Below are 57069 nucleotides of genomic sequence, written 5' to 3' on the forward strand. Positions count from 1 at the left end.
CGTGCTCGGTCCCTGCGTCGGTCCCAGTGACCGGACCCACCTCCTCCAACGACGTGGTGAGGCCGAAAGCAGCCCCACTCGAATCGGAGGATAGACGACGACCCGCTCCCCGCGCCGCCCGAATAGATGCGGTTTTGGGTGCGCTCAGCACCGTCCACTCCAGGTCAGAGGCGCTGGAGCGGTTCGGGCAGATGGTCGAACCCATGCGGCGGACTCCCTCTCGTACGAACAGCTACCGACGGCGTTCACCGTCTGTCCGCAACAACAGAGGTCACCCGTCCAGCATTCCCGCCCACCGGGTGACGCCGTCCGTGATGCGTTTCACTGCCTCGTCCTGCCCGATGTCCGCCCGCTTGGGCACGGCGAACCCGTGGTCTCCGTAGGGCACTTCCACCAGCTCGTACGGCCCCTCGGGGAACTCCGCGGGCTTCCCGAAGGGGTCGTTGCCGCCCTGGACGACGAGGGTGGGCACGCCGGCGCCGAGGAGTTCGTCGGCGCGGGACTTCTCGGGCCTGCCCGGGGGGTGCAGGGGGAAGCTGAGGGCGAGCACGGCGGCGGCGCCGAGATCGGTGGCGGTGCGGCAGGCGACGCGCGCGCCCGCGCTGCGGCCGCCCGAGATCACCGGCAGCCCCTTCTTCTCCAGCGCGGGCCAGATGCCGCGCCACCCCACGTCCAGCGTCTTCGGCGCGGGCGCCAGCTTCTTGCCCGCGACGCGCCAGGGCTGCTCGACGAGGGCGACGCTCACGCCGTGCGCGGGCAGCGCGGCGGCGAGGGCCTGAAGGTCACGGGCCTCGATGCCGCCGCCGGCGCCGTGGCTGACGGCGAGCAGGAAACGGGCCTCCTTCGTGGCCGGGTGCCAGGTGATCCGTGCCGTACCGGCGTCGGTCTCGACGGTCTCGACGGTCTCGCTCCGTGTCATGTGCGTCACGTCAGAAGAGTGTGCCCTCTTCGGGACCGTCGAGCTCCTTCAGCAGCTCCGGTCCGTTGTTGCGTACGTTGCTGACCGCGGTGGACACCGGATAGGCCCGCATCAGGCCGTGCGGGGGCGGCTCCAGGAGGGTGCGCAGCTCTTCGGGGTCCGTGCGGGACGGGTCGAGCCAGGCGTCCCAGCGGTCCGGTGTGAGCATCAGCGGCATGCGCGGGTGGATGTCCGCGAGCGAGCGCGGGCCCTCCTCCGGGGCGGCGGCCAGGGGCGCGGTCTCCGCCTCCGTGGTGATCACCGTGCACGTCACCCACCAGGCGAGGGGGTGCTCGTCGGGCAGGGTCTTGTCCCGCCAGAATTCGTAGAGCCCCGCCATGGCGAAGACCGAGCCGTCGGCGGGCGTCACGAAGTAGGGCTGCTTGCGCGGCCGCTTCTTCTTGCCCTCGACCTCCAGCTGCCGCTCCTCGGGCGCGGTCACCCACTCGTAATAGCCGTCGGCGGGGATGACGCAGCGGCGGGAGGTGAAGGCCCGGCGGTAGGACGGCTTCTCGTGGACGGTCTCCGCGCGCGCGTTGATCATCCGGGCGCCGCCCTCGGGCGTCTTGGACCAGGAGGGCACGAGGCCCCACTTCAGGGTGCGCAGCTGGCGAACCGGACGCGGGTCATCGGCGTCTTTCAGGGGACGGTCCAGGACGGCGTAGACCTCCTTCGTAGGGGCCACATTGAAATCGGGAACGAACTCCTCCTGGGGCTCGTCCCACTTCTCGATCTCAAAGGTCGCCGCGAGATCCTCGGGCCTACGACTGGATGCAAACCGTCCGCACATACGTGCCAGACTGCCAGATCCCGTACCACCAGAGGAGCCGGTCCCAGCAATGGCCACAGGAATCGAAACCGCCGCCAGCGCCAGCCTGACGGACCTCTGGGACCGCGTCTTCGGCACGCAGGCGGCGCCCGAGCAGTGGCTGGTGATCGCGACCGGCGTCGTCGCCCTCGCCGTCGTCGTCCCGCACGGCATATGGCGCCTCGCCCGCAACGCCATCACCATCGCGCACGAGGGCGGCCACGGCCTGGTCGCCCTGCTCACCGGGCGCCGCCTCGACGGCATCCGGCTGCACTCCGACACCTCGGGCCTGACCGTCTCGCGCGGCAAGCCCACCGGGCTCGGCATGATCCTCACCGCGGCCGCCGGCTACACCGCGCCGCCGCTCCTCGGCCTCGGCGGCGCGGCGCTGCTCGACTCGGGGCGCATCACGGCGTTCCTGTGGATCGCGACCGCGCTGCTCGTCGTGATGCTGGTGATGATCCGCAACGCGTACGGCGCACTGACCGTGGTCCTCACCGGCGGCACCTTCCTGCTCGTGTCCTGGCTGGCCGACACCGACGTACAGGCGGCGTTCGCGTACGCGGTGGTGTGGTTCCTGCTCCTGGGAGGCGTACGGCCCGCCTTCGAGCTGCAGGCCAAGCGCAGGCGCGGGGGCGCGGGCGACTCGGACGCGGACCAGCTGTCGCGGCTCACGCACGTCCCGGCGGGGCTCTGGCTCTTCCTCTTCCACGCCGTCTCGCTCTGCTCCCTGATGGGCGGCGGTCGCTGGCTCCTCGACGTCTGAGCGGGGTCACCCGCAGCCACTAAAGTGAAGGCATGACCGAAACCCCGGCGAACACCGCCCTCTGGCCCGCCCCGCACGCAAGCGGAGCCGTCACCGCGACGGTCCACGTCCCCGGTTCGAAGTCGGTCACCAACCGCGCGTTGGTCCTGGCCTCGCTGGCCGCCGAGCCGGGCTGGCTGCGCCGCCCGCTGCGCTCCCGCGACACCCTGCTGATGGCGGACGCGCTGCGTGCCATGGGCGTCGGCATCGAGGAGACCGTGTCGTCGAGCTCCTCGGTCGCGGGCGGCAAGGACGGCTCCGGCGAGGCGTGGCGCGTGATCCCCTCGCGCCTGCGCGGCCCGGCCACGGTCGACGTCGGCAACGCCGGCACGGTCATGCGCTTCCTGCCCCCGGTCGCCACCCTCGCCGACGGCCCCATCCGGTTCGACGGCGACCCCCGTTCGTACGAGCGGCCCCTGCACGGCGTGATCGATGCCCTGCGCGCGCTCGGCGCCCGCATCGACGACGCGTCGCAGGGCAGCCCGGGCGCGCTGCCGCTGACCGTGCAGGGCGGCGGTGCCCTGGAGGGCGGCCGGGTCGAGATCGACGCCTCGTCCTCCTCGCAGTTCGTCAGCGCCCTGCTGCTCTCGGGCCCGCGCTTCAACCAGGGCGTGGAGGTGCGGCACGTGGGCGGCGTCCTGCCGTCGATGCCGCACATCCGGATGACCGTGGACATGCTCCGCGCCGTCGGCGCCCAGGTGGACACCCCGGAGGCGGGCGGCGAGCCGAACGTGTGGCGGGTCGCCCCCGGCGCCCTCCTCGGCCGCGACCTGACCATCGAGCCCGATCTGTCGAACGCCCAGCCGTTCCTCGCCGCGGCCCTGGTCACCGGCGGCACGGTCACCGTCCCGGACTGGCCGGCCCGCACCACGCAGCCCGGCGACGCGCTGCGCGAGATCTTCACGGAGATGGGCGGTTCCTGCGAACTGACCGAGCAGGGCCTGGTCTTCACCGGGTCCGGTTCGATCCACGGCATCGACGTGGACCTGAGCGAGGTCGGTGAGCTCACGCCCGGCATCGCGGCGGTCGCGGCCCTCGCCGACTCCCCCTCGACGCTGCGCGGCGTCGCCCACCTCCGCCTGCACGAGACGGACCGGCTCGCCGCGCTCACCAAGGAGATCAACGAACTGGGCGGTGATGTCACCGAGACCGCCGACGGCCTGCACATCCGGCCGCGCCGGCTGCACGGCGGCATCTTCCACACGTACGACGACCACCGCATGGCGACCGCGGGCGCGATCATCGGCCTCGCGGTGGACGGCGTACAGATCGAGAACGTCGCGACGACGGCGAAGACCCTCCCGGACTTCCCCGACCTCTGGACCGGAATGCTCGGGAACTGACGGGCGGAACGAGAACATGCGCCGCTACGGCAAGAACCCCGACGAGGACGACATCCGCGTCCGCCCCAACCGCAAGGGCAACCGCCCCCGCACCCACATCAGGCCCAAGCACGAGGACGCGGCCGAGGGCATGGTCCTCACCGTCGACCGCGGCCGTCTCACCGTCCTGGTCGACGACCGGATCGTGATGGCGATGAAGGCCCGCGAGCTGGGCCGCAAGGCCGCCGTCGTGGGCGACAGGGTCGCGGTGGTCGGGGACCTGTCCGGCAAGAAGGACACGCTCGCGCGGATCGTGCGGATCGCGGAGCGCACCTCCGTCCTGCGGCGCACCGCCGACGACGACGACCCGTACGAGCGCGTGGTCGTCGCCAACGCCGACCAGCTCGCCATCGTCACGGCCCTCGCCGACCCGGAGCCGCGTCCGCGTCTCATCGACCGGTGTGTCGTGGCGGCGTACGACGGCGGTCTTGAGCCCATCCTCGTCCTGACCAAGTCGGACCTGGCCTCCGCCGACAAGCTCCTGGAGACGTACGCCACGCTCGACATCCCCTACGTCGTCACCAGCCGCGAGGAGTTCACCGACGGCGCGGAGCTCGCGCGGGTCCACGAACTGCTCGACGGCAAGGTGACCGCCTTCGTCGGGCACTCCGGGGTCGGCAAGACGACGCTGGTCAACGCGCTCGTCCCGGAGGAGCGGCGGCGCACGACCGGGCACGTCAACGCGGTCACGGGCCGCGGCAGGCACACCACGACGTCCGCGCTCGCGCTGCCGCTCGCGGAGGTGGGCGGCTGGGTGATCGACACCCCGGGCGTGCGGTCGTTCGGCCTCAACCACGTCGACCCGTCCCGCGTCATCCTCGCCTTCCCCGACCTGGAGCCGGGGACGGCGGACTGCCCGCGCGGCTGCAGTCACGACGAGAAGGACTGCGCCCTGGACGCCTGGGTGGCCGCCGGGCACGCGGACCCGCAGCGCCTCTACTCCCTGCGCAGGCTGCTCGCGACACGGGAGCGGCGGGAAGAGGACTGACCTCCCCGTTGTTTGCGCCGCGCGGGCGAAGGTAAATGCATAATCGCGCATAGTCGCACGGAGTCGGATTCCAGCCGGGCGAAGCGGCCGCACATCGTGGACGAGTACGGGAGGCAAGGACATGGCGTGGCTGCTGGTCATCGTCGCCGGGATTCTTGAGACCGGCTTCGCGGTCTGTCTCAAGCTGTCGCACGGCTTCACCAGGCTCTGGCCCACGATCGCGTTCGCCTGCTTCGCCCTGGGCAGCTTCGGTCTGCTGACCCTGGCACTGAAGAAGCTGGACGTGGGGCCCGCGTACGCCGTGTGGACGGGCATCGGCGCGGCGGGCACCGCCATCTACGGCATGATCTTCCTCGACGACCTGGTCTCCACGCTCAAGATCGTGTCGATCTCCTTCGTCATCATCGGCGTGATCGGCCTCCAGCTGTCCGGCTCCGCCCACTAGGGCGGCCGACGCCTCCTACTTGGTGCCTACTTGGTGCCCACCCAGCGCCCTATGGCCCCGCGGACCACTTCCGCGGGGTCGTCGTCGTTCCCGGCCGGGGCGACGACGTACGACAGGGCGAGGCGGACGGCGCTCTCGCAGGCGCGGGCCAGTTCGGGGTCGCGGCTCCTGGCCCGGCCGCCGAGGGCGAGCACCGCCCGGTCCCGTACGAGCGCGAGCAGTTCGGCGGCGGTGGGCACCCCCGCGTCCGCGCGGCGCTGCGCCGGCACCGACGAGGTGGATCCGGCGGCCCGGCTCGGCGCGGGCAGCCGCTCGCTCCAGCAGCCGGTGAGCGCGGCCCGCACGAGCGCGTTGCCCCGGGCGGCTCCCACCGTCCACGCGGCGACGGCGGCGAGCCGGTCGGCGGGTTCGCGCTCCTCGGCGAGTGCCCGCTCGACGCCGTGCAGATAGCCGTCCGTCTCGCGCCGCAGCAGGGCGCGGGCCAGGCCGTCCTTGCTGCCGAACTCGTTGTAGAGGGTCTGCCGGGACACCCCGGCGGTGGCCGCGACGTCGACCATGCGGACGCCGGGCCACGGCCGCCGTGCGAGCGCCGTGTACGCCGCGTCGAGTAAGGACTCCCGTGCTGCGGGCATCGTCGCCTCCCCGGGCCCAGGGCCGGACAGGCCCATAGGGGCTCCTGTGCCAGAGTTGACGCGCTCGGCAGCACTGTCAATAGCCCCGGCGCAAGCGCCGTGAAGCGCCTCGCACCCGGCGCTGTGGATCGTGCCGAACGAGGTCGATACTGTTCATCCATGCCCGACTACCACGATGATCTGCGTCTCGCCCACGTCCTCGCGGACACCGCCGACGCCGCGACCATGGCCCGGTTCAAGGCCCTCGACCTCAAGGTCGAGACCAAGCCGGACATGACGCCGGTGAGCGAGGCCGACAAGGCCGCAGAGGAACTGATCCGTGGCAACCTCCAGCGGGCCAGGCCGCGCGACGCGATCCTCGGCGAGGAGTACGGCGTCGAGGGCACGGGCCCGCGCCGCTGGGTGATCGACCCGATCGACGGGACGAAGAACTACGTACGCGGTGTCCCGGTGTGGGCCACCCTCATCTCCCTGATGGAGGCGGGCGAGGGCGGCTACCAGCCGGTGGTCGGCGTCGTCTCCGCGCCCGCGCTGGGCCGCCGCTGGTGGGCGGCGAAGGGCGGCGGCGCGTACACGGGCCGCTCCCTCACCTCGGCGACCCGGCTGCACGTCTCCAAGGTCTCGCGGCTCCCGGACGCCTCGTTCGCGTACTCGTCCCTGTCGGGCTGGGAGGAGCAGGGCCGCCTCGACGGCTTCCTGGACCTGACGCGTTCGGTCTGGCGCACCCGCGGCTACGGCGACTTCTGGCCGTACATGATGGTCGCCGAGGGGTCGGTCGACCTCTGCGCGGAGCCGGAGCTCTCGCTCTGGGACATGGCGGCGACCGCGATCGTGGTGACGGAGGCGGGCGGCAGCTTCACCGGCCTCGACGGCAGGCCGGGCCCGCACAGCGGCAACGCGGCCGCGTCGAACGGCCTGCTCCACGACGAGCTGCTCGGCTATCTCAACCAGCGCTACTGAGTCGGACCGGACCAACGCCACTGAGTCGGACCGGACCAGCGCTACCGAGTCGAACCGGCTGAGCCGAACTGACCGCGCACGCCCCCTTGCTCGCCCCCGGCATGGCTGCGACTCTGAGAATCCCCCACTTGTGAACTTGTGAATCCTTTCTCCAAGCGGGTGGCGGAGGCAATCCTTCGCCCACCGGGAGACCGCGGTTTCACCAAGGAGGTGGCTCACGCCCATGCTCGTCCGCGACGCCATGAGCTCGATGGTCCTCACCATCGGCCCCGCCCACACTCTCCGCCAGGCCGCCCACCTGATGGCGGCCCGCCGCGTCGGCGCGGCCGTCGTCCTGGACCCCGACACCTGTGGCCTCGGCATCCTCACCGAGCGGGACATCCTCATCTCCCTGGGTCTCGGCCAGGACCCCGACCAGGAGGTCGCCGGCACCCACACGACCACCGAGATCGTCTTCGCCTGCCCCTCCTGGACCCTGGAGGACGCCGCGGACGCCATGTCGCACGGCGGCTTCCGGCACCTGGTCGTCATGGACGGGAACGAACCGACCGGCATCGTCTCGGTCCGCGACATCATCCGCTGCTGGGCACCCGGCCGGCGCGCGGCGGCCACCGCCGCGATGGCGGGCTGAACGCGGCGGCGGGCCGGCCCCGTGAGGGAACCGGCCCGCCGCTCTGCCTACGACAAGTGGTGCTGGTCAGCCGCGCAGGGCCTGGACCGCGGCCTCCAGCCGCTTGCCGAAGTCTCCGTCGGCCTGACGGAAGTTGTCGATCGCGCGCTCGGCGATGTCGTCGCGCGAGACCTTGGAGATGAAGCCCGCCAGGTTGTCGACCAGGCGGACCTTCTCGTCCTCGGACATCAGGCGGTAGAGGTTGCCCGCCTGCACGAAGTCGTTGTCCTCGGCGTGCTTGGCCGGCTCGTAGTTGCCGGTGCCGCCCGTGAGCGGGACGGACTGCCACAGCGGCCGGTCGGTCTGGAACGGTCCGCCGAAGCTGTTCGGCTCGTAGTTCTTCGCGCCCTTGTGGCGGCCGTCGTACAGGAAGCCGTCGCGGGAGTGGGTGCGCGCCTCGGTGGCGTGCGGGCGGTTCACCGGCAGGTGGTCGGCGTTGATGCCGACGCGGTAGCGGTGGGCGTCGCCGTACGCGAAGAGGCGGCCCTGGAGCATCTTGTCGGGGGACGGGCCGATGCCGGGCACGAAGTGCGCGGGGCTGAAGATGGCCTGCTCGACCTCGGCGAAGACGTTCTCCGGGTTGCGGTTGAGCTCCAGCTTGCCGATCTCGATCGGCGGGTAGTCCGCGTGCGGCCACACCTTCGTGAGGTCGAACGGGTTGAAGCGGTAGTTCGCCGCGTCGGCCGCCGGCATGATCTGCACCTGCACGGTCCAGGACGGGAAGTCGCCGCGCTCGATGGCCTCGCGCAGGTCGCGCTGGTGGGAGTCGGGGTCCTTGCCCGCCAGGATCTCGGCCTCCTGGGCGGTGAGGTTCTTGATCCCCTGGTCGGTCTTGAAGTGGTACTTGACCCAGAAGACCTCACCGGCCTCGTTGTTCCACTGGAACGTGTGCGAGCCGAAGCCGTCCATGTGGCGGTACGAAGCGGGGATGCCGCGGTCGCCGAAGAGCCAGGTCACCTGGTGGGTGCTCTCCGGGGAGAGGCCCCAGAAGTCCCAGACGTTGTCCGCCTCCTGCGAGCCCGTGTAGGGGTCGCGCTTCTGGGTGTGGATGAAGTCGGGGAACTTGATGGCGTCCCGGATGAAGAAGACCGGGGTGTTGTTGCCGACGAGGTCGTAGTTGCCCTCTTCGGTGTAGAACTTCAGCGCCCAGCCGCGCGGGTCGCGCACGGCGTCGGCCGAGCCGAGGCTGCCGGCCACGGTGGAGAACCGCAGGAACGTCTCGGTCTCCTTGCCGACCTCGGAGAGGAACTTCGCCCGCGTCCACTGCGAGACGTCCCGGGTCAGCGTGAAGGTGCCGTACGCACCGGCGCCGCGTGCGTGCACGATCCGCTCCGGGATCCGCTCGCGGTTGAAGTGGGCGAGCTTCTCCAGAAGCAGCTGGTCCTGGACCAGAACCGGACCGCCGACGCCCGCGGTCTCACTGTTCTGGTTGTCGGCGACCGGAGCCCCGGCCTCCGTGGTGAGCGGTCCCTGCGTCACGTGCGCCTCCTGCGTCATTCCTGCCAGTCCTGTCCGTCGGCCCTGTCCCTTGGCGTTTGCCGTACTCGATCCTACGATGGACTTTGTCTAAGTCAAGCGAGAATCCAAAGTCACATCCGTTCGGGACTGAGGTCCCCTGCCTGTTAGGCTGGCTCCCATGAGTGACCTGTTGGAACGACTGCGCGGCCGCGGTTGGCGCATGACGGCGCAGCGACGCGTCGTGGCCGAGGTCCTCGACGGGGACCACGTCCACCTCACGGCCGACGAGGTGCACGCCCGCGCCACGGACAAGCTGCCCGAGATCTCCCGCGCCACCGTGTACAACACCTTGGGCGAGCTCGTGAGCCTCGGCGAGATCCTCGAAGTCTCGACCGACCGCCGCGCCAAGCGGTACGACCCGAACGCGCACCGGCCCCACCAGCACCTGGTCTGCGCCCGCTGCGGCGCCATCCGCGACGTCCACCCCACGGGCAACCCGCTGGCCAGCCTCCCCGACTCGGAGCGCTTCGGCTTCACGGTCGAGGACGTGGAGGTCACGTACCGAGGCGTCTGCCCGAGCTGCGCGGCGGCTTAGCCCTTTCCCGTACGACTTCGAAGGCCCCCGGCACCGCACGGCGCCGGGGGCCTTCGCCGCGCATCTCACGGCCGGTGCCGACCCCTTCCAGAATCTGACGCACCGTCATATTCTCTGCGGCGCCCGACACCGCCTGCCCTCCGCGAGGAGAAGCCGTGGAAGATCCGCACCCCAAACTCCGCGCCCACGCAGTGACCAGGACCTTCGGCCGGGCCGCCGAGGCGGTGCACGCCCTGGGGCCCGTCGACCTGGAGATCGCCCCCGGCGAGTTCACCTGCCTCGTCGGCCCCTCGGGCTGCGGGAAGTCGACCCTCCTCCGCATCGCCGCCGGGCTCCTGCGCCCCGGCTCCGGCGAGCTGAGCATCCGCACGGCAGCCCGCCACCCCGTCGCGATGATCTTCCAGGACTACGGCATCTACGACTGGAAGACCGTCCGGGCCAACATCCGCTTCGGCCTGGACATCCAGCGGGTCCCCCGCCGCGAGGCGAACGCGCGCGCCACGGACTGGCTGACCCGCATGGGCCTCGCCGACTTCGCCGACGCCTATCCCGCCGCCCTCTCCGGAGGCATGCGCCAGCGCGTGGCGATCGCCCGCGCGCTGGCCGTGGAGCCCGAGATCCTCCTGATGGATGAGCCCTTCGCCGCCCTCGACGCCCAGCTCCGCGTCATTCTCCAGGATGAGCTCCTCGCCCTCACACAGGCCACCCGCACCACCACGCTGTTCGTCACGCACAGCCTCGAAGAGGCGATCGTCCTGGGCGACCGCGTCCTCGTGATGTCGGCCCGGCCCGGCCGCGTCATCGCCGAGCGCCGCCCGCCGTTCCCGCGCCCCCGCGGCGGAGAGATCCGTACGGCACCGGAGTTCACCGCTCTCCAGAGCGAGTTGTGGGAGCTGCTGCGGGCCGAGGTCGGCACGGCGGCCGCCGCATGACCACGGCCACCGACAAGAGTCCCGCCCCTCAAGAGGAGCTGCTGGTCAGAAGGCCGGGCCCGCAGGAGCTGCACCCCGTCCGCACCCATCGCCGGCGCCGCGCCCTGGAGCTGTCGCTCGCCGTGGGCGTGCCCGCCGCGCTGATCCTGCTGTGGCAGCTGGCCGCCGTCCGCGGCTGGCTCGACGACCGCGTCTACCCGGCGCCGCAGACCATCCTGGAGGACGGCTGGCAGCGCGCCGCGGACGGCGAGCTGTGGCCGGACGTGTGGGCCACGCTGAAGCGCGTGCTCGCCGGGTACGCGATCGGCACGGTCGCCGGTTATGCGCTGGGCGTCCTGATGGGCGCACTCTCCGTAGTACGGGCCGCGCTGGAGCCCACCCTCGACGCGCTGTACGTCGTCCCGAAGCTGGCGCTCCTCCCCGTCTTCCTCAACATGTTCGGGCTCGGCGAGGGCCCGCAGATCGCGCTCGTCGCCGCCACGGTCTTCTTCTTCGTCTGGATCTCGACGATGGCGGCGGTCCTCGCCGTCCCGTCAGGACACCGCGACGCCGGTCAGGTCTTCGGGGCCTCGCCCTGGCAGATGTTCCGCCACGTCCTGCTGCCCGCGTCCCTGCCCGCCGTCCTGGTCGGCGCGCGGATCGCCGCGGGCGTCGCCGTCCTGGTGATCGTCGCCTCGGAGCAGATCGCGGCGGCCGACGGCCTCGGCCACCTGATCTTCGACTCGCGCGCCCTCTTCCAGAACGACGTGATGTTCGTCGGCATCGTCTGCGTCGCCCTGCTCGGCGTCGTCTTCTCCGAGCTGGTGCGGATCGCGGGCCGCCTGCTCACCCCCTGGGCCCCGCGCGACCACGGGCGGAGCCAGTCATGACACGTACGCGCACCACCATGACACGTACGCGCACCACCGCGCTCACGCTGCTCGTGGCGGGCTCGCTGCTCGCCGCCGCGGGCTGCGCGGAGAACGACGACGACCGGGAGACCGCCGCGCCCACCGGCCCCCGCACGGTCACCCCGGTGTCCGGCTGCGGCAAGGGCAGCTGGACCGACCCCGCCGACCTGTCCCCCGACCGCGAGCCGGCCCGCTGCGCCCCGAACACACCCGCGCCGAAACCACTCCCCGAGGAGCGCAGGGTGACGATCGCGACCGGCACCCTGAGCGCCGAATACGTCGGCCCCCTCCAGATGGCCGTGGAGAAGGGCGAGTTCAAGAAGGAGGGCCTGAACGTCGAACTGAAGGTGCTGCCCACCCCCGACGCGCTCCCCCTCCTCGCCAAGGGCGACGTCGACGCCCAGTGGGCGGCCCCGGAAGCCGCCGTGATGAACGGCATCACCAGCGGGTTCGACATCAAGTGGACGGCGGGCAACTTCTCCCCAGACCCCCGCTCGAAGAGCGGCCTGTGGGTTCGGCTGAAGGAGAACGAGACCGCGGCCCGTGTCCCCATGGCGGGCCGCACGCTCGGCACGATGATCGGCAAGGGGTCCGTCATCGCGTACCCCATGAACAAGGCTCTGAAGAAGCACGGCGGCGGCCTCGACAAGATCCGGTTCCAGCAGATCGGCTCCGCCGACGTCCTCACCGCCCTCCAGAACGGCGGCACCGACTCGGCCTGGCTGCTCGACCCGGTCTGGCGCAAGGTCGACGGCGACAAGAGGTACGCGTTCCTGGGCGGCCAGCCCCGGGGCGAGCCGCTGGGCGGCCTCCTCTTCGGCCCGAACCTCCTCAGGGAGGACCCGGACGCGGGTGTCGCCCTGCTGCGCGCGTACATCCGCACGGTGAACACGTACTTCGCGGACGACTACAAGACCGACAAGGCCTTCGCGGCGAGGCTCGCACAGCTCCTGGACACGGAAGAGGAGGTGCTGCTCGCCACGCCGTCCCTCCGCATGGACTGGGAGATCCGCGCGGGCACGACGGACCGGCTGCAGGACGCGTACCGCGCGGCGGGCGTCTCGGCGGGCGCCAAGGTGCCGGAGGAGAAGGTGGTGGACCGCACGCTGTACGAGGAGGCGGTCGGGCACGAGTAGCGTCGGCGCACGACGCGGCGCCGGGAACGCCGAAGGCCCGGAACCATGATCTGGTTCCGGGCCTTCGGTTTCAGTAGCGGGGACAGGATTTGAACCTGCGACCTCTGGGTTATGAGCCCAGCGAGCTACCGAGCTGCTCCACCCCGCGTCGGTAAACACAACAGTACGTCAACGCTACGACCAGCGCAAATTCGTTCTGCCGTGCTCCGACGCGGCCGGGATGGAGCGGCGTGGGCCGGGGGCGGACCTACGCCGTGAGCTCTTGCCGCAGCGCCTCGCGCAGGCGGCCCGCCCGCTCGGCGACCTCCGCGGGGCCGAGGTCGACCGCCCGCGAGGCCCACCGCTGGCCCTGCGCCAGCTGCCCGCGCCGGGCGTAGAGCAGGGCGAGGCGCAGGGCCGCGCGGCCGTGCCCCGCGTCGGCGGCGCGCGTCCACCACAGGGCGGCCTCCGGCTCGCTGCCCTCGCGGGCCAGGAGCAGTCCGAGGTTGAACGCGCCGTTCCGGCTGCCGGCCTCCGCGGCCTTGCGGTACCACTTGGCGGCCTCGACGACGTCGCCACGGCCCGAGGCGAGCATGCCCACCCGGACCTGGGCCCGCCGGTGGCCCTGCTGGGCGGCCCGCTCGTACCACTCCTCGCACTCGGTCTTCTCCGCGGCGGGCTCGCCGAGCGCCGGCGGCCCCGCAGGGGGGCGACGCGCGTCGAGCAGCATCCCGAGGCGGTACGCCGCCTCGGCGCTGCCGCCGCCCGCCGCGCACCGCAGGTGCCGCTCGGCCTCCTGGTCGTCGCCCTCGCGCAGCCGCGCGGTGCCGACCTGGAGCGCGGCGTCGGTGTGCCCGGCGGCGGCCGCGCGCTCGTACCACCGCAGGGCGGCGGCCTCGTCGTCCCGGCTCGCGTACAGGATCCCGAGGTTGAACGCGGCGTCGACGCTGCCCGCCTCCGCGGCCTTGGAGAACCACGGCTCGGCCCCGGCCGCGTCGCCGCCCTGGAGCAGCAGCACGGCGAGCGCGTTGGCCGCCTCGCGGTGTCCCGCGTACGCGGCACGGCGGTACCACTGGTCGGCGTGCGCGGTGCGGCCCTGCTCGGCGCAGAGCAGCCCGAGGTTGTACGCGCCGTTCACATCGCCCGCGTCCATGGCGGCGCGGTACCAGCGCTCGGCGGTCTGCGTCTCGCCGCGCTCGGCGTGCAGCGCGCCCAGCGCGTTCGCGGCGTTCCCGTCGCCGTCCTGGGCGGCCTTGAGCCACCACACGGCGGCGCTCTCCTCGTCGCCCGCGTCCCGCAGCAGGAAGCCGAGGGCGCAGGCCGCCCTGGCCTCCCCGTCCTTGGCGGAGTTGAGGTACCAGCGGCCCGCTTCCTTCAGCTCGCCGCGCCGCTCCAGGATGGAGCCGAGGTGCAGCGCGGCGCGCCGGTGGCCTCGGGCGGCCGCCTGGCGGTACCACTGCTCGGCCTCGTCGGCGGGCGTACGCGCGGCGGCGTCGGCGCGCCCCGCGCGCGGAGGCTGGTCGGCGCTCTCCGCGGCGGCCCGCCGGTCGAGCGCGCGGGCCAGGCGGTACGCGGCCTCGCGGTGGCCGCGCTCGGCGGCGACCCGCAGCCAGCGCTCGGCCCCGACGTCGCCGCGGTGCTCCAGGAGGTCCGCGAGCGCGTACGCCCCGAGGGTGTGGCCCTGCTCGGCGGACTGGCGCAGCCAGTACTCGGCGGCGGGCTCGTCGCCGCGCTCGCGGTGGTGACGGCCGAGCGCGTGCGCGGCCGCGGCGGAACCGGCGACGGCGGCGACCCGCCACCAGCCTGCCGCCTCGTCCGCGTAGCCGCGCTGGTGGAGGAGGACTCCGAGGTTGTTGGCGGCGGCGCGGTCGCCCTCTGCGGTCGCCGCGCGCAGCAGGGACTCGGCGCCGTCGAGATCACCGCGGCGCAGCAGAAGGCTTCCGAGGACGCTCATGGCGTCCACGTCGCCGGCCTCGGCGGCCAGCCGGTGGCGCATCTCCTCCGCGGCCGCCCCGGGATCCTCCCGGTCGGCCGGCTGCACAAACCGCCCTGTCTCCAACAGAGTTGCCTTGTCCCCCATAACGTCCATCGTCGCACCACCTGCAACCTGGGTACACCTGGTATACCGCAGCCAGTGAGGTCACTTCAGCGTTTTGTCGACATGCCCACAGAGAGATAAGTCAAACACAGATCTCCCAACTCTCCCCCTACCGAGCACCGTTCGCATGTCTTGGCACAGACCACCCGCACACGACGGGTACCGGCACCCGGCACACACGACGAAGGCCCGGATCCGTAAGGATCCGGGCCTTCACCTTGCAGTAGCGGGGACAGGATTTGAACCTGCGACCTCTGGGTTATGAGCCCAGCGAGCTACCGAGCTGCTCCACCCCGCGCCGTTGTGATGAAACCGTACCACGGCGCGGGAGGGCGGCCTGACCACCCACTACTCGGTCTTGTCGGGCTCCGGCTTGTCGGCGTTCTTGTCCGCGTTCTTGTCGGCGGCCTGGTCAGCGCTGTTGTCGGCGTTCTTGTCGGCGGCCTTGTCGTCCTTCTCCTTGGCCTTCGCCGAGGCCTCCTCGGCCCGCTCCAGGGCCTTCTGGAGCCGCTCCTGCGCCTCGCCGTACGCCTTCCAGTCGTTCTCCTTCATGGCCGCCTCGCCGTCCTCGAAGGCCTCCTGGGCGTCGTCGAGCGCGTCCTGGACCGTCGGGTCGTTCGTCTTCGGCGGCTTGGTCGGCTCGTCCTCGCCCGGATCGTCGGCCGGTGGCTTGGTGGGCCCTTCAGTACTGAAGACCTGGTTGAGGCCCTCGCTGAGGGTGTCCGCGAAGGCGGTCTCCGTGCCGTACGACACAGCGACCTTCTTCAGGAGGGGGTACGCCGACTTGCGTCCCTGTACGTAGACGGGCTCGACGTACAGGAAGCCGTCGTCCAGTGGCACGGTCAGCAGATTGCCGTAGAGGACGTCGGAGTCGGCGCCCTTCATGTCACGGACGAAGTTGCCGACTTCCGTCATGGAGTTCAGCTTGTTCTGCACCTGTTCGGGGCCGTCGACGTCACCCCGGACTCTGAGCAGCTGCATCTTGCCGTAGTTCTCGCTTCTGGCGTCGGCGTCGACCGTCATGAAGGCCCGCAGGTTGGGCCGCTCGCTCGGGGTGAACGTCGTCGTCAGGGAGAACTGCTGCTGCGTCTGGCCCGGCGACTTCAGGGACAGGTAGTACGGCGGGACCGCACTGTCGTCCTTCTTCGTCGGGTCGTTCGGGACCTGCCACGCGTCACTCGCGTTGTAGAACTGGCCGGGGTCCGTGACGTGGTACTTCGTGAGCAGTTCGCGCTGGACCTTGAACATGTCCTGCGGGTACCGCAGGTGGTCCATCAGCTTCGGCGGGATCTCGCTCTTGTCCTTGACGGTGCCCGGGAACGCCTTCTTCCAGGTCTTCAGGACCGGGTCCTCGTCGTCCCAGGTGTAGAGCTTCACGTCGCCGGTGTACGCGTCGACGGTGGCCTTCACCGAGTTGCGGATGTAGTTGACCTGGTTCTGCTGGGCGATCACCGTGCGCTGGCTGTCGGCCTGCGACAGGGAGTCGGCGGTGGTGTCACCGAGCGTCGTCCGCGAGGCGTACGGATAGCCGTTGCTGGTCGTGTAGGCGTCGACGACCCACTGGATGCGGCCGTCGACGACCGTCGGATAGACGTCGCCGTCGATGGTCAGCCACGGGGCCACGGCCTCCACGCGCTCCTTCGGAGTGCGGTTGTAGAGGATCCGCGATCCCTCGCCGATGGCTCCGGAGTACAGGATCTGCGGCTCTCCGAAGGACACCGCGTACGCGGCGCGGTTGATCGGGTTGGAGAGGTTGACCCCGCTGTCGCCCTTGTAGCTGTAGGTCTTCTGACCGCCGCCGTCCTCTTCGTAGTCGAGCTCCTTCTGGGGCCCGCCCACGATCGAGTACTGGGACGTCTTCTCGCCGTAGTAGATCCGCTGCTCGTACTCACCGAGGTTGCCGGTGGTGGGCAGGCCGGCCTCGGTGAACGCCGGGGCGCCCTTGGAGCCCGGCTTGGTCTCCGTGCCCTTGGCGGCGACCACTCCGTAGCCGTGGGTGTAGGCGAAGTGGTCGTTGATCCAGTTCCGCTTGTCGAGCTTGTTCACGTCGATCTCGCGCAGGCCGACGATGGTGTCCTGGCCGTTGTAGCGGTCCACGTCCAGCGTCTTCGGGAACTGGTAGTAGCTGCGCTCCTGCTCCAGCTGCTGGAAGGTCGGCGAGACGATGTTCGGGTCGTTCAGCCGGTAGTTGGCCGCCGTGTCCGCGTCCTCGCGCTTCTTCCCGGGGTCCTCGTCGACCTTGCCCGCGCCCTTGTAGTCCTCGGGCTTCACACCGCTGATGCCGTAGGCGTGGCGGGTGGCCTCGATGTTCTTCTCGATGTACGGCGCTTCCTTGGCCTGCTCGTTCGGCTGGACCTGGAACTTCTGGACGATCGCGGGGTAGAGCCCGCCGATGAGGATCGCCGAGAGCACCATCAGGCCGAAGCCGATGACCGGCAGCTGCCAGGTGCGCCGCCACAGCGTGGCGAAGAAGAGGATGGCGCAGATGACGGCGATGCAGAACAGGATCGTCTTCGCCGGCAGGTACGCGTTCGCGTCGACGTACTTCAGGCCGGTCCAGTTGTCCGTCGCCTTGAAGTCACTGGACTTCACCGCGAGGCCGTACCGGTCGAGCCAGTACGCGACGGCCTTGAGCGACACGAAGACGCCGAGCAGCACCGAGAGGTGACCGGTGGCCGCGGCGGTGGCGCGCGCGCCGGGGCTGGTGATCCGCAGCCCGCCGTACAGGTAGTGCGTCAGGGCGGCGGCGACCAGGGAGAGCACCGTGGCCGCGAAGCCGAAGCCGAGCAGGAAGCGGTACCAGGGCAGGTCGAACGCGAAGAACGACACGTCCATGTGGAACTGCGGGTCCTTCTGGCCGAAGGACACGCCGTTGACCCACAGGAGCCAGGTGCGCCACTGACCCGCGGCGGACGCGCCCGCGATCAGCCCCACCAGGGCCGTGACCCCGATGAGCAGCCACTTCTTGTACGGGGCGATGCCCATGCGGTACCGGTCGAGGCTCTGCTGCTCCATCGACATGGCACTCAGCGGCGGGCGCAGCCGGTGCGCCAGCCAGATGTTCACGCCGACTGCGGCCGCCATGAGGAGGCCGAAGACGAAGAACAGGCCGATCTTGGTCCACAGGGTCGTCGTGAAGACCGATGAGTAGTTGACCGAGCGGTACCACAACCAGTCCGTCCAGAACCCGGAGAACATGACGAAGGCCATGGCCAGTACGGCCAGGACCCCCAGTGTCATGAGCAGGGTCCGGACACGCCGGGAGGGTCGGCCCACTCTGATCCGTGGCCCCGTCGGGCCTCCGCCGCGGTCCGGCATCTGGAAAGCCAAGGTGCGCACCTCGAAGTTCGCTGTTGATTCGCTGTTGGTCCGTCAGGCCCCCGAGATCGCGGACCCACACCTATGCAACTTACCTACGCTTTACTCGGTTCCCGTTTCTCGGGACTAACGAGGCAGGATTGTGACCATGTCCAACACTCCCATGGCAGCGAGCCCCCTCACCCGGGCGGTACTCGAAATCGACGAGTACGTATCCGGCCTCGGCTGGGACCGGCCCGCCCGCCTCTTCGCGCTGGTCGACACGGCGCGACTGCGTACCCAAGAACCCGGCCTCGCCTCCCAGCTCGGCCTCGACGACGGCGTGGAGCACGCCGGCCTGACCCCCATCGAGCAGGAGGAGATCCCCGCGGACAAGCCGCTGGACGAATTCCTCGGCACCATCGCCTGGCCGGACGCGGTGGCGGGCTGCGCTCTCACCGTGGAGCGCCTGATGCTGCCGCCGTCCGCCGAGGCGTCCGTCCCGGACGGTCTCGGCGAGGCGCAGCTCGCGAAGTGGGTGGCCGAGCACCCGGACCGGCAGGAGGTCCGGATGACGGTCGCGGTGCTGCGTGACGGTGCGCGCGAGTCCGCGCTGCGGCTGCGCGAGAAGGACTCGCCGACCGAGGTCCTCACCGGCTCGGACCTGGTGCCCGGCCTGGCGGAGGCGCTCGCGGCGACGTTCGCGTAGCGGTTCGTCATATTCCGTTCTGTGCGCGGGTGGGGCCTCCTGCCCGCGCACAGCTGTGTCGGGGCCCGTCCGGCCGGGGTTATGACACAGGCTCTCAGCCCTTGGTGCACTTCGGCAGGTCGGCGGTGTTGCCCTTGCGGATCTTCTCCAGGGACTTCACGGCGTCCGCGATGGTGTCCACCTTGACGAGCGTGAGGCCGTCGGGGACGTCCTCGGCGGCGGCCGCGCAGTTGCCCTTCGGCGTGAGGAAGTACTCGGCGCCCTTGTCGCGCGCGCCGACGGTCTTCATCTCGATGCCGCCGATCGGGCCGACCTCGCCGTCGGCCACGATGGTTCCGGTGCCGGCCACGAACTTGCCGCCGGTGAGGTCGTCCGGGGTCAGCTTGTCGACGATGCCGAGGGCGAACATCAGGCCGGCGCTCGGGCCGCCCACGTCGGCCAGCTTGATGTCGATCGTGAACGGGAAGGTGTGGTCGGTGCCCGCCTTGATGCCGACGACCGCGCGGTCCGCGTCGTCCTCCGCGCCCTTCGTCGTGATCTTGACTTCCTCGGTCTCGGTCGGCGCCTTGCCCGCCTTCTCGGCGGCGGCCGCGGCCTTGACCGGGACGACGGTGAAGGTGACCGTGTCGCCGGGCTTGTGATCGGTGACGAGCTTCGCGACGTCCGTCATCTCCTTGACGGGCTTGCCGTCCACCTTGCGGATGACGTCGCCCGCGTGCAGCTTGCCCTCCGCCGGGTCGCCCTTGAAGACGGTGGAGACGATCACCTGGGACTTCACCGGGATGTCCAGCTGCCTGAGCGCCGCCACCTTGGCGCTCTCCTGGGACTGGCTGAATTCCTCGGCGTTCTCCTGGGAGGACTGCTGCTCGGTCTTGCCGTCCGGGTAGAGCGTGTCGTGCGGCACCACGATGTTGTCGTGTGCCAGCCAGCCGTAGACGGCCTCCGCGAGGTTCATGTCGTAGTCGGCGCTGGTGACCCTGACCGTCGTCATGTTCAGGTTGCCGGTCGTGGGATAGGTCTTGCGGCCGGAGATCTGCAGCACCGGTTCGCCGTCGTGGTCGCCGAGGGTGTTCACCGTGGGCCCGGGGGACATCTCCGAGTACGGCACTTTGATGAGTACTCCGGCGCAGAGCAGCGCGATCAGCATCAAGGTGGAGGCGAGCATCGTCGCAGTGCGGCGTGGCATGGAACGACAGTACGGGACCTGCCTGTGAGGGCACCCCCGGGGCCGGTCCGTACGGGGCTTCAGCTCCCGGTGCGGGACTTCTCCATCGCCTCGCGGAAGGCCGCGTAGCCGTTGAGCTCGTTGGCGTCACCCGTGCGGCCGGACTTGCGGTTGCGGGTCGCCCAGCTGCCCCACAGACCCGCACCGACGGCCGCCAGGAGCGGAATGAGCAACCAGGCAAGTGATGCCATGCCGACCTCCCGAACCCGTGAGCCACCGCAACTGACTGATCAGCAGATTAACCATCCGCATGGTCAACGCTCACGGCAGGGGTCCGGTTACGCAACCGGAGCGCCGGTCACGCGGTCGGAGGCACCCGGGTCAGTCGGCTCAACAGGCACCCACCCATTCCTCCTTGCCGTCCGAGAAGCGCTGATGCTTCCAGATCGGCACCTCGTGCTTGAGGTCGTCGATCAGCTGCCGGCAGGCGTCGAAGGCCTCGGCGCGGTGCGGGCAGGAGACGGCCACGACCACCGCGAGGTCACCGACGGCGAGGTCCCCGACGCGGTGCACCGCGGCCAGGGCGCGCACCGGGTACTGCGCGACGACCTTCTCGGCCACCCGGCGCATCTCGGCCTCGGCGGTGGGGTGGGTCGAGTACCCCAGCTCGTCGACGTCCGCGCCGCCGTCGTGGTTGCGCACGGTCCCCACGAAGAGCGCCGTGCCGCCCGCCGCGTCGTCACCGACGGCCTGGAAGACCTCGTCCAGGGAGAGCGGGGTGTCACGGATCGCCAGCAGGCGGATCGGGTCCTGCGCGGCCTGCTCGCCGGGGTGGTCCATCGTGGTGCGTGCCATGCGGCCATGGTGCCGCACGGCACGGGCATCACGGAATAGACCTTTCGCCCGGCACGCACGCGTGTCGCCTTGGAGCTCCCTACAGGGCCGCCCGCCGCGGGACGGCGCAGGGCAGCCCGCGGACGGTGACCCGGCGCGTCTCAGATCCTCCGCCGCGCCTTCCGCGCCCTGCGCACCACCGCCGCGGCACCCAGCAGCGCGACCGTCGCACCCGCCGCGCCCGCGGCCGTGGCGTCCTTGCGCCCGAGCCGCCGACCGGCCACGGTGCGCCGCCCCGCGACCTCTTCGAGCAGCTCGGCGAGGACTTCCTCGTTGGTCCACTGGGGCCGCCACCCGGCGTCGTGCAGTCCGCTGACACTGACCACCCACGGGTACATCGTGTAGGCGAGGTCACCGGCCGGGGACGGGGTGAGGCCGATGCGGTGCAGCCGGGCGGCGGCGCCGAGCGCGACCGTCGACGGCAGCTCCATGCGCCGGATCCCGCTGAGCTCCTCGACCTCCTCCTGCTCCAGCCAGCCGTCGCAGCCGACGGCCAGCTCGCCGTCGACCTTCTCCAGGACGGCGTACTCCAGAGCGCTGCACAGGTCCTCGACGTGGCAGAACTGCCAGGCGGGGCGCGACCCGGCCACGACCAGGAGCCGGGGCGACTCGAAGTAGCGCGTGAGGGCCGTGTCCGTGCCGCCGACGAGGGTCGCGGGCCGCACGACGGTGACGTTGAGGCCGGGGTGCGCGCGGGGCGCCCGGCGGGCGAGACGCTCCACCTCCAGGAGGTCACCGACACCGGTGGCCTCCGCGGTGGCGCGCAGTTCGGCGTCTTCGGAGAGGGGCAGTTCGTTGTCGGGCAGCGCTCCGTAGACCATCGCCGACGTGCAGAGCACGACGCGGTGCACGCCGGCCGCCGCGGCCGCGGTCAGCACGGTCTGGGTGCCGCGCACGTTGTACGCGGTGCGGGCCGCGGCGTCGGTCTCCAGGTCGAGATCGAGCGCCAGGTGCACCACGACGTCCGCGCCGCGCAGCTTCTCCGCGATGGCCGGATCCCGCACGTCCAGGATGTGCCACTGCGCCTGCGTGCAGTCGCCCCGGCGCTCGTCGATGGCGATGACCTGCTTGATCGCCTCCGATGCGGCGAGGCGCTCGGTCAGGAGCGCGCCCACTCCGGAGGCGGCGCCGGTCACGGCGACCACCGGCCCTCGGACGGGTGCCGGGGTTGAGGGGTTTCGCGCTGCGCGAACCTGTGGATCTGGGGAACTCACCGGGCGTCTCCAGCGGTTGTCTTCAGTACGTACGCGTATGACGCGTACGTACCAGGTGGCATCCATCCTGCCGCAGGCCATGAGTCGGCGAAGCACCGAGGCCCGAACCCGTCACGGTGTCTACGCTGGGTGGTGTTGTAGGGCAGCCGCCGCCGGAACGATACCGGCGGCCTGACGAGCCGAGGAATCCCGTGAGTGACACCCCATTCGGATTCGGCCTTCCGCCGGAGGAGCCGGAAGACGGCGACGAGGGCAAGAAGAAGGGATCCCCTGGAGAGGGACAGAGCGGGGGCCAGGGCGGGCAGGGCGCCGGTGGCCCCGCGAACCCGTTCGGTTTCGGGGGGTTCCCCGGAGCCGGCGGCGGTGACAACCCGTTCGCCGCGATGTTCGGTTCCATGAACCCGAACGACCTGGGTGCCGCGTTCCAGCAGCTCGGCCAGATGCTCTCGTACGAGGGCGGCCCGGTGAACTGGGACATGGCCAAGGACATCGCCCGCCAGACCGTGTCCCAGGGCACGGCGGACGGCACCAAGGACGCCAGCGTCGGCCCCGCCGAGCGGTCCGCCGTCGAGGAGGCCGTGCGCCTGGCCGACCTGTGGCTGGACGACGCGACGTCTCTGCCGTCCGGGTCGGGCACGGCCGTGGCGTGGAGCCGCGCCGAGTGGGTCGAGGCGACGCTGCCGGTCTGGAAGGAGCTCGTCGACCCCGTCGCCGAGCGCGTCGGCCTGGCCATGGGCGACGTGCTGCCGGAGGAGATGCAGGCCATGGCGGGCCCGCTGATCGGCATGATGCGCTCCATGGGCGGCGCCATGTTCGGCCAGCAGATCGGCCAGGCCGTGGGCGTGCTCGCGGGCGAGGTCGTCGGCTCCACCGACATCGGCCTCCCGCTCGGCCCGTCCGGCAAGGCCGCGCTCCTCCCGGTGAACATCGAGGCCTTCGGCAAGGACCTGGGCATCGACAAGAACGAGGTGCGGCTCTATCTGGCGCTGCGCGAGGCCGCCCACCAGCGGCTCTTCGCCCACGTGCCGTGGCTGCGCTCGCACCTTTTCGGCGCCGTCGAGGGTTACGCCCGCGGGATCAAGGTCGACACGGCCAAGCTGGAGGACGTGGTCGGCCAGCTCGACCCGCAGAACCCGGAGCAGCTGCAGGAGGCGCTCCAGCAGGGCATGTTCCAGCCGGAGGACACCCCGGCCCAGAAGGCCGCTCTGGCCCGCCTGGAGACCGCTCTGGCGCTCGTGGAGGGCTGGGTGGACGCGGTGGTCCACGCCGCCGCGAAGCCCCGCCTGTCGTCCGCCGACGCCCTCCGGGAGACGCTGCGCCGCCGCCGCGCGACGGGCGGCCCCGCGGAGCAGACGTTCGCCACGCTGATCGGCCTCGAACTGCGCCCGCGCCGGCTGCGTGACGCCTCGCGCCTGTGGGCCTCGCTCACGGACGCGCGCGGTGTCGACGGCCGCGACGGCCTGTGGGAGCACCCGGACATGCTGCCGACGGCCACCGACCTGGACGACCCCGACGGCTTCGTGCACCGCGAGCAGCTGGACTTCTCCGAGCTGGACAAGATGCTCGGCGAGGCGGCCGGCGGCGGCTCCGCGAAGCCCGACCTCACGAAGGACGAGGGCGACGACACCAAGGACGACGACGGCAAGTGAGCCTGCACGACGACACGGTCCTCGTACTCAAGGGGTACGAGGGCCAGGACGAACTGCGCCAGTACTACCTGGACCACCTCGCCGCGCATCCCGCGGACGGCATGTGGAAGTCCTGCACGGACGGGCACGTGACGGCCAGCGCCCTGGTCGTCGACCCCTCGCGCGGGCGCGTGCTGCTCACCCTGCACAAGAAGCTGCGGATGTGGCTCCAGATGGGCGGCCACTGCGAGCCGGGCGACCCCACGCTGGCCGCGGCCGCGCTGCGCGAGGCGACGGAGGAGTCCGGCATGCCGGGCCTGACGCTGCTTGCGGGCGGGCCGGTGCGTCTGGACCGGCACCCGATCCCGGGCCCGTGCACGCAGCACCTCGACGTCCAGTACGCCGCACTCGCCCCGTCCGACGCGGTCGAGGCGATCAGCGACGAGTCGCTGGACCTGCGCTGGTTCGGGTACGACGAGGTGGCGGGGGTGGCGGACGAGTCGGTGGTACGGCTGATGGAGGCAACAAGGGCGCGCCTGTAAGGCGCGCCCCGTCAGGGGCGCGGGGAACTGCGCGACCAGCCACATACGGCCCGCAGAAAATTCCCGCGCCCCTCAGCTCCGGTGGCTAACTCCAGACGTTGCCCTGGTTCTGCCCCCGAGCCCCTTGCTGGCCCACACCGAACTGCGCCTGGGCGCCCCGCCCGATGACCGCGTTCTGGGGCGGCAGCATCTCGCTCGGCTGGACGAGCGCGTAGCCCTGGCCCATGAAGCTGAGCTCCCAGCCCTCACCGGTGTTGCCGCGGCGGCGCCAGACGCCCGAGGAATGGGTCTGGGCCTGCATCTGGACGCGCAGGCCGTTGGACCAGGCGACGATCGCATCGGCGTCCGCGTTGACGTACCGGTCGGGCGTGACCTGCAGCATCAGTGGCTGGCCCGACGTCATCAGGGCGACCTTGCCGCGCCCGGAGATGTTGAGCTGGTACTTGCCGGAGCCGGAGATGCCGTACTGGCTGTCGACGGCGATGACCTGGTGGGTCAGCGACGAGTCCATCGCGAGGACGTAGCTGCTGTCCACGGTCAGGCCGTCCTGGTCGACATCCACCACGTGGATGTACTGGGCGAGGTTGGCGAAGTAGATCGTGCCCTGACCGTGGCAGCGCATCAGGTCCAGGCCCTCGCCGGTGTGCGCGCGGGCCCGCTGGTTGCCCTGGTTCTGGTACTCGGCGTCGAACTCGATCAGCCCCTGGTAGGCGACCATCGCGCCCTTGCGGGCCAGGACGTCGTCGTGGCCTTCCAGGGCGACCCGCAGCAGCTGCGGGTTCTGAACGGAGTAGCGCTCCTGGGTCTGCTGTTCGGCGTGCGCGAAAAGTGGGCTCTGCATGGTGTGTTGCTCCCCCTCAGCCCCGTGCTCGGAGACGGTCGGTGCTGTCCTCGCTGGGCTGTACGACGACGATGCCCTCTCCGGAGAAGCCCATTTGGTAGGCCTCGCCGCTGCCGCGCCCGATGAGGGAACCGGCCTTGAAGCTGCGCTTGCCCTTCACCTTCAGGTTCGGGGACCAGGCGATCAGGGCGTCCGGGTCGACGTACGTCTCGTCGTCGCCACGGCCGCAGTCGACGACGACCGGGGTGCCCCGGGACGTCAGCGCGACCCAGCCCTGCCCGGAGATCTTGATGTTCCACAGGCCCTGTCCGGCGAACTTGGCCATGCCCTTGACCCGCTCGACGCCCCACTGGAGGGACGCGTCGAAGGCGAGGAGGTTGGTGCCGTTCACCGAGAGGGAGTCGCCCGCCAGGTTGATGACGACGATGTCCGCTCCGTAGTCGGCGAGGTAGAGGAGGCCGTCTCCGGAGCACTTCATCAAGGGCGCGCCCTCGCCGGTCATCCACTCGCGCGCGACCTGACGGACGGCGGGCGGATTCGGCTCGTACTGCACGAACCCTTCGTAGGCGACCATCGAGCCCACGCGCGCGAGGAGGTCGTTGCCGGTCTGCATGGCGACCTTGACCATGTGGTGGCCGTGGTTCTCCATGCGGGCGGCGACGGGTGCGGGAGCAAAGCCCGCGAGCTGCTGATTCATGACGGGCTCCCTCAGACCTCGTACGGCTGGACGACGATGAAATTGCCGGGCGCGCCACGGAACTGGAGGTTCACGCTCTCCCCCGTGGATCCCGCGTACGCGTTGCTGCGCAGCCGGACCTGGCTGGAAACGATCGCCTGAGCGGCGGCCGACCAGGCGACGACGGCGTGGCAGTCGGCGAAGGTCGTCGGCGTGACGGGCAGGACGACGGGCACGCCGTGCGTCTTCAGGATGACGGTGCCGGTGCCCTGGAACTGCATGACGAACAGAGCACCGCCGGGGATGCCATGGCCCTCGATCCTGCGCACTTCGTGCTGGAGCGTCTCGTCGAAGGCGAGGACGTTCTCCGCCGAGACGCAGATGGCGTCGCCCTGGAGCTCGATGGGGTGCAGGTGGGTGCCTTCCTCGGCGAGGAAGACCTGCCCTCGGCCCGAGCAGCGCATCAGCTGCATCTCCTGGCCGGTGGAGTTGCCGACGATGCGTCCGGCGAAGCCCGCGCCCTTGTAGCTGAACTCGACCTTGCCCTGGTAGAGCACCATGCTGCCCTGACGGGCGAGGATGGGCTGGTCGGCGACGCCCAGGTCGACGCGTATGAGCTTCTCGTTCTGCTGCGTCCAGCGCTGGCCGGTGGGGGCTTCGCGGTACTTCTGGAGCGCCGCGGCCACACCGGCGCCCTGGGGTGCCGCGCCCTGCGGGGCTGCGGCCTGTCCCGGGAACTGGCCGCCGGGGGGCTGCTGGCCGTATCCGGGCGGGGGCATGGGGGCGGCGGGCTGCTGGCCGTATCCGGGCGGCGGGGGCGCGGACTGGCCCGGGGCCTGGCCGAACTGCGGTTGCTGCGGGTGCTGCTGACCGGGCTGGCCGTACGGCGAGGGGGCCGGCGGCGGCACGGCTCCTCCCGGCGGCTGGTTCATCGGGGCCACGACGGTCTGCGCGGCGTGCACGGAGGGGGGCGCGGGGGCGGGGGCCGGGGGCGGGGTGGCGCCCTGCGGCGGCGCGAAGTTCTGCGCGGGGGCGGGCGCCGGCATGGGGGCGGGCGCGGGTGCCTGGAGCGGCGCGGCGGACGCCGGGGCGCCGAACGCGGGCGGCGCCGCGGCCTGCGCGGGCGGTGCGAAGGAGGGGGCGGCAGCCTGCGGCTGCGGGGCGGCGGGCTCCTCCTCGGCGACCTCGCCGCCGAAGTTCCTCAGGAGCGCGTCGAGTCCGCCGTCGAAGCCCTGGCCGATCGCGGCGAAGCGCCAGACGTCCTTCATGTAGAAGTCGCCCAGCATGACGGCGCGCTCCGTGGAGAACTCCGCGCCGTTGAAGGCGTAGCGCGCCACTTCCTCGCCGCCCGCGACGATGCGGATGTACCCGGAGGCGACCTGCGACATCTGCCCGGCGCCGTCGATCGTCGCCGTGAACGACAGCCGCTGGATCTGCTGCGGGATGCGGTCGAGCGTGACCCGGAAGGACTCGGTGTCGCCCGCCTGGGCGCCCAGGAGCTGGATCGACTCCTCGGGGGACTTCGGCTGGTTGAAGAAGATGAAGTAACGGTCGTCCGAGAGCCGCTCGCTCGCGTCCAGGCCGAAGCAGCTGATGTCGAACGTCAGCCCCGGTGCGGAGATCTGCACGCCGACGTACAGATCGGTTCCCGCGGTGAGGTCACTGACCTTGGCCTTGTGGCCGCGTTGGAATTCCCTGGCCATACGTAACGACCGTCCCCCATCCCGAATGTGAATGCGTCGCGTCAGGCTAACCGCAAAGTCCGACAGCGGGCGAAGCCGGTACAGACCCGCTACACAACCGCGAGATCCGGCGGACGTTCACTCCTCGCGGGCGGCGGGAAGGTGGGGCAGCCGCCCGGCCGCGACCACCCCTTCGAGGTAGCCGCGCGCCCGCTCGGTGCGGGGATAGGCCTCCAGGAGCCGCCAGAAACGGGGCCCGTGGCCGGGGACGAGAAGGTGGGCGAGCTCGTGGACGAGCACGTAGTCGACGACGTATTCGGGCATGCCCTGCAGCCGGTGCGAAAGACGGATGCTGCCCTCGGCCGGGGTGCAGGAGCCCCAGCGCGTGTTCTGGTTCGTGACCCAGCGGACGGAGGCCGGCCTGGCGCGGCCGCCGAAGTACTGATCGGACAGGTGGCCTGCGCGCTCGGCGAGCTCCGCGTCGCCGAGCAGCCGCTTGCTCTCCTGGGCCGCGAGCTTGTCGAGCATCACGTTGACCCAGCGCTGCTCTTCCGCTTCGGACATCCGGGCCGGGATGAGGACGACGGTGCGGTCGCCCTCCCGGTACGCGGAGACCGTTCTGCGGCGGCGGGCGCTCCGTCTCACCTCGACCGCGCTGGCCACCGCACCGGACGGTGACGGGCTGGTCGTGCTGCGCTGTGGAGCTCCGGCGCGACGCGCTGGGGTCTCCCCAGCGACGCGAGGGGACGGGTCGGCGGGCACGCCCCGACGTTACCCGCTGGGCATGGGGGAAGTCCCGCCTCCGGGACGGTTCGGCGCTGTTCCGCTCCCTGTGCGTTTGATTAGTACGACTGATTAGTACGACTAACACCCACCGCCTGTGGACAACGCGACGCGGGCGTCCGGTGAGGCGGGCATTCTGGCATTCGATCGGCGCGGCGGACGGGACCACGACGACCGGCCGACGGGGGACGACCATGACCACAGCGACGAACGCTACGAACGCAAAGACCACGACGACCACGACGACCACGGCTGTCACTCCGACCGCGCATCCGGTCTTGAAGCCCGCGCTGCGGCGCGGCTGGCGGGACCTGAGCAACGTGCAGTTCGGGGTGGCGCCCGCGCACGCCCTGGTGCTCGGCCCGATGGACACGGCGACGAGCAGCTTTCTGACTCTTCTGGACGGCACTCGCGGGGTGCCGCTCCTGCGCGAGGAGGCCCGTCGGATGGGTCTGCCGGACGGGCACGTGCACAGACTTCTGGGCGAGCTCTCGCGGGCCGGCCTCCTCGACGACTCGACGGGCGGCGGCCCCGCGGCTGACGCGCTGCGTGCGCGGGGCGAGGTCATGGACCGGCTGCGCGCCGATCTGGCCTCGCTGTCGCTCCTCTCTTCCGAGCCGGGCGACGCGATGGCCAAGGCCGCTGCACGGCGTGCCATGCGGGTGCGGGTGCAGGGCGCCGGGCGGGTCGGCGCCGTCGTGGCCTCCGTGCTGGCGGGCGCGGGCGTCGGCCGGGTCGATGTGCTGGACGGCGGGCATGTGCAGCCGTGGGACGTCGCGCCGGGTGGCCTGCCCGCCGAGTCCGTCGGGGAGCGCAGGGACACGACCGCACGCCGGATCGTGCGTCAGTCGGCACCCGGCCGGCCACCCCGGCGGTCCGCCGAGCCCGAGGGTGCGGCGGGCCTCTCCCTGGTGATCATCGCGCCGAGGGACGGCCTGGACGCGTACGCTCCCGCACCCGCCGCGGCCGAGGAACTGCTCGCCTCCGGCACTCCCCACCTCTACGCGGGAGTGATCGAGGGGACGGGCGTCGTTGGCCCTCTGGTCCTGCCGGGGACGACCGCGTGTGCCGAGTGTCTGTTCCGGCAGCGCGCGGACCGCGATCCCACCTGGCCCCGGATGCTGGCCCAGTGGCGCTCCGGGCCCGCGCGACAGGTGCCGGCGTGCGACCTGGCCCTGTCGACCTCGGTCGCCGGGCTGGCGGCGGGGCGTGCCCTCGCCTTCCTGGACAGCGGTTCGTCGGCCGGTGCGGGGGTGCGCTGGATGGCCTCCGTCCCAGGATTCGAGTGGCACTCAAGCCCGATTTGGCCGCATCCATCATGCTCTTGTGGGGCCGGTGTGTCCGTTAAGGGGGATCGGCCCACCGCTGACACGAAGCCGCACGCAACAATGGCCGGGTAACCGCCTGACAAGGCGCGGCTGTCTGGGACTTGGAGGGGCGCATGTCTGATCTTCCCCGGAAGGCGGTCACCCGTACCGCCAAACTGGCCGCGCTGCCACTCGGCTTCGCGGGGCGCGCGACCTGGGGGCTCGGCAAGCGGATCGGGGGCAAGTCGGCGGAGATCGTGGGACGCGAGCTGCAGCAGCGCACGGCGGAGCAGCTCTTCAAGGTCCTCGGCGAGCTGAAGGGCGGCGCGATGAAGTTCGGGCAGGCGCTGTCCGTCTTCGAGTCCGCGCTGCCGGAGGAGGTCGCGGGGCCGTACCGAGCGGCGCTGACGAAGCTCCAGGAGGCGGCGCCCCCGATGCCGACCCGGACCGTGCACTCCGTTCTTGAGGAGCGGCTCGGCAAGGAGTGGCGGGAGCTGTTCCTGGAGTTCGAGGACAAGCCGGCGGCCGCGGCGTCGATAGGGCAGGTCCACCGGGCCGTGTGGGCGGACGGCCGTGAGGTTGCGGTCAAGGTCCAGTACCCGGGAGCGGGCGAGGCGCTGCTCTCCGACCTCAATCAACTCAGCCGCTTCGCCCGCCTCCTGGGGCCGCTGATTCCGGGCATGGACATCAAGCCGCTCATCGCGGAGCTGCGCGACCGTGTCTCGGAGGAGCTGGACTACGCGTTGGAGGCGCAGGCCCAGCAGGCGCATGCCGAGGAGTTCGCGGACGACCCCGATGTGGTGGTGCCGCGGGTGGTGCACCAGAGCGAGCAGGTCCTGGTGACCGAGTGGATGGACGGGACGCCTCTCTCGGAGGTGATCGCCGACGGCACGAAGGAGCAGCGCGACCGGGCGGGCCAGTTGCTAGCCCGCTTCCTCTTCTCCGGCCCGACGCGCACGGGACTGCTGCACGCCGACCCGCACCCCGGCAACTTCCGCCTGCTTCCCGACGAGAAGGACGGTTACCGCCTCGGTGTTCTCGACTTCGGCACGGTCGACCGGCTGCCCGACGGGCTGCCCCCGACCATCGGCAGGTCGTTGCGGATGACGCTGGAGGGCGAGGCCGACGCCGTCTACGACATGTTGCGCGAGGAGAACTTCGTCAAGGAGTCCGTCGACCTGGAGCCGCAGGCGGTGCTCGACTATCTGCTGCCGATCATCGAGCCCATGGCGGTGGACGAGTACACCTTCACCCGCGCCTGGATGCGCAAGCATGCGGCCCGGCTGGCCGATGTCCGATCCCCCGCCTACCAGTTGGGCCGTTATCTGAACCTGCCCCCGGCGTATCTGCTGATACACCGGGTGACGGTGAGCACGATCGGGGTGCTGTGCCAGCTGGGCGCGACGGTAAGGATGCGGGACGAGCTGGAGGAGTGGCTGCCCGGGTTCGTGGAGGAGCCCGCGGATATCGAAGAGGTCGAGGAGAGCCAGGAGGGCAGCGCGGCGGTGGAGGCCTGAGCGTGGGAAAGGGCTCACCACCAGTCGGAGTCGAGGCGTCCTTCGATGGCTCTGATGTTCTCCCGTGCGCAGGCGTCGCAGAGGTAGTGGCGGGTGCCGTTCTCCACGGAGCAGGTCCAGGTCGGTGGTGTGCCTTCGGCGACCGTGCCGCAGCGGGAGCAGACGGCGTTCGCTGTCTCCGCGGGCCGGGGGTTCTGCTGTTCCACCGGGCGACCATATCGTCGCGTCCGGGCGATCGGGGAGTAGAACGCACTGCGGGGGACGGTCCGTTCGGACCGTCCCCCTCGGATATCTGTCGCGCCGAAGCGCCTTCGCGGCTCTTACTGCATGACCGCTATGGCGAGCGCGCGCCGGGCACGCAGCGAGGCGCGCTCCGCGCGGCGCTGCATACGGCGGGCCGCCATCAGGCGCGCGGCCGGGCGTTGAGCCTCGGCCTCACGCATGCGTTCGTGCATATGCGCACGAGCCATGGCTTCTGGGATGAGTTGCATTTCACGGGTCCTGTTCTGGCGCGAGGTGTGCGCGCCGGTGGTGGTGAAGTCCGGGGTCGCGGAGCCTGCGGGCTCGCGGGTGGCTGCCTTCATCGGGGCCTGCTTCTTGGGGTCGTGCGTGAGGGGGCGGTCGATGGTTCCGGCGGTGTTCATGCGACGACCGGGTTCTTGCGCGGGCGGCCACGGGGCCGCTTCCGGGCAACGACAACACCCTGGACGAACAGCTCGCCGCCCCAGACGCCCCACGGCTCACGCCGCTCCTTGGCGCCGGCGAGGCAGGCCTCCATCAGCGGGCAGGTGCGGCAGAGGGACTTGGCGTACTCGACATCGGCCGGGGACTCCGCGAAGAAGACCTCGGGGTCGTAGGCACGGCAGGGAACGGGTACGCCGAGGTTCTCGATGGCGTCGTCGAGCGCGGTGAGCGCGGTGAGGGGAGTCAAGGCCGGGTCCTCCGTGGGTGCGGGCGGGGGGAGCGTCTGTGAAGGCGGTACGGACGGGGCGTGCGCTTCGAGTTGCACGGTGTTGTTTTCCTCGTCTGGTCGTGCCGGCCTGGGTCGGCCGGTTGGCGGCTGGTACCGGGTCTTGCTGTCGGCCCCTTCGCCCTGTCTCCCTGTTTTGGGGAAAACAGAAGGGCCGCGGATCCCGGGTGGGGTTCCGCGGCCCTGAAGGCGCCGGTCTGATCGAGGATCAGACTGGATCACTCCAGGGTTCGAGCCCACGGAAGGCCCACATCGTGTGGTGCTGCGTCGTCTGCTTCCGGAATCCGGCACCGGCTGCCGCAAAGGCATAGGCCTGGGCCTGCGCCTCCGCTACTGCTGCTTCCGGTGCCTGGGTCGGTCGCTCATTGCCCTCATTGGCCTCGCTGACGCGAAGACCGGCGAGAGGCATGGAGGCGGGCAGCGGACGCACGGCGGGGATGCCGCCGGACAGACCGGTGCCCTGGTTCGAGAAGCCGAGCAGGCAGGAAGCGACGACCGAGCGATCGGTCATTTTCGCGGTGCTGATGAAGCTCTCGTTGATGCTGATCACTGGAAATCGCCTCCTCTCGGCGTCTAGGGGATCGACGGAACCGATCCTGCGGACTGTCAAGTACAGCACGGAACCGGGGCTTCGGAGAAGCCGCCGTTTCCGTGTTAAGAACCTATGGGTCTTCCTCGCGCATGCGCAAACTATTTTTTCGACGAGTTTGAATCATTCGCCATCGGCGCCCCTTACACGCTCCTGACCTGCACAAATGGCGAGGACGTCGGCTCCGAAGCGGTGAAACTTACGGACCCCGACTCCGGGGATCCGGGCCAGCTCGCCCTCGTCGTCGGGCACGGCCTCCGCGATCGCGATCAAGGTTTTGTCCGTGAAGACGCAGTAGGCAGGCTGTCCCAGCTCCCTCGCCTGGTCCGACCGCCACTCCCGCAACCGCTCGTAGAGCCCTTCGTCCATGTCGGACGGGCAGTCCTCGCACCGCAGGAGCTTCAGCTCGCCCGCGTCGGTCAGGGTCCGGCCGCAGACCCGGCAGCGGGCCGGGGCACGGCTCTTCCGCTGCCGGCACCCGGCCACGGTGCCCGTCCCCTCGCCGCCGCTGCCGCGCTCGACGCCGCCGGGCCCGCCGCCCGCGCTCCGGGCCGCCGCGCCCGCTCCGGAGCCGGGGCGCAGGCCGTCCAGGAAGCGGCTGGGGCGCCGGTTCGGACGGCCGCCCGGCGAGCGGGAGAGCGCCCAGGAGAGGGAGAGGTGGACGCGGGCGCGGGTCACGCCCACGTAGAGGAGGCGGCGCTCCTCCTCGATCTGCTCGTCCGTCTTGGCGTACGTGATCGGCATCATGCCTTCGGCGAGGCCCACCAGGAACACGGCGTCCCACTCCAGGCCCTTGGCCGCGTGCAGCGAGGCGAGGGTTACGCCTTCCACGGTGGGCGCGTGCTGGGCGTTCGCCCGCTCGTCGAGCTCGGCCACGAGGTCGGCAAGGGTCGCATCCGGCCTGGCCCGGGAGAAGTCCTCGGCGAGCCGCACCAGCGCGGCCAGGGACTCCCAGCGGTCACGGACCGCCCCGGAGCCCGCGGGCGGGTCGGTCGTCCAGCCCTTGGTGGAGAGCACGGCACGCACCTGGGAGGGCAGGTCGACCACGTCGTCGAGCAGTGCGTCGTTGCCCCCGAAGCGGGCCGCGCCGCGCAGGGCCGCGCCCGCTTCGCGCACCTCGGTGCGCTCGAAGAACCGCTCGGCGCCGCGGAGCTGATAGGGCACGCCCGCGTCGGCGAGCGCCTGTTCGTAGATCTCCGACTGGGAGTTCGTACGGAAGAGGATCGCGATCTCGCTGGCGGGGACGCCGTCGGCGAGGAGGGCGCGGATGCGGCGGGCGGCGCCTTCGGCCTCGGCCGGTTCGTCCGCGTACTCCGTGTAGACCGGATCGGTGCCGGGGTCGCGCTGGGAGATCAGCTCCAGGCGGTGGTCGGCGGCGCGGCCGCGGGCCTGGGAGAGCAGGCCGTTGGCGAGGTGGACCACCTGGGGGGTGGAGCGGTAGTCACGGACCAGTTTGACGACCGTCGCCCCCGGGTGGCGGGCGCGGAAGTTCAGCAGGTGGTCGGGGGTCGCGCCGGTGAAGGAGTAGATCGTCTGGCTGGCGTCGCCGACGACGCAGAGGTTGTCCCGGTCACCGAGCCACAGCTCCAGGAGGCGCTGCTGGAGCGGGCTCACGTCTTGATATTCGTCCACCACGAAGTGCTGGTACTGGGACCGGACCTGTTCGGCGATGTCGTGGCGGTCCTGGAGGATGCCGACGGCGAGCAGCAGCACGTCCTCGAAGTCGATGACGGCGCGGTCGCGCTTGAGGTCCTCGTACGCGGCGTAGAGCTGGGCGATCTCGGCCGGGTCGCGCGGGATGTCGCGGCCGGACTTCGCGGCGGCCGCTGCGTAGTCCGAAGGGACGGTCTGGGTGACCTTGGACCACTCGATCTCGCTGGTGAGGTCGCGCAGCTCATTGCGGTCGAGCCGAATGCGGCAGGCGGCGGCCGCGTCCGCGACGAGCTTGATCTTGCGGTCGACGATCCGGGGCAGCGGGCCACCGACTGCTTTCGGCCAGAAGAACTGGAGCTGGCGCAGGGCCGCGGAGTGGAACGTCCTGGCCTGGACGCCGGCGGCGCCGAGCTGGCGGAGGCGGCCGCGCATCTCGCCCGCGGCGCGGTTGGTGAAGGTGACGGCCAGCACACTGGCGGGCTGGAGCATTCCGGCGCGCACCCCATAGGCGATCCGGTGCGTGATCGCCCGTGTCTTGCCGGTGCCCGCGCCTGCCAGGACGCACACCGGCCCGTGCAGGGCGGTGGCGACCTCGCGCTGCTCCGGGTCGAGCCCGTCGAGCACCGCGTCAGGAGAGTCCGGGACCTGCGGGAAGAGGGTGGAGTGCGTTGCTGATGTCACCCAGCCAGCTTGCCAGGTCGCAAGGGGCGGATGAGCCGGTTGTCCACAGGGAGACGTCACCGGTCGTACTAATGCGGGAATGGTGGCCGGGTCGCGTACGTTCGATCCATTGCGATGACGCACCCCGAGCTACGAAGGAGCACACGAGACATGCCGGGCACTGTGACGATGTACAGCACGACGTGGTGCGGCTACTGCCGCCGCCTCAAGGGTCAGATGGACCGTGAGGGCATTGCGTACACCGAGGTCAACATCGAGCACGACCCGGACTCCGCGGCCTTCGTCGAGAAGGCGAACGGCGGAAACCAGACGGTTCCCACCGTTCTCTTCCCGGACGGCTCGACGCTCACGAACCCGTCGCTGGCGCAGGTGAAGCAGAAGCTGGCCGCCTGAGCGACTCAGCCGACGGTTCCCGGCTTCGGCAGGGGCTTGCCGTACCAGAGCTCGATCAACCGGGCCGCAATCGAGATTCCGTAGGGAGGCAGGACCTCCCCGGACTCGAATGCGGCCCGCAGCTCTTCCCGGGAGAACCAGCGGGCCTCGTGGATCTCCTCGCCGTCGACGTTGATCTCCGAGGAGGTGGCGTCGGCCATGAAGCCCAGCATCAGGCTGGAAGGGAACGGCCAGGGCTGGCTCGCGACGTACTCGACGTCGCCGACCGTGACACCGGCCTCTTCGAAGACCTCGCGCCGCACCGACTGCTCGATGGACTCCCCCGGCTCGACGAAGCCCGCGAGGGTGGAGAAGCGCCCTTCGGGCCAGTGCATCTGGCGGCCGAGGAGGATGCGGTCCTCGCTGTCCCTGACCGCCATGATCACGGCGGGGTCCGTGCGCGGGTAGTGCTCGGCGCCGCAGGCCTGGCAGCGGCGGATGTGGCCCGCCGCGGCGATGATCGTGCGCTCGCCGCAGCGCGAGCAGAAGCGGTGCAGCCGCTGCCAGTTCTCCAGGGCGACGGCGTGCACCATCAGGCCCGCGTCCCGGGGCGAGAGCAGAAGCCCCGCCTCGCGCAGTCCGGCGGGGCGGGCCGACTGGTCCATGCGGCCCGGCAGGGTGTCCTTCTGGAGCGCGAAGTAGCTGACGCCGTCGTCGTCCGTGCCCAGGAAGTAGCGGTGCTCCTCGGTGAGCGGCGCTTCAAAGGACGGCGTCATCACCAGTTCGGTGTCGCCCTCGGGCGTCTCGTCGATGAGCACCTGGCCGCCGGAGACCACGAAGACCCGGGTCGTGGGGTGGCTCCAGGCGGCGGCCAGCCACGCCTCGTCCATGCGGTGGTGTGCCGCGCGGTCGATGCCGCTCTGCGCGGTCAGCGAGACGGGCCGGTCTGCGGTGCGGTCGGTCCAGGTGGTCACAGGTGCTTCCAACTCCCCCGATGGAATGGGTTGTGCGGCGGGACGGGTCCGGCGGTCCGGCGGCTCTCAGTGTGCATCGCGCCAGTTCTCCGCGAGGTCGCCCCACAGGTAGGCGGTGGTTTCGACGCCCTTGAGCAGCAGGTCGATCTCGACCTTCTCGTTCGGCGCGTGCCAGCCGTCGGAGGGGACGGAGATGCCCAGGAAGAGCACGGGCGCGCCGAGGACGTCCTGGAGGTCGGCGGCCGGTCCCGAGCCGCCCTCGCGCGTGAAGCGGATCTTCTGCTCGAAGGCGCGGCCCATCGCCCGCACGACGGACTGCAGGGCCGGGTGGTCGAGCGGGGTCAGGCACGGGCGCGTGGCGGCGCTGAAGGTGACCGTGTGGCGGATGCCGGCGGGGACGAGGTCGGCGGCCCAGGCGCGCACGGCCTTCTCCACGTGGTCGGGGTCCTGGCCCGCGACCAGCCGGAAGGACAGCTTCACCATGGCGGACGACGGGATGATCGTCTTGCTTCCCACGCCCTGATAGCCGCCACCGATGCCGTTGACCTCGGCGGTGGGGCGGGCCCAGATGCGCTCCAGGGTGGTGTGCCCGGCCTCGCCGCGGGTGCCGTGCGACTTGGCCGTGTTCAGCCAGCGTCCCTCGTCGAAGGGCAGCTCGGCGAAGAGTTCACGCTCATGGTCGGTGAGCTCGACTATGCCTTCGTAGAAGCCGGGGATCGCCACGCGCGCGTGCTCGTCGTGGAGGGCGGCGACGAGGCGGGCGACCTCGGTGGCGGGGTTCGGCACGGCGCCGCCGAAGGAGCCGGAGTGGATGTCCTGGTCGGGGCCGTACAGCTGGATCTCGCATTCGGCGAGGCCGCGCATGCCCGTGCAGACGGTCGGGGTGTCCTCCGACCACATGCCGGTGTCCGAGACGATCACCGCGTCGGCGGCGATGCGGTCCTTGTGGGCTTCGACGAGCGCGCGGAAGTGCGGGGAGCCGGACTCCTCCTCGCCCTCGACGAGCAGCTTGAGGTTGACCGCGGGTGCCGTACGGCCGGTGGCGGCGAGGTGGGCGCGGACACCGAGGGTGTGGAAGAAGACCTGGCCCTTGTCGTCGGCCGCCCCGCGCGCGTAGAGGCGCTTTCCCTGGACGACGGGCTCGAAGGGGTCGGTGTGCCAGCCGTCCTCGCGGGCGGCGGGCTGCACGTCGTGGTGGCCGTAGACGAGGACGGTGGGGGCCTGCGGGTCGTCGGAGGGCCACTCGGCGAAGACGGCGGGCGCACCGGGCGTCTCCCAGACCTCCGCGGTCGGGAAGCCGGTCTTCTTGAGCGCCGCGGCGAGCCAGTCGGCGCTGCGGCGCACGTCCCCGGCGTGGTCGGGCTGAGCCGACACGGACGGGATGCGCAGCCACTCGGCGAGGTCGTCGAGGAAGGCGGCACGGTGGTTCTCGATGTACGTGCGGACGGCGCTGTCCGGTGTCTCGCTCATGGTCACGAGCCTATCCGCCATCCGGGGCGGGCTCGTCCGGCGGCTCGTCACCCGGGACGCCGGCCGGTTCCTCCAGGAGGAGGCGCTCAAGGCGGGCGCGGCCCGGGAGATCCCTCGGGCGGGCGACCTCCCCGCTGCGTACGTAGAGGAAGGCGGCCTTCACCGACTCCAGGGGGACACCTTGCTGCTCGGCCCAGGCGAGGCGGTACACGGCGAGCTGGAGGGGGTCGGCGGTGCGGGTGCGGCTGGTCTTCCAGTCGACGATCTCGTACGTCACGTCGGCGCCGTCGCCTTCCTTGTAGACGGCGTCGATGCGGCCCCTGATGACACGGCCCGCGATCACGAACTGGAAGGGAACCTCGACGCGGTAGGGCGCGCGCTGGGCGTACTCGGTGCGCTCGAACGCCTCCTTCAGAGCTTGGAGGTCCCGCTCGTCGGCGATCTCGGCCTCGTCCGGGCCGCCGCCCGGCAGGTCTTCCGGGAAGTGCATCGGCAGGGTGAGCTCTTCGAAGCGGGATTCGATCCAGGCGTGGAAGCGGGTGCCGCGGCGGGCTGCGGGCTGCGGCGGGCGCGGCATGGGGCGGGCGAGGTCCCGTGCGAAGCCCTCGGGATCGGCGGCCAGACGCATCAGCTCGGACGCGGTGAGCGAGGGCGGCACGGGAACGTCCCTGACGGTTTCGCGGGCGCGCAGGAGCTCTCCGGTCAGGGCGTCCAGATCGCGGTCCCAGGAGGCGAGGGTGCGGGCCTCCTCCGGAGTGAGCCGGGTGCCGGGCTCCTCCGGAGCGGGGCGGCTGTCCGGGACGCGGTCGGCGGGGTGCGGGCGAGCGTCGGGCGCGGGGGCGGGGTGCGGCACGCGTGCGTGGCCGTCCCGGCCCAGTGCGTCCGCGGGGCGCGGGGCCGCCGGGCGCTCGGTGGCCAGCGAGTCCCAGTCCGCCGGGTCGGCGTCGGGGGCGCCGAGGTCTTCGTAGGGAGGTTCGTCGTCCTCCGGAGGGGGTGGCCATTCCGGGTCGTCGGCCGGGGGCACGTCGTCGTGCGCCGACGGGTGGGTCTCCTCGTGGGAGCGGGCGGGCTCCGGTGTGCTCTCTCCCGTCAGGCGGTCCAGGTGGGCGAGGACCGTCTGCGCGGCGGCGCGGCGGCGGGCCAGGGAGGCGTCGTCCAGCGGGAGGGGCCATGCCTGGTCGGCCGTCGCCTCGTGGAGGGCGGGGTTCTCCTCGTCCTCGGCCGGTGCGTCCGCCCAGGCCTCGATCTCGCCGTGGCCCGCCGCGCAGTGGTCGTGCAGGGCCTGGAGGAAGTCCGAGGGGCCGCGCGGCTTCTTCTGGGAGGGCCCCCACCAGTGGCCCGAGCCGAGCAGCAGGGAGCGGGGGCGGGTGAAGGTCACGTAGCCGAGGCGGAGTTCCTCGGTGCGCTGGTGGTCCTTCATCGCTTCGTGGAAGGCCTTCATGCCCTTGGCGTCCCACGCGTCGATGTCGGGCAGCGTGGCCGCGTCGCCGCGCAGCTCGTGGGGCACCACCTTGGCCTGCGCGGTCCACTTCTCGCGGCCCTGGGCGCTCGGGAAGGTGCCGCTGACCAGGCCGGGGACGGCGACGACGTCCCACTCCAGGCCCTTGGACTTGTGGGCGGTGAGCACCTTGACGGTGTTCTCGCCGCCCGGCAGGGCGTTGTCGAGGCCCTTCTCGTACTGCGCGGCGGTGCGCAGGAAGCCGAGGAAGGCGAGGAGCGACGCACCGCTGTCGTTCGCCGCGAAGGAGGCGGCGACGTCCAGGAAGTTGGACAGGGTTTCGCGGCGGCGGGCCGCCAGGGCGCCCGGTGACGCGGAGAGCTCGACCTCCAGGCCGGTCACGGCGAGCACGCGGTGCAGCACGTCCATCAGCGGGTCGGCCAGCGACCGGCGCAGCTCGCGCAGTTCCGCGGCGAGCCGGGCGAAGCGCACCCTGGCCGCCGCCGAGAAGGGCAGTCCGTCGTCCCGTCCGGAGGCGTCGTCCGGGTCGAGGGGGGACTCCAGGAACGTGTCCAGCGCGTCCGCGAGTGATATCACCTCGGCCGGGTCGACCCCTTCGACGGCTTCGGCGAGGCGGCGGTCCGGGTCGTCGGGAGCGGTGTGCCCGGGGCGGACGAGGAGGCGGGCCCTGCGGCCGAGGAGGGCGAGGTCCCGGGCGCCGATGCGCCAGCGCGGCCCGGTCAGGAGCCGCACCAGGGAGGCGTTCGCCCCCGGGTCCTGGAGGACTTCGCAGACGGCGACGAGGTCGGCGACCTCGGGGAGGTGCAGCAGTCCGGAGAGGCCGACGACCTCCACCGGGATGTCGCGGGCGACCAGCGCGGACTGGATCTCGGCGAAGTCCGTGGCCGTGCGGCACAGGACGGCGATCTCGCCGGGTGCCTTGCCGGTGCGGACGAGGTGGCCGATCGAGTCGGCGAGCCAGTCGATCTCCTCGGCGTGCGTGCGCAGCAGGGCGCAGCGCACCACGCCGTCCCGCTCGGCGCCCGGCGCGGGCCGGAGGGCCTCCACGCCCGCGTGCATGGCGCGCAGGGGCTCCGCGAGGCCGTTGGCGAGGTCGAGGAGGCGGCCGCCGCTGCGGCGGTTCTCGCTGAGCGCGTGGCGGGTGGCGGGGCGGCCGTCGGCGTACGCGAAGTGGTCGGGGAAGTCGTCGAGGTTGGCCACGGAGGCGCCGCGCCAGCCGTAGATGGCCTGGCAGGGGTCGCCGACCGCGGTCACCGGGTGGCCCGTGCCGCCGCCGAACAAGCCGGACAGGAGGATGCGCTGGGCGACCGACGTGTCCTGGTACTCGTCGAGGAGGACGACGCGGAATTCGTCCCGGAGAATCTCGCCGACCTCGGGGCGGGTACGGGCCAGCGTCGCGGAGAGGGCGATCTGGTCGCCGAAGTCGAGGAGGTCGCGGGAGCGCTTCGCCGCGCGGTACCGCTCGACGAGCTCGGCCAGTTCGAGCCGGGCCGCGGCCGTCTCGGGGACCTTGCGCAGGTCGGCGTTGGTGAGCTTGGCGCCTTCCAGGGCCCGCAGCAGTTCGGTGTCGTACGCGCGGAGCCGCTCGGGCCGTACGAGGTGTTCGGCGAGCTCGCTGTCGAGGGCGAGGAGGTCGCTCACGAGGTCGGGGAAGGAGCGGGTCAGCGCGGGATAGGGCCCCGGGGCCTCGCGCAGCACGCGCGCGGCGAGCTGGAAGCGGGTGGCGTCGGCGAGGAGGCGGGAGGTCGGCTCCAGGCCGATGCGCAGGCCGTGGTCGGTCAGGAGGCGGCCCGCGAAGGCGTGGTACGTCGAGATGACCGGCTCGCCCGGCGGGTTGTCCGGGTCGACCGCGTCGGGGTCGGTGACGCCCGCCCTGATCAGCGCCTGGCGCACGCGCTCGGCGAGCTCCCCCGCCGCCTTGTTCGTGAACGTCAGGCCGAGGACCTGCTCGGGGGCGACCTGGCCGGTGCCGACCAGCCACACCACGCGGGCCGCCATCACCGTCGTCTTGCCCGACCCCGCTCCGGCCACGATCACCTGCGGGGCGGGCGGCGCGGTGATGCAGGCCGTCTGCTCCGGGGTGAACGGGATGCCGAGGAGCTCTTTGAGCTGCTCGGGGTCGGTGATGCGAGGTGACACGTCAGAGAGGCTAGCGGTGGCCACTGACATCCGGGGCGGACCCGGACGCGGGCGGCCACCGCCCGCTCATGGGACGCGTGGGGTCAGGAACCGGAAGCGAGCTTCTCCGGGTCGACGACGTCCTTGGCCGGCGGGGCCTTGACGTCGACGGGCTTGCCGTAGCCGCCGAAGGTCACCGAGCCCGGGTCGTCGCTGCCCTTGTTGTCGACCTTCAGGAAGTAGGGCTTGCCCTCCATGGCGACGTAGAAGGTGGTGGTCTCCTTGCCCTTCTTCTGGGTGAGGACGGCGACCTTCTTGCCGTCGACCTCGGAGTCGTCCTCACGCTTCAGGTTCTTGAGCTTGTCGGACTTGAACATGTCGTCCCGGTTGCAGACGCTGTCCTCCTTGCTGCCCGACTTCACCCAGCGGCCCTTGAGGAGCTCGGCGGTGGAGGCGCCACCCTGGCCCTCCCAGAACTTGTCGTCGGCCTTGACGTACGAGACCTTTCCGACGGAGAGGAACTCGGCGGTGCCCGACTTCTGCGAGCCCATCGTGCCCTTGCAGTCGCCGGACTCGGCGACGGCGAACTCGATGTTGCTCACCTCGCCCTTCTGCTTCATCTGCCCCTTCATCGTGAAGGAACCGGCGTCCTTGGAAGCCTTGGATGCCTTGTCAGCGATCTTGTCGGCGCTCATCCCCTCGAAGGGGTCCTTGTCGCCGCTGTCGCTGCTGCAGCCGGTGACGCCGATCACGGCGGCGGCACACGCCGCGGCCACTGCCAGGAGCTTCCGGTTGGCTGCCATATACGCGCTTCTCCTCGAAAAGGTGCACCCTCAGCCGGTGCACAGCATGTCTTTACGGAGACTTTAGATTGCTTCTGGGGCTGCTACGCCCCGGGGTGACGGGACGTGACAATGACCACGGGGTGACCACGGGTGCGACGGCCCGGTCACTCCACCACATGACGGCCCTCCGGGCGTGCGCTGCACGAGGCGCGGAAGGCGCAGTGCGTGCAGTGCTGGCCCGTGGTGGGCGTGAAGCGTTCGTCGAGGACCTTGCCCGCGGCCGTCGCGAGCAGGTCGCCGATCCACTCTCCGGAGAGGGCCTCCTGGGCCTGGACCTTCGGAAGGGCCTCGCCGCCGTTCTTCTTTGCGGCACCCTGGCGCAGCTGCACCAGTTCGGCGCCGCCCGGTTCGGGACGTACTCCTTCGAAGAGGTCGTCCGCGGCGCCCTCGCGGACCGCCAGCTGATAGACGGCGAGCTGCGGGTGGCGGGCGACCTCGGCGGCGGTCGGGGCCTGCTTGCCGGTCTTGAAGTCGACTACGTAGGCACGGCCTTCCGCGTCCTGTTCCACGCGGTCCATGGAGCCCCGCACGCGCACTTCGTAGGGACCGGCTTCCAGGGTCACGTCGAAGTCGTGCTCGCTGGCGACCGGGGTGCGGCTCGCACGGTCCATCACATGCCACTGGAGGAAGCGTTCCAGCGCCACGCGCGCGTGCTCCTTCTCCTGCGCCGACTTCCAGGGGGCGTCGAACGCGAGCGCGTCCCACACGGAGTCGAGGCGCTCCATGAGGACGGCGAGGTCGGCGGGGGTGCGTCCGGAGGCCACCTCGTCGGCAAGGACGTGCACCACGTTGCCGAAGCCCTGGGCGGCGGTCGCGGGGGCGTCCGCCTTCACCTCGCGGCCGAGGAACCACTGCAGGGAGCAGGTGTTGGCGAGCTGGTCGAGGGCGCTGCCGGAGAGTACGACGGGCTTGTCGCGGTCCCTCAGGGGGACCTCGCTCGCCGTCGGTTCGTACATGCCCCACCAGCGGTAGGGGTGCGCGGCAGGCACCAGGGGGCGGCCGTCGGCGTCGCTGAGCGCCGCGAGGCGCGCCAGGCGCTGGGCCGCCGCCTCGCGCAGGGTCTCGGAGACCCGCGGGTCGACCGTGGTGGCGCGCAGCTCGGCGACGAGCGCGGCGACGGACAGGGGGCGGCGCGGGCGGCCCGTTATGTCCTTCGGCTCGACGCCGAGTTCGGTGAGGAAGCGGGACGGCTGGTCGCCGTCGTCCGCCGGTGCCTTCACCGCGGTCACGACGAGGCGTTCACGCGCGCGCGTGGCGGCCACGTAGAACAAACGGCGTTCTTCGGAGAGGAGCGCCCCGGGCGTCAGCGGTTCGGCGAGGCCGTCGCGGCCGATGCGGTCGGCCTCCAGGAGCGAGCCGCGGCGGCGCAGGTCGGGCCAGAGGCCTTCTTGAACACCCGCGACCACGACGAGCCGCCACTCCAGGCCCTTGGAGCGGTGCGCCGTCATCAGCCGTACGGCGTCGGGGCGGGCCGCCCGGCGCGTGAGGGTGTCCGCGGCGATGTCCTGCGCCTCCGTCTCCTCCAGGAAGTTGAGGGCGCCGCGTCCGCCCGTGCGCTCCTCCGCGCGGGCCGCCGCGGCGAACAGGGCGCACACCGCGTCGAGGTCACGGTCGGCGTTCCGGCCGGCCGCGCCGCCGCGGCGCGCGGTGCGCTCCAGACGCGTGGGCCAGGGCGTGCCGTCCCACAGCTCCCACAGCGCCTCCTCGGCGGTGCCGCCGCCCGCGAGGCGCTCACGGGCCTTACGGAGCAGCGCGCCGAGCCGCTGGGCCCCTCGGGCGTACGCCGGGTCGTGCGCGACGAGCCGCTCCGGCTCGGCGAGGGCGCGGGCGAGGAGTTCGTCGGAGGGCGGCGGCAGGTGGTTGCCCGCCGCGCGCTCCTCCTCACGCAGGGCACGGCCCAGGCGGCGCAGGTCGGCGGCGTCCATGCCGGCCAGGGGGGAGGTGAGGAGTGTGAGGGCGGTCTCGGTGTCGAGCCAGGCGGGGGCGGTGGATTCCGCGCCCGGGACGGCTTCCTCCCCGGAGGTGGCGGCTTCCCCGCCCGGGGCGGCTTCTTCGCCAGAGCCGGCGGCTCCCGCCCCCGAGGCGGTGGCTTCCTCGCCCGAGGCGTCAACCGTCTCCGAAACAACCGCCGTCGCCACCACCCGCAGCGCCGTCAGCAGCGGTGTCACCGCCGGCTCGTGGCGCAGGGCGATGTCGTCGCCGTCGATCTCCAGGGGGACACCGGCCGCGCTGAGGCTGCGGCGGACCGCAGGGATCGTGCGGGCGCCCGCGCGGACCAGGACCGCCATGTCGCCCCACGGGACGCCGTCCTCCAGGTGCGCGCGGCGCAGGATGTCTGCGATGTTGTCGAGCTCCGTGCCGGCCGTCGGGTACGTGTACACCTCGACGCTGCCGCCGTCCCTGACCGGCGAGAGCTCCCGGTGGGCCCGGACCTTCTCCGCGGGCAGCCTGGTCAGCGGCATGCGGCGGGTGAGGAGCCGGGTGGCCGCGAGGAGCTGCGCGCCCGACCTGCGGGACGTCGTCAGGACCTCGACCGGCGCCGGGCTGCCGTCCGCGCGCGGGAAGTCGTGCGGGAACTCCAGGATGCCGTTCACATCGGCGCCCCGGAAGGTATAGATCGACTGATCCGGGTCGCCGAAGGCGACGAGGGTGCGTCCGCCGCCGGCCAGCGCGTGCAGCAGCCGTACCTGCGCCGGGTCGGTGTCCTGGTACTCGTCGACGAAGACCGCGTCGTACTGCGCGCCGAGCGCCCGCGCCACCTCGGGGCGGCGCGCGAGCAGCACCGCGCGGTGCACCAGTTCCGCGTAGTCGAGCACTCCTTGCAGGTCGAGTACGTCCAGGTACTCGGCGAGGAAGGCCGCCGCCGCACCCCAGTCGGGCCGTCCGCTGCGGCGGGCGAAGGCGTCCAGGGCGTCCGGGCCGAGGCCCAGCTCACGGCTGCGGGCGAGGACCGCGCGGACCTCGTCGGCGAAGCCGCGGGTGGTGAGGCAGGCGCGCAGCTCGTCCGGCCAGCGGATGTGCCCGTGGCCCTCCTGCGCGAGGTCGATCTGGCCCGCGAGCAGTTCGCGTACCGCCACGTCCTGTTCGGGTCCCGACAGGAGCCGCAGCGGCTCCACGAACAGCTCGGCGTCCTGGTGGGCGCGGACGAGGGCGTAGCAGAAGGAGTGGAACGTGGTGGCCTGCGGGGCGTTCGCAGCCCCTATGCGCAGCGCCATGCGGTCGCGCAGCTCCACCGCGGCCTTGCGGCTGAAGGTGAGCACCAGGATCCGCGCGGGGTCGGCGCCCTCGGCGACACGCGCGGCGACGGCCTCCACAAGGGTGGTCGTCTTGCCCGTGCCGGGCCCCGCCAGGACCAGCAGCGGTCCATGCTTGTGGTCAACCACACCCCGCTGACCTGCGTCCAAGCGAGGGGGATCCAACGGGGCCCGCGGTGTGCGCACCAGTCGGTAGACGTCCCGGGTCCCCTGTCGTACCGGGTGGTGCGACGGGTGCCGGATGTGCCGAGTGGAAGAGGGGGAACTCACGTGGGTCGCCGGTCCTGGTGGGTGTGCTGGTCGATGAGCGGCTGCGCGGTGGCCGCGGGGTGAGGGGGACGCGTGCTGTCGACGCTACGCCAGTGGACGCGGAGGACGCGTGGCTTCCCCCGTACGGGCCACCGGTCCCCCGCCGGGTCACCGGATGCCGGAAGCTGTCAGGTGTGAGCCTCCGGAGCCGGCGGGCGCGTGCCACCCGCAGCGTCACCCTCAGCCGCGCCGCCGTCCCACCGGGCCCGCCGCATGTCGAGCTTCGGGACATGCCCCTGGGCGGCACGCGACGCCTGTCGCAGCGGTGTGCCCTCCTCGTGGTACCGCTCCAGGGCCCGCAGCTCGTGCCCGGGCAGCAACACGCCGTCCGAGCGCACCACGCGCCACCACGGAACGCCTCCTCCGTAGAGGGCCATCACGCGGCCGACCTGTCGTGGACCGCCCTCCTCCAGCCACTCGGCGACGTCTCCGTAGGTCATCACCCGGCCCGGAGGAATCAGTTCCGCGACCTCCAGGACCCGTTCCGCGTACTCCGGCAACTCGCTCATCCGGACCATCCTGCCGTACCCCACCGACACGGTGACGGGCTCGGCACAGAGCGTGCCGCGGCCTGCGCGGCGGGGCGCAAAGTGTCGTTTCGTGACCACTTCGCAGCCTCGCGTTGCCCCCTGCTGCCTCCCTCCACAGGCAGGACATGCCACCATCGTGCGGGCGGTGACTGGTGATACGAGATCAAGAAGAGACGACGGAGCGGCAGGGCGTGCATCCCGATGAGAAGGCGGGCACCTCTGCGTCCGAGTCACACCCGGACACCGGTGAGCCCGCCCTGACCAGCGAGAACAACGAAAAGAGCGACGAAAAGCAGGACGTCGGACACGACGCCGGCCCCGACCTCGGTCAGGGGCCCGACTGTGCCGACTCCGACTCGGGGGCGCACACCGACCGCGTCGCCGGTGACGAACCGCTCCTCGCCGCGCGCGTGCACCGCCCCTCCGACCTCATGCGGCTCCTCGTCGGCGTCCTCGCCATCGCGGTGCTCCTGGCCATCGCCGCGTTCGCCCACGGCACGACGTCCGGGCTCGAACAGGACATCGACAAGGGCACGGAGCAGGCGCCCGATCTGCTGATCAAGGTCGCCGGCCTCGTCGCCAGCATCGGTGTGCTGCTCGTCCCCGTCGCGTTCGCCATCGAGCGGCTGATCAAACGGGACGGGCTCCGCATCGCGGACGGTGTGCTGGCCGCCGTGCTCGCGCACGGTGTGACGCTGGCCACCGACCTGTGGGTCGCGAAGGCCGCCCCCGGCTCCATCCAGGACGCGCTGACCAAGCCGTCCCCTGCCGATCTGCACGCGTTCACCGATCCGGTGCACGGCTATCTCGCACCCGTCATCGCGTACATGACGGCCGTCGGCATGTCCCGCAGGCCGCGCTGGCGCCTGGTGCTGTTCGTGGTGCTGCTGCTCGACGCGTTCACGATGCTCGTGACCGGCTACACGACGCCGTTCTCGATCATCCTCACGGTGCTCATCGGCTGGGCCGTGGCGTACGGAACGCTCTACGCGGTCGGCTCACCGAACGTACGCCCGACCGGGCAGACCCTGCTCGTGGGCCTGCGGCACGTCGGCTTCCGCCCCGTGAGCGCCGCCCGCGAGGAGGCACCGGACAGCGAACACGGCGACCGGGGCCGACGCTATTTCGTCACCCTGGAGGACGGCCCGCCCCTCGACGTCACGGTCATCGACCGCGAGCAGCAGGCGCAGGGCTTCTTCTACCGCGTCTGGCGCAGGCTCACCCTGCGGGGCATCACCCAGCGCCGCAGCCTGCAGTCGCTGCGCCAGGCCCTGGAGCAGGAGGCCCTGCTCGCGTACGCGGCCATCGCGGCCGGTGCGAACGCGCCCAAGCTGATCGCCACCTCCGAGCTCGGCCCCGACGCCGTGATGCTCGTCTACGAGCACACGGGCGGCCGCTCCCTGGACTCCCTGCCGGACGAGGCCATCACCGACGAACTGCTGTGCGACACCTGGCGGCAGGTGCAGGCGCTGCAGTCCCGCCGTATCGCGCACCGCAGACTCGCGGGCGACGCGATTCTGGTGGATCGTTCCGGCACCGTGATCCTCACGGACCTGCGCGGCGGCGAGATCGCCGCGGGCGACCTGGTCCTGCGCATCGACATCGCCCAGCTCCTGACCGCCCTCGGCCTGCGCGTGGGCGCCGAGCGCGCGGTCGCCGCCGCCGTCGAGATCCTAGGCCCGGACGCGGTGGCCGACTGCCTGCCGCTGCTGCAGCCCATCGCCCTCACCCGCTCCACCCGCTCCACGCTGGCCAGGCTGGCCCGCGAGCGGTCCCAGCGCGAGCGCGAGGCCGTCCTTGAGGCCTCCCGCAAGTCCCGGCAGAGCGTGCGCGCGCAGGTGGCCGCGGACGGCCGCTCGGACAAGCAGGCCCAGAAGCAGGAGAAGCAGGCGGCCAAGCAGGAGCGGCAGGCCGAGAAGCAGGCCATAGACGACGCGCTGGAGCAGGCCCGCGAGGAGGACCTGCTCACCCAGATCCGTCACCAGGTGCTGCTCATCCGCCCGACGGCACCGGTCGAGCCCGCGCAGCTGGAGCGGATCAGGCCGCGCACGCTGATCAGCTTCATCGCGGGCGCCATCGGCGCGTACTTCCTGCTGTCGCAGCTCACGCACGTCGAATTCGGCACCCTCTTCCAGGAGGCGGAGTGGGGCTGGGTGGCGGCGGCCGTGGGCTTCTCCGCGCTGAGCTACTTCGCGGCGGCGATGAGCCTGCTCGGCTTCGTGCCTGAGCGGGTGCCGTTCCTGCGGGCGGTGGCGGCGCAGGTGGCCGGTTCGTTCGTGAAGATCGTGGCGCCCGCGGCGGTCGGCGGTGTCGCGCTGAACACCCGGTTCCTGCAGCGGTCGGGAGTGCGCTCGGGGCTCGCGGTGGCGAGCGTCGGCGCCTCGCAGCTCTTCGGGCTCGGTTCGCACATCCTGCTGCTGCTGATCTTCGGCTATCTGACGGGGACGGAGAAGACGCCGTCGTTCACGCCGTCCCGCACCGTCATCGCCGGTCTGCTGTCGGTCGCGGTGCTCGTCCTCGTGGTGACGGCCATCCCGTTCCTGCGGAAATTCGTCGTCACGCGCGTGCGGTCGCTTTTCGCCGGTGTCGTGCCCCGCATGCTGGACGTGCTGCAGCGACCGCAGAAGCTGCTCACCGGCATCGGCGGGATGCTGCTGCTCACCCTGATGTTCGTGCTCTGCCTGGACGCTTCGGTACGGGCCTTCGGCAACGAACAGATGACGTCGCTGAGCCTCGCGAGCGTCGCGGTCGTCTTCCTCGCGGGCAACGCCCTGGGATCGGCGGCGCCGACGCCCGGCGGTGTGGGCGCGGTCGAGGCGACACTGACCCTCGGTCTGATCGCGGTGGGTGTGCCCAAGGACGTGGCGGCGCCCGCGGTGCTGCTCTACCGGCTCCTGACGCTGTGGCTGCCGGTGCTTCCGGGGTGGCTGTTCTTCAACCACCTGACGAGGAAGGGACTGCTCTGAGGCATCTTCGCGGCTTCGAGCCCTGTGGCTGATTTCTCACCCACACGGCCCGTGCCCCGAGCGTCCCGTCGGGTCCCCCTTCAGGATGAGCACATGCCCACACAGTCCCAGCCGCGCGCCACCGCTCTGGCCGCCGCCACCCTGCTTCTGTCCGCCACGCTCGCGGCGTGCGGCGGCGGCGACTCCAAGGACGAGGACCTGTCGGCTCAGAAGCTGAGCTGGAAGGACTGCCCCGCGCCTGCCGCCTCCGAGGGCGGGGGTGACGCCCCTTCGCCGCTGCCGGGCGGCGCCGAGTGGCAGTGCGCCACCATGAAGGCGCCTCTCGACTGGGCGAAGCCCAAGGGCGACACGATCGACATCGCGCTGATCAAGGCGGCCACGAACGGCGACAAGAAGGACCGCATCGGGTCCCTCGTCTTCAACTTCGGTGGCCCCGGCGGCTCGGGCATCACCACGCTGCCTGCCTTCGGAGAGGAGTACGCCAAGCTGCGCACCCGCTACGACCTGGTGAGTTTCGACCCGCGCGGCGTCGGCCGCAGTGCGGGCATCGAGTGCGAGGACGACGACGCGCTCGACGCGTACTTCCAGCAGGACTCCACGCCGGACGACGAGGCCGAGAAGAAGAAGCTCATCGACAACGTGAAGGCCTTCAACGACGGCTGCGAGAAGAACGCCGGCAGCACCCTCCCGCACGTCCGCACCACCGACGCGGCCCGCGACATGGACCTGATGCGCCAGGTCCTCGGCGACGACAAGCTGCACTACTTCGGCATCTCGTACGGCACCGAACTCGGCGGGGTCTACGCACACTTGTTCCCGAAGAAGGTGGGCCGGGCCGTCTTCGACGCGGTCGTCGACCCCACGCAGAACGCCGAACAGGGCTCGCTCGGCCAGGCCGAGGGGTTCCAGCTGGCGCTCGACAACTTCGCGAAGGACTGCACCTCCCAGGAGGCGGACTGCCCGATCGGTGACACGGAGAAGGACGTCGAGGACCGGATCGCGAAGCTCCTGAAGGACCTCGACAGCAAGCCGATCACCGGCCTGCCGCCCCGCGAACTGACACAGACCGCCGCGACCAACGGCATCGCGCAGTCCCTGTACTCCAAGGACTTCTGGCCGTATCTCACCCAGGGCCTCGAAGAGGCCTACGAGGGCGACGGCAAGATCCTGATGGCCCTCTCCGACTCGATGAACGGACGCAACGAGGACGGCGAGTACAACAACATCCAGTCCGCCAACGTCTCCATCAACTGCGCGGACGACAAGGCGCGTTACAACACGGAGTACGTCGAGAAGAAGCTCCCCGAGTTCCGCGAGGCCTCACCGCTGTTCGGCGACTACCTGGCGTGGGGCATGGTCGGCTGCACCGACTGGGCGGTCGAGGGCCAGGCCGACCACCCCGACGTGAGCGCCGAGGGCGCGCCGCCCGTCGTCGTCATCGGCAACACCGGCGACCCGGCCACGCCGTACGAGGGCGCCCGCAAGATGGCGCAGGCGCTCGGCAAGGGCGTCGGTGTCGAGCTGACGTACAAGGGCCAGGGGCACGGGGCGTACGACAGCAAGAACAAGTGCGTGCGGGACGCCGTGGACGGCTACCTGCTGAAGGGGACGGTCCCGAAGGCGGGGACGGTCTGCTCCTGACCGCCCCGAACCGCTGTCAGAGGCCCCGCCTACTATGGCCTGAACTGTCTTCCAAGGGGGGAAGCGCTTCTATGCAGCGTTTTGTACGGTCCGCGGCCCTGGCCGCCGCCGGAGTGCTGGTGGCGGGCCTGGCCGCCGGCTGTGGCTCGTCCGACGACGGCGACGGTGACGGGGGCAGGAGCGACGGGAAGGGCCCCTCGGCGACCGCTCCCGAGCCACGGCCGAAGCCCGATCCCTCCTCGACCCTGCCCGCCTCGATGACCTCCCAGAAGCTGGCCTGGAAGCGCTGCGAGGCGCCCGAGGGAGGCAGCGCCCCAGGGGCCGAGTGGCAGTGCTCGACGCTCAAGGTCCCGCTGGACTACGGCAAGCCGGACGGCGAGACCATCGGAATCGCCCTGATCCGCGCCAGGAGCACGGGCAAGGGCGACCGCATCGGTTCCCTCCTCTTCAACTTCGGCGGCCCCGGCGGGTCGGGCGTCTCCGGGCTCCCGTCCTTCGCCGACTCGTACGACGCGCTGCGCGAGCGGTACGACCTGGTGAGCTTCGACCCGCGCGGCGTCGCGGCGAGCGAGGGCGTCCGCTGCCGTGACGACAGAGCCACGCAGGCCGCCGAGAAGAAGGTCGACCTCACACCGGACACCCCGGCCGAGGAAAAGGCCTACTTCAAGGACGCGGCGGACTTCGGCGCGGGCTGCGCGAAGGGCTCGAAGAAGCTCGTCGAGCACATCTCGACGGAGGACGCCGCCCGCGACATGGACGTCATGCGCCAGGTCCTCGGCGACGACAAGCTGCACTACTTCGGCGTCTCGTACGGCACCGAACTCGGCGGCGTGTACGCACACTTGTTCCCCAAGAAGGTGGGCCGGGCCGTCTTCGACGCGGTCGTCGACCCGAGCGCGGACTCGATCGGCCACGCGGAGAACCAGGCGAGGGGCTTCCAGCGCGCCCTCGACAACTACTTCACGTCCCGCGGCCAGGACCCGAAGGCGGGCTCCGCGAAGATAGAGAAGCTGTTCGACCGCCTGGACGCCGAGCCGATGCGCACCTCGGGCGACCGGAAGCTGACCGAGTCCCTCGCGCACACCGGCATCCTGGTCACCCTCTACAGCAAGCAGACCTGGCCCGCGCTCACCCGCGGCCTGGAGGACGCCGAGAAGGGCGACGGTTCGGCGCTGCTCCAGCTCGCCGACGCGTACAACGAACGCGACGCGTCGGGGCGCTACAGCACGCAGGGCCACTCCCAGCGGGCGATCTCCTGCCTGGACGCCAAGGCGCGGACCACTCCGGAGGAGGCGAAGAAGCGCCTGGACCGGTTCCGCGGGATATCGCCGGTCTTCGGGGAGTTCCTGGGCTGGGACACGGCGGGCTGGTGCCACGAGTGGCCGGTGGCCGGGCTGCACGACTCCCCCGAGGTGAGCGCGCCCGGCGCCGCCCCGATCCTCGTCGTCGGCAACACCGGCGACCCGGCGACGCCCTACGAAGGCGCCCGCAAGATGGCGGACGAGCTCGGCAAGGGCGTCGGCGTCCACCTGACCTGGAAGGGCGAGGGCCACGGGGCGTACGGCAACGGCAGCGACTGCGTGGACGGCGCGATCGACACGTATCTGCTGGACGGCAAGGCGCCGAAGGACGGCAAGGTCTGCTCGTCCTGACGGCCGGGCATACGAACGGGCCCGCACCTGCGAGGTGCGGGCCCGTTTCCGTTCAGACGCTACGTCTAGTAGACCGGCTTCTCCGGCTCGATCTGGTGGACCCAGCCGATCACGCCGCCGCCCACGTGCACCGCGTCCGCGAAGCCCGCGGACTTCAGCACCGCGAGGACTTCCGCACTGCGGACACCCGTCTTGCAATGCAGGACGATCTTCTTGTCCTGGGGCAGGTCCTGGAGGGCGGTGCCCATCAGGAACTCGTTCTTCGGGATCAGCTTGGCGCCGGGGATCGAGACGATCTCGTACTCGTTCTGCTCGCGGACGTCGATGATCTCGATCTTCTCGTCCGCGTCGATCCACTCCTTGAGCTGCTTGGGAGTGATCGTCGAACCGGCCGCCGCCTCCTGGGCCTCCTCGGACACGACGCCGCAGAAGGCCTCGTAATCGATGAGCTCGGTGACGGTGGGGTTCTCGCCGCAGACCGCGCAGTCGGGGTCCTTGCGGACCTTGACCTGGCGGTACTGCATCTCCAGGGCGTCGTAGATCATCAGGCGGCCGACGAGCGGCTCGCCGATGCCCGCGAGGAGCTTGATGGCCTCGTTGACCTGGATGGAGCCGATCGACGCGCACAGCACGCCGAGCACGCCGCCCTCGGCGCAGGAGGGCACCATGCCGGGCGGCGGGGGCTCCGGGTAGAGGCAGCGGTAGCACGGTCCGTGCTCGCTCCAGAAGACGGACGCCTGGCCGTCGAAGCGGTAGATGGAGCCCCACACGTACGGCTTGTTGAGGAGCACGCACGCGTCGTTGACCAGGTAGCGGGTCGCGAAGTTGTCCGTGCCGTCGACGATCAGGTCGTACTGGCTGAAGATGTCCATCACGTTGTCGGCCTCAAGCCGCTCTTCGTGCAGGACCACGTTCACGTACGGGTTGATGCCGAGGACCGAGTCCTTCGCGGACGCCGCCTTGGAGCGGCCGATGTCCGCCTGGCTGTGGATGATCTGGCGCTGCAGGTTGGACTCGTCGACCTCGTCGAACTCGACGATGCCGAGCGTGCCGACACCGGCCGCGGCCAGGTACATCAGCGCCGGCGACCCGAGGCCACCGGCGCCGACACACAGCACCTTGGCGTTCTTCAGCCGCTTCTGCCCGTCCATCCCGACGTCGGGGATGATCAGGTGGCGGGAGTACCTGCGAACCTCATCGACGGTGAGCTCGGATGCGGGCTCGACCAGGGGTGGCAGCGACACGGGGACTCCGTTGGTCGGTAATGCGGAACGGTTGTTCTGCAAGTAACACTGCCACGCCCTTCTTCATTCCGAGACACCTGTTCCGATACGCGAGACGATTTCGTCCCAGTAACCGGGCATGGACTCCCAGGGGTCCCCCGGGCCGCCTCCGTCCACGCGGTCCGTGAAGTAGATCGTCGAGGCGCCCTGCCAGCGCGCGATGCGCAGCGCCTCGTCGAGGTGGCCGCGCGGCATGCCGTGCACGAAGTGGCAGAAGTGCTCGGGCGGGTAGTCGGCGGTCCACTCGGCCACCTGCGACCAGCGGTAGTCGCTCCACGGGCCGGAGAAGGTCACCAACTGGTCGCCCGTCTCGGCGTATCCGGGATACGGGTGGGTGCCGTGGCCGAGCACGATGTGCGCGTCGTCGATGAGGGCGCGCAGGGTCGTGACCGTCCTGCGCACCTCCGGGAGTGCGGCCCGTTCGGTCGGGCAGCGGTCCAGGGAGTAGCCGTCGACCTGGTACCAGTCGAGGTAGCGGTGCGCGTCGGAGACCAGTTCTCCGAAGGAGCGGGCGCCGTACGTCGTGTCGAGGTGGCCGAGCACCCGGACGCCCGCGTTCCGCAGTCGGCCCGCCGCCTCAAGGCAGTGCGGGTCGGGCCGCTCGCCCGGACCGTTCGCCACATTCAGTACGACCCACTTCAAAGGGGTGCCGGGTCGGGCGAGCTGGGACCATTCGCGCGGGGCGACGAGTGGGTGGGCGAAGCCGGGGATGCCGAAGCCGATGCGTACCTCGGTGCTCGCGGTGCCCCTGGTGGTTCTGGTCAGATGCGGCATGCGGCCTCCATCCAGATGTCGGCGAGTGACTCTTCGAGGTTGATGCGGGGCCGCCAGCCGAGCCGGTCGCGCGCGGTGCGCACGTCGGCCTGCTGCCAGCTGCCGCAGCCGTCCGGGTAGGGGTACGCGGCGGCGGCCGGCAGCCCGTGTTCCGATTCGCCGCGGGGGTGGCCGATGGATGTCCGCATGGGCACTTGGTCGAGCTCGTGCAGCGCTCCGCCGTACCCGGCGACGCGAGCCAGGACGGCGGCGGCGTCCCGCAGGCGCACGGCCCGGCCCGCGCCGATGTTCACGACGCCCTGCGCGGCGGAGAGCGAGGCGGCGTGCACGGCGCGCGCCACGTCTCGTACGTCGACGAAGTCCCGCTGTACGCCGAGTCCGCCGAGCTTGAGCTCGCCGTCCCCCGCCTGCATCGCGCGCCGCATGGCCTCCGCGAGCCGGCCGAGCGGCGATCCTGCGGGCGTGCCGGGTCCGGCGGGCGAGAAGACCCGCAGGACGACGGCGTCGAGCCCGGAGCCGAGGACCAGCTCGGTGGCGGCCAGCTTGCTGACGCCGTAGGGCCCGCCGGGCCGCGGCACCGCGTCCTCGGCCGTCGAGGACCCCGGCTGGCTCGGCCCGTACTCCGCGCCGCAGCCCAGCTGCACGAGGCGCGCCCCGCAGCCGCTGCGCCGCAGGGCCTCGCAGATGGTGGCGACGGCGACGGTGTTGTGCCGGGTCAGGTCGCGGGCGCCACCCCTGGTCGCGCCGGCGCAGTTGATGACGACGCCCGGGTGCACGGCGTCCAGGAAGCGTGTGAGCGCGCCGGGGCTTCCGCTGGCGAGGTCGAACCGTACGTCCGAGTCGTCACCGCGGCCGAGTGCGGTGAGCTGCACCGCCGGGTCGGCGAGCAGCCGGTCGGCGACGAACCGGCCGAGATATCCGTTGGCTCCGATCAGCAGCACCCTCATCGGGCGCCTCCCGGGGTGGCCGCTCGGCGGCGGAGACGGCTGCGGGTGGTCATCTGTCTTTCTCCTTCGGGAGGGTTGCCGTGGTGCACGGGGTCAGGCCCGCGGTGTCGGCCCCGCGGGAGAGTGGTGCTGGTGGTCTTGGGGGCCTTGGTGGTGGAGGCCCTGGTGGTGGTGGAAGCCCTGGTGGTCGTGCCGGTCGTGCCGGTCGTGCCGGTCTGTGGGCGGCGGCTCACGGCGCATCACGTGCGCCGGCGTGCGCGGAGGCCAGGGTCAGGGTCCTGGCCGCGTGGGCCAGGAGGACGAGGGCGGCGACACCGCAGGCGGTGGCCGGTACGACGCCGGGGCCCCACGCCTCGACGGCGGCCGTGACCGGCACGGCCAGCGCGTCGCAGCCGGGCAGCCGGCCCGCGAACACGAGGGCCAGGGCGGCCGCTTCGGAGGCGCCCGCTGCACCGAGCAGCAGGGCGGGGGCGCGGTTGAAGCCGTAGACGTCGAGCAGCCGCGCGAGCAGCAGCAGCGCTCCGAGGGCGGCGGCCCCGACGACGGTCGCCGCTCCGCCGTCCGGGCCCGCGCTCAGGCCGGCGCCCGGGCCGGTCCCCGGGTCGGTCCCCGGGCCGGCACCCGCCTCGGGTGCGCCGAGCAGCGCGTACGCCAGCGCGAGCAGCGCCACGAGCGCCCCCAGGAACAGGGCGAACACGCCGCACAGCAACGGCCTTACGGAGGAGGCGAACTCGTCGAGCCCGCGGCTGGCGGCGAGACGTCCCGCGGCCCGTACCGCGAAGAGGCGGGCGCACCAGATCGCGGGCGCGACGGCCAGGGCGAGGCCGAGGAGCCCGGCGACCGCGGGGTCCCAGAGGTCGCCCGGCCCGCCAGGCCCGCCCGCGACGACACCCGTGAGCAGCCCGTCGCCGAGCAGCGCGTACGCGAGGAGCCAGCACACCCACGCGCGCGTGGAACGCCGTTGGCGGACGACAGCCCGCAACGGACCGCGGCGTAGGGCGATGTGCAGGGCCACGCCCACGGCGAGTGCGCCGAGTGGCGCGATCACGAACCGCGCGCTTCCCTCACCGATGCCGAGTGCGGCCACGGCTGCCGCGCATACGGTGCCGGGCAGCAGGGCCAACAGGGCCCAGCCGGGCGGCACTTCGGGCGCGTGGCGCGCACCGCTGCCCGTCCCCGTGCCCTCGGTGGTCGCACCCTCGGTGTCCGCGTGGGGCACGCGCGCGTACATCTCCTCGGCCAGCGCGAACACGTCCCGGTGCCGGAAGCGCGCGGCCGCCCGGTCGGTGATGCCGTGCGCCTCCAGGCCCGCCGCGATCTCCAGCGGGTCGACGGCGCGCTCGCACAGCTCGCGGTGGTGGTGCAGGAGGGTCTTCACAGGGTCGGCGGTGCCGTGGCGCGCGGGCTCGGCGCGGGCGTACGACTGCGGCGCACCGCTGTCTTCCCCTCTCCAGCTGTCTCCCCCTCTGCCGCTGTCGCCCCCTCTGCCGCTGTCGCCCCCTCTGCCGCTGTTGTCACCGCGTCCGCCCTTGCCGCGCGCGTCCCAGCCGCTGTCGCCGTCATCACCGCTGACGACGCCGGCATCCACGCC

At 71.4% G+C, this 57069-nt stretch carries 49 protein-coding genes and 2 tRNA genes (2 of these 51 cut by a window edge); 19 read left to right on the top strand and 32 right to left on the bottom strand.

All coding sequences use genetic code 11. The features are described from left to right. From AB0H82_RS25110 to AB0H82_RS25120, 3 genes are all read right to left on the bottom strand, one after another. Nucleotides 1–40 carry the 5' portion of a sigma-70 family RNA polymerase sigma factor gene (locus AB0H82_RS25110; protein WP_362996337.1) on the bottom strand. The gene continues 644 nt to the left of window position 1, outside the view, so the window shows 40 of its 684 coding nt (coding positions 1–40); the start codon lies at nucleotides 38–40; the stop codon falls past the left edge of the window. Between the two features lie 231 nt (nucleotides 41–271). Then, nucleotides 272–919 (bottom strand): alpha/beta family hydrolase, encoded by a 648-nt coding sequence (locus AB0H82_RS25115; RefSeq protein ID WP_362996437.1) that lies wholly within the window; start codon nucleotides 917–919, stop codon nucleotides 272–274. A gap of 10 nt (nucleotides 920–929) precedes the next feature. Beyond that, nucleotides 930–1748 carry an SOS response-associated peptidase gene (locus tag AB0H82_RS25120; RefSeq protein ID WP_362996339.1) on the bottom strand — a complete coding sequence of 273 codons (819 nt, stop codon included), beginning with the start codon at nucleotides 1746–1748 and terminating at the stop codon, nucleotides 930–932. Between the two features lie 61 nt (nucleotides 1749–1809). Here AB0H82_RS25120 and AB0H82_RS25125 point away from each other — a divergent pair, with 61 nt between their 5' ends. From AB0H82_RS25125 to AB0H82_RS25140, 4 genes are all read left to right on the top strand, one after another. After that, a complete protein-coding gene (locus AB0H82_RS25125) occupies nucleotides 1810–2532 on the top strand; it encodes a M50 family metallopeptidase (protein ID WP_362996439.1) in 723 nt (240 codons plus the stop codon). 32 nt (nucleotides 2533–2564) lie between these two features. Beyond that, nucleotides 2565–3914, top strand: a complete 1350-nt coding sequence (aroA, locus tag AB0H82_RS25130) for a 3-phosphoshikimate 1-carboxyvinyltransferase (protein WP_362996341.1) — start codon at nucleotides 2565–2567, stop codon at nucleotides 3912–3914. Between the two features lie 16 nt (nucleotides 3915–3930). Beyond that, nucleotides 3931–4941: a ribosome small subunit-dependent GTPase A gene (gene rsgA / locus AB0H82_RS25135; RefSeq protein WP_362996343.1), complete on the top strand. Its 1011-nt coding sequence runs from the start codon at nucleotides 3931–3933 to the stop codon at nucleotides 4939–4941. Between the two features lie 121 nt (nucleotides 4942–5062). Continuing rightward, nucleotides 5063–5386 carry a multidrug efflux SMR transporter gene (locus tag AB0H82_RS25140; protein ID WP_362996345.1) on the top strand — a complete coding sequence of 108 codons (324 nt, stop codon included), beginning with the start codon at nucleotides 5063–5065 and terminating at the stop codon, nucleotides 5384–5386. A 26-nt stretch (nucleotides 5387–5412) separates the two neighbouring features. Here the strand turns inward: AB0H82_RS25140 and AB0H82_RS25145 are convergent, their stop codons facing one another. Then, a complete protein-coding gene (locus AB0H82_RS25145) occupies nucleotides 5413–6018 on the bottom strand; it encodes a TetR/AcrR family transcriptional regulator (protein ID WP_362996347.1) in 606 nt (201 codons plus the stop codon). A gap of 159 nt (nucleotides 6019–6177) precedes the next feature. Between AB0H82_RS25145 and hisN the strand changes: the two genes are divergently transcribed. Next, nucleotides 6178–6978 carry a histidinol-phosphatase gene (gene hisN, locus AB0H82_RS25150; protein WP_362996349.1) on the top strand — a complete coding sequence of 267 codons (801 nt, stop codon included), beginning with the start codon at nucleotides 6178–6180 and terminating at the stop codon, nucleotides 6976–6978. A gap of 223 nt (nucleotides 6979–7201) precedes the next feature. Next, complete coding sequence (locus AB0H82_RS25155; protein ID WP_362996351.1) at nucleotides 7202–7609, top strand: CBS domain-containing protein; 408 nt, start codon at nucleotides 7202–7204, stop codon at nucleotides 7607–7609. A gap of 66 nt (nucleotides 7610–7675) precedes the next feature. Here AB0H82_RS25155 and AB0H82_RS25160 read toward each other — a convergent pair whose 3' ends face one another. Next, nucleotides 7676–9145 (bottom strand): catalase, encoded by a 1470-nt coding sequence (locus tag AB0H82_RS25160; protein ID WP_362996353.1) that lies wholly within the window; start codon nucleotides 9143–9145, stop codon nucleotides 7676–7678. Between the two features lie 139 nt (nucleotides 9146–9284). On the opposite strand from AB0H82_RS25160, the gene AB0H82_RS25165 reads away from it, so the two are divergent. From AB0H82_RS25165 to AB0H82_RS25180, 4 genes are all read left to right on the top strand, one after another. Continuing rightward, a complete protein-coding gene (locus AB0H82_RS25165) occupies nucleotides 9285–9701 on the top strand; it encodes a Fur family transcriptional regulator (protein ID WP_362996355.1) in 417 nt (138 codons plus the stop codon). Nucleotides 9702–9856: 155 nt separating this feature from the next. Continuing rightward, the gene (locus tag AB0H82_RS25170) at nucleotides 9857–10633 is read left to right on the top strand and encodes an ABC transporter ATP-binding protein (RefSeq protein ID WP_362996357.1); all 777 of its coding nucleotides are present in this window, start codon (nucleotides 9857–9859) and stop codon (nucleotides 10631–10633) included. Continuing rightward, the gene (locus tag AB0H82_RS25175) at nucleotides 10630–11502 is read left to right on the top strand and encodes an ABC transporter permease (RefSeq protein ID WP_362996359.1); all 873 of its coding nucleotides are present in this window, start codon (nucleotides 10630–10632) and stop codon (nucleotides 11500–11502) included. Before AB0H82_RS25170 ends, AB0H82_RS25175 begins: the two co-directional genes overlap by 4 nt. Next, complete coding sequence (locus AB0H82_RS25180; RefSeq protein WP_362996361.1) at nucleotides 11499–12659, top strand: ABC transporter substrate-binding protein; 1161 nt, start codon at nucleotides 11499–11501, stop codon at nucleotides 12657–12659. The genes AB0H82_RS25175 and AB0H82_RS25180 overlap by 4 nt, the downstream gene beginning before the upstream one ends. A 74-nt stretch (nucleotides 12660–12733) precedes the next feature. Here AB0H82_RS25180 and AB0H82_RS25185 read toward each other — a convergent pair. From AB0H82_RS25185 to AB0H82_RS25200, 4 genes are all read right to left on the bottom strand, one after another. After that, nucleotides 12734–12807, bottom strand: a tRNA-Met gene (locus AB0H82_RS25185). 99 nt (nucleotides 12808–12906) lie between these two features. After that, entirely contained in the window at nucleotides 12907–14727 is a 1821-nt protein-coding gene (locus AB0H82_RS25190; RefSeq protein WP_362996363.1) for a sel1 repeat family protein, read from the bottom strand. Between the two features lie 233 nt (nucleotides 14728–14960). Further along, a tRNA-Met gene (locus tag AB0H82_RS25195) sits at nucleotides 14961–15034 on the bottom strand. 50 nt (nucleotides 15035–15084) lie between these two features. Then, a complete protein-coding gene (locus tag AB0H82_RS25200) occupies nucleotides 15085–18054 on the bottom strand; it encodes a UPF0182 family protein (RefSeq protein ID WP_362996441.1) in 2970 nt (989 codons plus the stop codon). A gap of 148 nt (nucleotides 18055–18202) precedes the next feature. Here AB0H82_RS25200 and AB0H82_RS25205 point away from each other — a divergent pair, with 148 nt between their 5' ends. After that, entirely contained in the window at nucleotides 18203–18742 is a 540-nt protein-coding gene (locus AB0H82_RS25205; protein WP_362996365.1) for a PPA1309 family protein, read from the top strand. A gap of 94 nt (nucleotides 18743–18836) precedes the next feature. On the opposite strand, the gene AB0H82_RS25210 is transcribed toward AB0H82_RS25205, so the two are convergent. From AB0H82_RS25210 to AB0H82_RS25225, 4 genes are all read right to left on the bottom strand, one after another. Further along, on the bottom strand, nucleotides 18837–19928 hold the full coding sequence (locus AB0H82_RS25210) for a PDZ domain-containing protein (RefSeq protein ID WP_362996367.1): 1092 nt from the start codon (nucleotides 19926–19928) through the stop codon (nucleotides 18837–18839). Between the two features lie 59 nt (nucleotides 19929–19987). Further along, nucleotides 19988–20158 (bottom strand): hypothetical protein, encoded by a 171-nt coding sequence (locus AB0H82_RS25215; RefSeq protein WP_362996369.1) that lies wholly within the window; start codon nucleotides 20156–20158, stop codon nucleotides 19988–19990. A gap of 139 nt (nucleotides 20159–20297) precedes the next feature. Further along, nucleotides 20298–20762, bottom strand: coding sequence for a molybdenum cofactor biosynthesis protein MoaE (locus AB0H82_RS25220; RefSeq protein WP_362996371.1), 465 nt, complete (start codon nucleotides 20760–20762; stop codon nucleotides 20298–20300). A gap of 140 nt (nucleotides 20763–20902) precedes the next feature. Beyond that, a complete protein-coding gene (locus AB0H82_RS25225; RefSeq protein WP_362996373.1) occupies nucleotides 20903–22015 on the bottom strand; it encodes an SDR family oxidoreductase in 1113 nt (370 codons plus the stop codon). Nucleotides 22016–22206: 191 nt separating this feature from the next. On the opposite strand from AB0H82_RS25225, the gene AB0H82_RS25230 reads away from it, so the two are divergent. Both AB0H82_RS25230 and AB0H82_RS25235 read left to right on the top strand, forming a co-directional pair. After that, nucleotides 22207–23664 carry a zinc-dependent metalloprotease gene (locus tag AB0H82_RS25230; protein ID WP_362996375.1) on the top strand — a complete coding sequence of 486 codons (1458 nt, stop codon included), beginning with the start codon at nucleotides 22207–22209 and terminating at the stop codon, nucleotides 23662–23664. Continuing rightward, a complete protein-coding gene (locus AB0H82_RS25235) occupies nucleotides 23661–24185 on the top strand; it encodes an NUDIX hydrolase (RefSeq protein WP_362996377.1) in 525 nt (174 codons plus the stop codon). Before AB0H82_RS25230 ends, AB0H82_RS25235 begins: the two co-directional genes overlap by 4 nt. Nucleotides 24186–24270: 85 nt before the next feature. Here AB0H82_RS25235 and AB0H82_RS25240 read toward each other — a convergent pair whose 3' ends face one another. The 4 genes from AB0H82_RS25240 to AB0H82_RS25255 form a co-directional block, all read right to left on the bottom strand. Next, nucleotides 24271–25026, bottom strand: coding sequence for an AIM24 family protein (locus AB0H82_RS25240; protein WP_362996379.1), 756 nt, complete (start codon nucleotides 25024–25026; stop codon nucleotides 24271–24273). A 16-nt stretch (nucleotides 25027–25042) separates the two neighbouring features. Next, complete coding sequence (locus AB0H82_RS25245; RefSeq protein WP_362996381.1) at nucleotides 25043–25723, bottom strand: AIM24 family protein; 681 nt, start codon at nucleotides 25721–25723, stop codon at nucleotides 25043–25045. A gap of 11 nt (nucleotides 25724–25734) precedes the next feature. Continuing rightward, nucleotides 25735–27405 carry a TerD family protein gene (locus AB0H82_RS25250; RefSeq protein WP_362996383.1) on the bottom strand — a complete coding sequence of 557 codons (1671 nt, stop codon included), beginning with the start codon at nucleotides 27403–27405 and terminating at the stop codon, nucleotides 25735–25737. 117 nt (nucleotides 27406–27522) lie between these two features. Beyond that, a complete protein-coding gene (locus AB0H82_RS25255) occupies nucleotides 27523–28146 on the bottom strand; it encodes a M48 family metallopeptidase (RefSeq protein WP_362996385.1) in 624 nt (207 codons plus the stop codon). Between the two features lie 215 nt (nucleotides 28147–28361). Between AB0H82_RS25255 and AB0H82_RS25260 the strand changes: the two genes are divergently transcribed. Further along, entirely contained in the window at nucleotides 28362–29567 is a 1206-nt protein-coding gene (locus AB0H82_RS25260; RefSeq protein ID WP_362996387.1) for a TOMM precursor leader peptide-binding protein, read from the top strand. A 41-nt stretch (nucleotides 29568–29608) separates the two neighbouring features. Next, nucleotides 29609–30991 carry an AarF/ABC1/UbiB kinase family protein gene (locus AB0H82_RS25265; RefSeq protein WP_362996389.1) on the top strand — a complete coding sequence of 461 codons (1383 nt, stop codon included), beginning with the start codon at nucleotides 29609–29611 and terminating at the stop codon, nucleotides 30989–30991. Nucleotides 30992–31005: 14 nt separating this feature from the next. Here AB0H82_RS25265 and AB0H82_RS25270 read toward each other — a convergent pair whose 3' ends face one another. The 5 genes from AB0H82_RS25270 to AB0H82_RS25290 all read right to left on the bottom strand — a co-directional run bounded on the left by AB0H82_RS25270 (nucleotide 31006) and on the right by AB0H82_RS25290 (nucleotide 34884). Next, nucleotides 31006–31197: a hypothetical protein gene (locus tag AB0H82_RS25270; RefSeq protein ID WP_362996391.1), complete on the bottom strand. Its 192-nt coding sequence runs from the start codon at nucleotides 31195–31197 to the stop codon at nucleotides 31006–31008. A 114-nt stretch (nucleotides 31198–31311) separates the two neighbouring features. Further along, complete coding sequence (locus tag AB0H82_RS25275) at nucleotides 31312–31635, bottom strand: hypothetical protein (RefSeq protein ID WP_362996393.1); 324 nt, start codon at nucleotides 31633–31635, stop codon at nucleotides 31312–31314. Further along, entirely contained in the window at nucleotides 31632–32000 is a 369-nt protein-coding gene (locus AB0H82_RS25280; protein WP_362996395.1) for a WhiB family transcriptional regulator, read from the bottom strand. The genes AB0H82_RS25275 and AB0H82_RS25280 overlap by 4 nt, the downstream gene beginning before the upstream one ends. Before the next feature lie 169 nt (nucleotides 32001–32169). Further along, the gene (locus AB0H82_RS25285) at nucleotides 32170–32511 is read right to left on the bottom strand and encodes a hypothetical protein (RefSeq protein ID WP_362996397.1); all 342 of its coding nucleotides are present in this window, start codon (nucleotides 32509–32511) and stop codon (nucleotides 32170–32172) included. 162 nt (nucleotides 32512–32673) lie between these two features. Further along, a complete protein-coding gene (locus AB0H82_RS25290; RefSeq protein ID WP_362996399.1) occupies nucleotides 32674–34884 on the bottom strand; it encodes an ATP-dependent DNA helicase UvrD2 in 2211 nt (736 codons plus the stop codon). Between the two features lie 150 nt (nucleotides 34885–35034). On the opposite strand from AB0H82_RS25290, the gene AB0H82_RS25295 reads away from it, so the two are divergent. Continuing rightward, nucleotides 35035–35277, top strand: coding sequence for a mycoredoxin (locus tag AB0H82_RS25295; protein WP_362996401.1), 243 nt, complete (start codon nucleotides 35035–35037; stop codon nucleotides 35275–35277). 5 nt (nucleotides 35278–35282) lie between these two features. Here the strand turns inward: AB0H82_RS25295 and nudC are convergent, their stop codons facing one another. The 6 genes from nudC to AB0H82_RS25325 form a co-directional block, all read right to left on the bottom strand. Further along, nucleotides 35283–36230, bottom strand: a complete 948-nt coding sequence (gene nudC / locus AB0H82_RS25300) for an NAD(+) diphosphatase (protein WP_362996403.1) — start codon at nucleotides 36228–36230, stop codon at nucleotides 35283–35285. 66 nt (nucleotides 36231–36296) lie between these two features. Further along, nucleotides 36297–37700 (bottom strand): dipeptidase, encoded by a 1404-nt coding sequence (locus tag AB0H82_RS25305; RefSeq protein ID WP_362996405.1) that lies wholly within the window; start codon nucleotides 37698–37700, stop codon nucleotides 36297–36299. Nucleotides 37701–37710: 10 nt separating this feature from the next. Further along, nucleotides 37711–41298 carry a UvrD-helicase domain-containing protein gene (locus AB0H82_RS25310; RefSeq protein ID WP_362996407.1) on the bottom strand — a complete coding sequence of 1196 codons (3588 nt, stop codon included), beginning with the start codon at nucleotides 41296–41298 and terminating at the stop codon, nucleotides 37711–37713. Between the two features lie 83 nt (nucleotides 41299–41381). Next, on the bottom strand, nucleotides 41382–42080 hold the full coding sequence (locus AB0H82_RS25315; protein ID WP_362996409.1) for a hypothetical protein: 699 nt from the start codon (nucleotides 42078–42080) through the stop codon (nucleotides 41382–41384). A 146-nt stretch (nucleotides 42081–42226) separates the two neighbouring features. Beyond that, a complete protein-coding gene (locus AB0H82_RS25320; RefSeq protein ID WP_362996411.1) occupies nucleotides 42227–45646 on the bottom strand; it encodes an ATP-dependent DNA helicase in 3420 nt (1139 codons plus the stop codon). A 167-nt stretch (nucleotides 45647–45813) separates the two neighbouring features. Continuing rightward, the gene (locus tag AB0H82_RS25325; protein ID WP_362996413.1) at nucleotides 45814–46194 is read right to left on the bottom strand and encodes an MGMT family protein; all 381 of its coding nucleotides are present in this window, start codon (nucleotides 46192–46194) and stop codon (nucleotides 45814–45816) included. 173 nt (nucleotides 46195–46367) lie between these two features. On the opposite strand from AB0H82_RS25325, the gene AB0H82_RS25330 reads away from it, so the two are divergent. The 3 genes from AB0H82_RS25330 to AB0H82_RS25340 all read left to right on the top strand — a co-directional run bounded on the left by AB0H82_RS25330 (nucleotide 46368) and on the right by AB0H82_RS25340 (nucleotide 52474). Next, complete coding sequence (locus AB0H82_RS25330) at nucleotides 46368–49181, top strand: lysylphosphatidylglycerol synthase domain-containing protein (protein WP_362996415.1); 2814 nt, start codon at nucleotides 46368–46370, stop codon at nucleotides 49179–49181. A 93-nt stretch (nucleotides 49182–49274) separates the two neighbouring features. Further along, entirely contained in the window at nucleotides 49275–50822 is a 1548-nt protein-coding gene (locus AB0H82_RS25335; protein WP_362996417.1) for an alpha/beta hydrolase, read from the top strand. Nucleotides 50823–50893: 71 nt separating this feature from the next. Further along, nucleotides 50894–52474, top strand: a complete 1581-nt coding sequence (locus AB0H82_RS25340) for an alpha/beta hydrolase (RefSeq protein WP_362996419.1) — start codon at nucleotides 50894–50896, stop codon at nucleotides 52472–52474. 65 nt (nucleotides 52475–52539) lie between these two features. Here the strand turns inward: AB0H82_RS25340 and moeZ are convergent, their stop codons facing one another. From moeZ to AB0H82_RS25360, 4 genes are all read right to left on the bottom strand, one after another. Next, entirely contained in the window at nucleotides 52540–53718 is a 1179-nt protein-coding gene (gene moeZ, locus AB0H82_RS25345) for an adenylyltransferase/sulfurtransferase MoeZ (RefSeq protein WP_362996421.1), read from the bottom strand. Nucleotides 53719–53781: 63 nt separating this feature from the next. Beyond that, a complete protein-coding gene (locus tag AB0H82_RS25350) occupies nucleotides 53782–54531 on the bottom strand; it encodes a spherulation-specific family 4 protein (protein WP_362996423.1) in 750 nt (249 codons plus the stop codon). After that, on the bottom strand, nucleotides 54519–55478 hold the full coding sequence (locus AB0H82_RS25355) for an NAD-dependent epimerase/dehydratase family protein (protein ID WP_362996425.1): 960 nt from the start codon (nucleotides 55476–55478) through the stop codon (nucleotides 54519–54521). The genes AB0H82_RS25350 and AB0H82_RS25355 overlap by 13 nt, the downstream gene beginning before the upstream one ends. A 229-nt stretch (nucleotides 55479–55707) precedes the next feature. After that, nucleotides 55708–57069: the 3' portion of a hypothetical protein gene (locus tag AB0H82_RS25360; RefSeq protein WP_362996427.1), read on the bottom strand. 36 nt of this gene lie beyond the right edge of the window; only the last 1362 of its 1398 coding nucleotides appear in the window; the start codon falls outside the window, past its right edge; it ends in the stop codon at nucleotides 55708–55710.

The organism is Streptomyces sp. NPDC050732 (assembly GCF_040654255.1).
Classification (GTDB): domain Bacteria; phylum Actinomycetota; class Actinomycetes; order Streptomycetales; family Streptomycetaceae; genus Streptomyces.

Bases quoted from the DNA above. Each gene is read 5' to 3' on its own strand.
- AB0H82_RS25115 (WP_362996437.1), bottom strand. From the start codon at position 919: ATGACACGGAGCGAGACCGTCGAGACCGTCGAGACCGACGCCGGTACG.
- AB0H82_RS25120 (WP_362996339.1), bottom strand. From the start codon at position 1,748: ATGTGCGGACGGTTTGCATCCAGTCGTAGGCCCGAGGATCTCGCGGCG.
- aroA (WP_362996341.1), top strand. From the start codon at position 2,565: ATGACCGAAACCCCGGCGAACACCGCCCTCTGGCCCGCCCCGCACGCA.
- rsgA (WP_362996343.1), top strand. From the start codon at position 3,931: ATGCGCCGCTACGGCAAGAACCCCGACGAGGACGACATCCGCGTCCGC.
- AB0H82_RS25140 (WP_362996345.1), top strand. From the start codon at position 5,063: ATGGCGTGGCTGCTGGTCATCGTCGCCGGGATTCTTGAGACCGGCTTC.
- AB0H82_RS25145 (WP_362996347.1), bottom strand. From the start codon at position 6,018: ATGCCCGCAGCACGGGAGTCCTTACTCGACGCGGCGTACACGGCGCTC.
- hisN (WP_362996349.1), top strand. From the start codon at position 6,178: ATGCCCGACTACCACGATGATCTGCGTCTCGCCCACGTCCTCGCGGAC.
- AB0H82_RS25155 (WP_362996351.1), top strand. From the start codon at position 7,202: ATGCTCGTCCGCGACGCCATGAGCTCGATGGTCCTCACCATCGGCCCC.
- AB0H82_RS25160 (WP_362996353.1), bottom strand. From the start codon at position 9,145: ATGACGCAGGAGGCGCACGTGACGCAGGGACCGCTCACCACGGAGGCC.
- AB0H82_RS25165 (WP_362996355.1), top strand. From the start codon at position 9,285: ATGAGTGACCTGTTGGAACGACTGCGCGGCCGCGGTTGGCGCATGACG.
- AB0H82_RS25175 (WP_362996359.1), top strand. From the start codon at position 10,630: ATGACCACGGCCACCGACAAGAGTCCCGCCCCTCAAGAGGAGCTGCTG.
- AB0H82_RS25180 (WP_362996361.1), top strand. From the start codon at position 11,499: ATGACACGTACGCGCACCACCATGACACGTACGCGCACCACCGCGCTC.
- AB0H82_RS25190 (WP_362996363.1), bottom strand. From the start codon at position 14,727: ATGGACGTTATGGGGGACAAGGCAACTCTGTTGGAGACAGGGCGGTTT.
- AB0H82_RS25200 (WP_362996441.1), bottom strand. From the start codon at position 18,054: ATGCCGGACCGCGGCGGAGGCCCGACGGGGCCACGGATCAGAGTGGGC.
- AB0H82_RS25205 (WP_362996365.1), top strand. From the start codon at position 18,203: ATGTCCAACACTCCCATGGCAGCGAGCCCCCTCACCCGGGCGGTACTC.
- AB0H82_RS25210 (WP_362996367.1), bottom strand. From the start codon at position 19,928: ATGCCACGCCGCACTGCGACGATGCTCGCCTCCACCTTGATGCTGATC.
- AB0H82_RS25215 (WP_362996369.1), bottom strand. From the start codon at position 20,158: ATGGCATCACTTGCCTGGTTGCTCATTCCGCTCCTGGCGGCCGTCGGT.
- AB0H82_RS25220 (WP_362996371.1), bottom strand. From the start codon at position 20,762: ATGGCACGCACCACGATGGACCACCCCGGCGAGCAGGCCGCGCAGGAC.
- AB0H82_RS25240 (WP_362996379.1), bottom strand. From the start codon at position 25,026: ATGCAGAGCCCACTTTTCGCGCACGCCGAACAGCAGACCCAGGAGCGC.
- AB0H82_RS25245 (WP_362996381.1), bottom strand. From the start codon at position 25,723: ATGAATCAGCAGCTCGCGGGCTTTGCTCCCGCACCCGTCGCCGCCCGC.
- AB0H82_RS25250 (WP_362996383.1), bottom strand. From the start codon at position 27,405: ATGGCCAGGGAATTCCAACGCGGCCACAAGGCCAAGGTCAGTGACCTC.
- AB0H82_RS25260 (WP_362996387.1), top strand. From the start codon at position 28,362: ATGACCACAGCGACGAACGCTACGAACGCAAAGACCACGACGACCACG.
- AB0H82_RS25265 (WP_362996389.1), top strand. From the start codon at position 29,609: ATGTCTGATCTTCCCCGGAAGGCGGTCACCCGTACCGCCAAACTGGCC.
- AB0H82_RS25275 (WP_362996393.1), bottom strand. From the start codon at position 31,635: ATGAACACCGCCGGAACCATCGACCGCCCCCTCACGCACGACCCCAAG.
- AB0H82_RS25295 (WP_362996401.1), top strand. From the start codon at position 35,035: ATGCCGGGCACTGTGACGATGTACAGCACGACGTGGTGCGGCTACTGC.
- AB0H82_RS25305 (WP_362996405.1), bottom strand. From the start codon at position 37,700: ATGAGCGAGACACCGGACAGCGCCGTCCGCACGTACATCGAGAACCAC.
- AB0H82_RS25315 (WP_362996409.1), bottom strand. From the start codon at position 42,080: ATGGCAGCCAACCGGAAGCTCCTGGCAGTGGCCGCGGCGTGTGCCGCC.
- AB0H82_RS25325 (WP_362996413.1), bottom strand. From the start codon at position 46,194: ATGAGCGAGTTGCCGGAGTACGCGGAACGGGTCCTGGAGGTCGCGGAA.
- AB0H82_RS25335 (WP_362996417.1), top strand. From the start codon at position 49,275: ATGCCCACACAGTCCCAGCCGCGCGCCACCGCTCTGGCCGCCGCCACC.
- AB0H82_RS25340 (WP_362996419.1), top strand. From the start codon at position 50,894: ATGCAGCGTTTTGTACGGTCCGCGGCCCTGGCCGCCGCCGGAGTGCTG.
- AB0H82_RS25350 (WP_362996423.1), bottom strand. From the start codon at position 54,531: ATGCCGCATCTGACCAGAACCACCAGGGGCACCGCGAGCACCGAGGTA.
- AB0H82_RS25355 (WP_362996425.1), bottom strand. From the start codon at position 55,478: ATGAGGGTGCTGCTGATCGGAGCCAACGGATATCTCGGCCGGTTCGTC.